This is a genomic window from Hoeflea sp. BAL378 (assembly GCF_000759435.1).
Lineage (GTDB): Bacteria > Pseudomonadota > Alphaproteobacteria > Rhizobiales > Rhizobiaceae > Hoeflea.
Map to the genome: position 1 here is coordinate 1 of NZ_JRJG01000028.1, position 43189 is coordinate 43189.

Below are 43189 nucleotides of genomic sequence, written 5' to 3' on the forward strand. Positions count from 1 at the left end.
GGGCCCCAGCGTTTCGGCGGCCGCCATGATCGACCGGATGTCGGCCATCGGCGCGCCGGAGAGCCAGGCGAGCTCGTGCACGTTTGGCGTGGCGATGTCGGCGATCGGGATCAGCTTCGAGCCGATCGCCTGGGCGACCGGTTCGGGCACGTAGAGCGCGCCGGTGTCGCCGATCACCGGGTCGCACATGTAGACGGCCTTCGGATTGGCCTCGCGCACCGCGCCGACGAGCCGGGCGATGTCGGCGGCCTGGCCGGCGTCGCCGAGATAGCCGCTGAGCACGGCGCCGACTTCGCCGATCCAGGGCGCGGAGCACAGATCATCGATCAGCGCGCTGAAATCCCCGCTCGGCGGCACGATCCGCGTCGCCCGCGAGTGGCCCGGATGCCATGGCAGGATGACCGTGGGAACCGCCCAGACCGGGAAGCCCAGGGTTTCGAGCGCGAACACCGCCGCCCGGTTGCCAACGGAACCGCGCACCACATGGCTGGAGATCACGATAACCGAGGGCCGGATATCGGGATTGCGGGAAGTCTCAGCCGTCATCGCCAGACCTGCCCGAGCAGCCAGACCACCAGCGCGCAGAAGGCGACAAGCGCCAGGCCGCGCGCGATCCGCGTGCCCCACACCTCGATCCTGTCGGAGGTGTCGGCGTCGCGCGCCGCAAAATGATCGCGCACGCTGGTGGTGGCGGATTTCATCGCGGGCGTCGCCGACAGGCCGCCCTCCTCGCCGATGCGGTCGAGCGTGCGTTTTGCCTGGCGAACGGTTTCGTCGTCTTTCATGATCCGGGCTCCCGGCCCCTTTGAGTTCCTGCGCATCATAGCATCCCGATGCTCCGGGCACAGCACCTATCGGCCCGCTGGAGCAATCAGACCCCGGCCGCGACCAGGAACATGCCCGCCCCGGTCCGGCTCCGGCGCGGCCGTGCCCGCGTCATCGCGCAAGGCCGTGATACTCGGGATTGGGCCGCATGTCAGTGGCCGACGCCATGCGGTTGGTCATGTTGAAGAAGGCGGCGACCGCGGCGATGTCCCAGATGTCGCGGTCGCTGAAGCCGTGGTCGCGCAGTCGCTGCCGGTCGGCCTCGACGATCCGCGCCGGGTCCTCGGTCACCAGCACGGCGAAATCGAGCATCGCGCGCTGGGCCGGCTCGAGCTCCGCCGCCCGGTAGTTCATCACCATCTGCTCGCCGAGCTCGGGGCTGCCCGACAGGTAACGGACCGCGGCGCCGTGGGCGGTCAGGCAGTAGTAGCAGTGGTTGACGGACGACACCGCCACCGCGATCAGTTCGCGGTCGAGCTTGCTCAGATTGGATGCGCCGAGCATCAGGTCGTTGTAGAAGGCGACGAAGGCTTCGAGCTTTTCGGTGTTGAACGCATAGGCCTTGAGCACGTTCGGCACCATGCCCAGTTTTTCCTCGCACTTGGCGAAATAGGCGGTCATGGCCGGGCTCAATGTGGTTTCCGTCTCACATGACAGGGCTGTGACGGCTTCATCTGGTTTTTTCACGTTTTTTCCTCCGCGGGTGAGCTTTTCCAGGAAATCAGGTCGCATTGCCTGACACTTCTGCTAGGTTTCGGCCAAAGATCAAGCCTTGGAGGGACTGGGATGACGGTCGGGAACACACGCGGGTCGGAAACGCTGCTTGCGGAGGCTGCGTCCATCGCCGAAAGGGGCAAAAAGCCGCATGTCGATCCGGACGTGCTGTTCTCCCGCGCCAGCGTCGACGATCTCAGGCATTTCCCGGCCAGCACGCTGGCCAGCTACGCCGTGCTTGCCGAGACCGAGCTTCGCGCCTGGGACGGCACGACCGCCCGGGTGAGCCTGGTCGATGTCGACAAGGCCACGACCGACGGCCGCGATGTCACCGTCCTGTCGATCACCACGCTGAACAAGCCGTTCCTCTATGATTCGGTCATGGGCGAAGTCACCTCGGAGGTGCGCGACATCCTGATGGCGCTGCACCCGATCCTGGTCGTCTCGGGCGACGCGCCGGCGGTGCTGTTCTCGCATGGCGACGGCAGCGAGCCCAAGCAGCGGGTCAGCCACATCCAGATCCACATGCCGCGGCTCGGCGAGGAAGCCTCCGCGAAGCTCGCCGAGCGGGTGCGCTATGTGCTCGACCAGATCCGCGCGGCGGTGGGCGACTGGAAAGCCATGCTGGCGATGATCGACCACAGCGCCGCCGATCTGGTGGCGCTCGACGTCGACAAGAGCGTCGAGCCGGCCCGGCAGGAGGCGCTCGCCTTCATCGCCTGGCTGAGAGACAACAATTTCACCTTTCTCGGCATGCGCGAATATGTCTATTCCGGCGACGGCGAGACCGCGCAGTTGAGCCGGGCCTCGTCGGAAGGACTCGGCATCCTCTCCGATCCCGACGTGCTGGTGCTGCGGCTCGGCAAGGACCAGGTCACCACCACGCCCGAGATCCTGCAATTCCTGCAGGGGCCGGATTTTCTGATCGTCACCAAGGCCAATGCCCGCTCGGTGGTCCATCGCCGCGCCTATATGGACTATATCGGCATCAAGCGGTTCAACAGGAAGGGCAAAGTGATCGGCGAGCTGCGCGTGGTCGGGCTTTTCACCTCCACCGCCTATACCGGCTCGGTCACCCGCATCCCCCTGCTCCGCTCCAAGGTGCAGGCGGTCGTCTCCGAATTCGGCTACGACCCCGAAAGCCATTCCGGCAAATTGCTGCTCAACACGCTCGAGGCCTATCCGCGGGACGACCTGTTCCAGATCGACACCCAGATGCTGGCGCGGTTCTGCTACCAGATCAACGAACTGTCCGACCGGCCCCGGGTCCGGGTGCTGCCGCGGATCGATCATTTCGACCGCTTCGTCTCGCTGATCGTCTATGTGCCGCGCGACCAGTATGATTCGGTCGCCCGCGAACGCATCGGCGCCTATTTCAAGACCGTCTACAACGGTCGTGTGTCGGCTTACTATCCCGCCTTTCCGGAAGGCGGCGTGGCACGCGTGCATTTCATCATCGGCCGCTCCGAGGGCAAGACGCCGCAGGTCTCGCAGGAGCAGCTCGAACGCGACGTCCGCTCCATCGTCACCCGCTGGGAGGACCAGTTCCGCGCACTCGGCGGGGCCAACGCCGCGCGGATGGGCGTGAGCCCGTCCTACAAAGAGAGGTTCCGGCCCGAGGAGGCGCTGGCCGATATCGGCGACATCCTGGCCTGCAAGGCGCCCGGCGCGATCCGGATCGCCTTCTACCGCGGCGACAACACCGCCGAGGACCATCTGGCGCTGAAGATCTTCCATGCCGGCGAACCGGTGTCGCTGTCGCGCCGGGTGCCGCTTCTCGAGAATCTCGGCTTCCAGGTGATCAGCGAGCAGACCCACGAGATCTTTCTCGACGAAAAGGCCGGATCCTCGAGCACCGTCTTCGTGCACGACATGGAAATCGCCCACGAGGACGGCCGCCTGATCGACCTGGCGTCCGACGGCGCGCGGCTCGAGGAGGCGTTCCTGTCGGTCTGGCGCGGCCACACCGACAATGACAGCTACAACCGGTTGGTGACCAATGCCGGCCTTTCGGTGCGCGAGGCGACCGTGCTTAGGGCCTATGCGCGCTATCTGCGGCAGGCGGGCATCGCCTATTCCCAGGAATACATCGCCCACAGCCTCAACCGTCATGCCGGCATTTCCGCCAAATTGTTCGAACTGTTCCGGATCCGGTTCGATATTCGGCTTGAGGCCGGCGCCCGCGAGAAGCAGAGCGCCCGGCTGATGGAGGAGATCGAGACCGCGCTCACCGAGGTGCCGAGCCTCGACGACGACAAGATCCTGCGGCGCTATGTCAACGCCATCGCGGCGTCGCTGAGGACCAATTATTTCCAGACCGGCGCCGACGGCGCGCCGCGCCCGGCGATGGCCTTCAAGCTCGATCCGAAGAAGCTCGAGGGATTGCCGGAGCCCCGCCCCTTCCGCGAGATCTTCGTCTATGGCTCGGAAGTCGAGGGCGTGCATCTGCGCTTCGGCCCCGTCGCCCGCGGCGGCCTGCGCTGGTCGGACCGGGCGCAGGACTACCGCACCGAGGTGCTGGGACTGGTCAAGGCGCAGCAGGTCAAGAACGCGGTGATCGTGCCGGTCGGCGCCAAGGGCGGCTTCTATCCCAAGAAGCTGCCGGTCGAGGGCGGCCGCGACGCGGTGTTCGAGGCCGGCCGCGAGGCCTACAAGCTGTTCATCCGCACCCTGCTGTCGGTGACCGACAACATCGTCAATGACGCGATCGTGCCGCCGGCCGACACCATCCGCCATGACGCCGACGACCCCTATTTCGTGGTCGCCGCAGACAAGGGCACCGCAACCTTCTCCGACACCGCCAATGCGCTGAGCCAGGAGCAGGATTTCTGGCTCGACGACGCCTTCGCCTCCGGCGGCTCCGCCGGCTATGACCACAAGAAGATGGGCATCACCGCGCGCGGCGCCTGGGAGGCGGTCAAGCGGCATTTCCGCGAAATGGACATCGACATCCAGACCACGCCGTTCACCGTCGCCGGCGTCGGCGACATGTCGGGCGACGTCTTCGGCAACGGCATGCTGTTGTCCCGGAAGATCCGGCTGGTCGCGGCCTTCGACCACCGCGACATCTTCATCGATCCCGATCCCGATTGCGAGACAGGGTTTGCCGAACGCAGCCGGCTGTTCGACCTCAGCCGCTCGAGCTGGCAGGACTACGACCGGTCCAAGCTGTCCGCGGGCGGCATGATCATTCCGCGCACGCTCAAATCGGTCGACCTGACGCCGGAGGCGGCGGCGGCAATCGGGCTCGGCCATCTCAGGGTTGCGCCCCAGGACATCATGAGCGCGATCCTGACGATGGAGACGGACCTGCTGTGGTTTGGCGGCATCGGCACCTACATCAAGGACATGGGCGAGAACGACGCCGATGTCGGCGACCGCGCCAATGACGCGATCCGGGTTCTCGCCCGGCACGTGCGCGCCAGGGTGATCGGCGAGGGCGCCAATCTCGGCGTCACCCAGAAGGGCCGCATCGCCTATGCGCTGAGGGGCGGGCGGCTGAACTCCGACGCCATCGACAATTCCGCCGGGGTCAACTCCTCCGACGTCGAGGTCAACATCAAGATCGCGCTGGCCAACGCCATGCGCGAGAACCGCCTGACCCGGCCCAAGCGCAACATCCTGCTCGCCTCGATGACCGACGAGGTGGCGGAACTGGTGCTGCGCAACAACTACCTGCAGACGCTGGCGATCTCCCTCGCCGAGGCGGAAGGCATCTCCGGCGTGGGCGAGCTCAACCGGGTGATGGGCAATCTCGAGGCGAGGGGCCTACTCAACCGCAAAGTCGAGTATCTGCCCGACGATGCGGCCGTCGCCGAGCGCATCGCCGGCGACCACGCACTCACGCGCCCCGAGATCGGTGTGCTGCTGTCCTATGCCAAGCTTGTGCTGTTCGACGAGATCGTCGCCAGCTCGCTGCCCGACGAGCCCTATTTCGACCAGACGCTGCGCTCCTATTTCCCGAAGAAGATGCAGAAGCCGCATGCCTCCGACATCGCCAGCCATCGGCTGCGCCGCGAGATCATCGCGACCATTCTCGGCAACGACGCGATCAACCGCGGCGGCCCGGCCTTTGTCATCGGGCTCGGGGACAAGTCCGGCGCGACGGCGGCCGAGATCGTCAAGGCCTTCGTCCTGGCCCGCGACGGTCTGTCGCTGACGGCGCTCTATGCCCGGGTCGATGCCCTCGACACCAGGGTTCCCGGCGCCGTCCAGAACCGGCTCTATGCCCAGATCGGCCAGACGCTGAAGGAAGTCACAAGCTGGGCGCTCAAGACCGGCGCCGCGCAGGGCGAGCTCGCCGAGGCCGTCAAATCGATGCAGGCGGGCATCGCCCGGCTGCGCGGCAAGCTGCCCGAGGCGATGCCGGAATTCATGCGGCACGAGGCTGACTCGATCCGGGCGGATCTGATGGCGGAGGCGGTGCCGGAAGATCTCGCTGCCGAGATCGCCGGGCTGGGCGGCCTGGCGCTGGCGCCGGACATCTGCCATGTCGCCGCCACCTCGAACACCGATCTGGCGCGGGCGACGGAGGCCTTCTTCGCCGTCACCGACGCCTTCCGCGTCGGCCGGATCGTCGCCGCGGTGGACCGGATCCAGGCCTCCGACCATTTCGAGGGTCTGGCGGTGGCGCGCGGCCTCGACGAGATCTTCGAGGCCCGGCGGATCATCGCCGCAACCGCGCTCGACGCCAATCCCAAGGCCGCGGACCCCGCCGGCGACTGGCTCGACGCCAACAAGGGCCGCATCGCCCATGTCCGCAGCCAGATCCTGACGCTCACCGACAGCGGCGAATTGTCGGTCGCCAAGCTCACCGTCGCCGCCGGGATGCTGAGCGACCTTGCCCGATCCCTGCGCGCGTGACAGGATCGGCATCATCAGGCCTGACGGGGGGATGGATCGAATGTCCGATGCAATCGGGTTGCCGCCGGTGACTGTCGTCCGCCGCCGGGGCGTATTTGGCTGGATGATGTTCGACTGGGCGGCGCAGCCTTTCTTCACCGTCGTCACCACCTTCATCTTCGGCCCCTATTTCATCTCGCGCATGGCGAGCGACCCGGCCACCGGCCAGGCCGCCTGGGGCTACGGCATCGCCGCCGGCGGCTTCATCATCGCCATCCTGTCGCCGGTGCTGGGCTCGATCGCCGACCAGACCGGGCCGCGCAAGCCCTGGATCGCGACCTTCGCGCTGATCAAGATCCTGGCGCTGTGCGGATTGTGGTTCGCGGCCCCCGGCTCCAACCTCGTGGCCGTCGTCGCCCTGTTCACGCTCGCCTCGGTGGCGGCCGAATTCTCGATCGTCTTCAATGATTCGATGCTGCTGCGGCTCGTGCCCAAGGCGCAGATCGGCCGGGTGTCCAACCTCGCCTGGGGGCTCGGCTATCTTGGCGGCATGATCGTGCTGATCTTCATCATCGCCTGCCTCGCGGCCTCCCCCGAGACCGGCAAGACCCTCATCGGCATCGACCCGCTGTTCGGGCTCGATCCGCTTCAGGGCGAGGACGCCCGCGCCTCGGGGCCGATCTCGGCGCTGTGGTACGCCGTCTTCATCCTGCCCATGTTCTTCTTCACGCCCGACGCGGGCGGCCGCCGCGCCATGGGGGTCGCTATCCGCGACGGCCTGATCGAGCTGAAATCGACGCTCGGCGAGGTGCGCCAGCGCGCCGGCATCTTCCGCTTCCTGGTCGCCCGGATGATCTACCAGGACGGCGTCAACGCGCTGCTGGCGCTGGGCGGCGGCTTCGCGGCGGCCATGTTCGGCTGGTCGATCACCGAGATCGGCGTCTACGGCATCCTGCTCAATGTCGTGGCGATCTTCTCCTGCCTCTATGCCAGCCGGCTCGACACGCGGCTCGGCTCGAAATCGGTGGTGCTGATCTCGATCCTGCTGTTGCTGATCGCCACCATCGGCATCGTCTCGACCGGTCCCGGATTTACCTTCTTCGGCGGCCTGATGCTGGGCGACGCGGATTCGGGCGGCCTGTTCGGCACCGCCGCGGAAAAGGCCTATATCGCCTTCGGGCTCCTGATCGGCATCGCCTTCGGGCCGGTCCAGGCCTCCTCGCGCGCCTATATGGCGCGCAGCGTCACCGAGGACGAGGCGGGGCGCTATTTCGGCATCTATGCGCTGGCCGGCCGCGCCACCAGCTTCCTGGCGCCCTTCATGGTCGCCACGGTGACCGCGCTCTCCGGGTCCCCCCGGCTCGGCATGGCCACCATCATCGTCTTCTTCGCCGCGGGCCTGGCGATCCTCTGGAGCACGCCCTATCCGGCCGACCAGCCGTCGGGCAAGCCGGCCGCCGTCTGATCAACCGGTCGGAAGCATTTCCCCGTACTTGGGGTATGGACCGAACATACCTCGGGTACGGATGGACAATTCCCGAAAACTCCGTCCGCCGCCGGCCGCTCAGTGGCGGAAATGGCGCATGCCGGTGAACACCATGGCGATCCCGGCCGCATCGGCCGCGTCGATCACGTCCTGGTCGCGCATCGATCCGCCCGGCTGGATGACCGCGGTCGCCCCGGCCTCGATCGCCGACAGCAAACCGTCGGCGAAGGGGAAGAAAGCATCCGACGCCACCACGCTGCCCTTGGTGAGCGGCGCTTCGAGCCCGAGCGCTTCCGCCGCGTCGACCGCCTTGCGTGCGGCGATCCGGGCCGAATCGACCCGGCTCATCTGCCCGGCGCCGATGCCGACCGTGGCACCGTCCAGCGCATAGACGATGGCATTGGACTTGACGTGCTTGGCGACGCGGAAGGCGAATTCGAGATCGGCGAGCTCGCGCGCATCCGGCACCCGTCTGGTCACCACCTTGAAATCGGCCGGAAGCACGCGGCCATTGTCGCGGCTTTGCACCAGCAGCCCGCCGGCGACGGTCTTGACGGTGATGCCGGGCTGCAGCGGATCGGCGAGGCCGCCGGTGGTCATCAGCCGCAGGTTCTTCTTGGTCGACAGGATCTCGCGCGCCTCGTCGCTGGCCTCCGGCGCGATGATCACCTCGGTGAACAGCTTGACGATCTCGGCGGCCGTTTCCGCATCGAGCGCGCGGTTGAAGGCGATGATGCCGCCGAAGGCCGAGGTCTGGTCACAGACGAGCGCCCGCCGGTAGGCGTCGACAAGGCTTCCGCCCACGGCGACGCCGCAGGGATTGGCGTGCTTGATGATGGCGCAGGCCGCCGTGTCGGGATCGAATTCGCTGACGAGTTCGAAGGCCGCGTCGGTGTCGTTGATGTTGTTGTAGGAGAGCTGCTTGCCCTGCAGCAGCCTGGCGCTGGCCACGCCGGGACGACGGTCGCCGGTGGCGTAAAAGGCCGCCGTCTGGTGCGGATTCTCGCCATAGCGCATCACGTCGATGAGCCGGCCGCCGAACGCCCGGTGGCGCGGCGCCGCCAGATCGATCTCGCCGGCGAACCAGCCCGAGACCGCGGCATCGTAGGCGGCGGTGCGGGCAAAGGCCAGCGCCGCCAGCTCGCGCCGCAGGCCGAGGGGTACCGAGCCGTCATGGCTTTCGAGCGCGGCCAGCACGCGGGAATAATCTTCCGGATCCGTGACGATCGTCACATAGGCATGGTTCTTGGCCGCGGCGCGGATCATCGCCGGCCCGCCGATGTCGATATTCTCGACGCTGGTCGCGTAGTCGGCGCCGGAGGCCACGGTCTCCTCGAAAGGATAGAGATTGACCACGGCGAGATCGATCTCGGCGATGGCGTGCGCCTGCATCGCCGCCCGGTGCTCCTCATCGTCGCGGATGGCGAGCAATCCGCCATGCACGCCCGGATGCAGGGTCTTGACCCTTCCATCCATGATTTCGGGAAACGACGTCAGGTCGGAGACGTCCCGGACCGCGAGGCCCGCCTGTTCGAGCGCGGTGCGCGTGCCGCCGGTCGAGACCAGCTCGACGCCGGCCGCGGCAAGCCCGCGGGCGAACGCGACCAGCCCGGATTTGTCCGACACCGAAAGCAGGGCGCGGCGGACCCGCACCAGCTCCGGCACGGGATGGTTCTTGGAAACTACAGCCATGGAGATCCCCTCATACTTGCCGCATCAGCCAGGCGGCGCCGGCATGGGGTTAGCACAGCAGGCCGGTCTGTAAAACACGCAAATCGGCGCAGGCGCGGCGCTTGTCCGGTCGTGCGGGATCCCCGCCGGATCGGCTGCGGCAAGGGCGGATCAGGCTTCCGCGCGCGGCAGGGTGGTGCGGATCAGCTTCCAGTCGACCCGCGGGGTTTCCCCGACGGTGAACTCGAGCACGATCTGCTTGCTGGTGCGCGCCCCGGCGAGATCGGCGAAATGGACATCCTCCTCGATCCGCGGCGTCAGGTCGCGCGCGAGAAACACCCAGGATTCGCCGTCGCCGGCTGTCATGTGCACCGCGCCGTCCTCGTCCTGCGAGACGGCGATCTTCGGATGCACGTGGAACCTGGCCACGCCGACCGTCCGGTTGTCGGGCGCGGGCGCGGTCTCGTCGAGCCGGAGCACCTCGTCGCGGCCCTGCACCTCGTGCCCGGAGGCGAGCAGGCGGATCCTGCGCCGGTGCAGGAGCTTGAGGCTGCTGACATAGCCGTCATGGGTGGCGACGAAGCCGAGCTGCCTTGCCTCCTGGTCGAGTGATTCGACCGTGACCCGCCGCACGCCGCCGGTGACGATCGGCCCGAGGAAGGCGGAATGCGAGATCTTCAGCGAGGAACTGTCGTCGAGCGTCAGGGTGCTGTGCGCCGCGGTCAGCCGGGCGAACTCCGCATGCCGCGGATGATAGGTCACCGGCGCGCCGGCGTTGACGATGAAACGGTTGGCGCCCGAGGACAGCTCGAAGGACAGGCATCCCGCATGCGCCGTCGTCGACATCCGGTCCTTCGGCGGCGGTCCGGTGTCGGCGATCAGCACAGTGTTCGCCGCCGTCAGCCGCTGATAGCGCGAATGCGGCATCTCGCGATAGGCCGTCCCCGAGGTCTCGTCATAGCGCAGCACGCCGAGCATGCGGTCCGCCGACATCGCCGACGCGCCGTTGAACAAAGCGAGCTCGCCATTGGAATGGCGGAAGAACCGGAGCGCCGAGAACATCCGGTCCATCCCCGCGGCCATCTTGGCCGGCGGTTTCTGGCCGAGATTGACATAGGTCTGCCGGAGCGGCAGCAGGTCGGTCAAAAGGTCGATCAACACCATCGGGTTGCGCGAGGTGTGCCCGCCGTCGGGCAGGATCTGCAGATCGAATTCGGCGTCGAGATGCCGCGAGGCGGAGCGGACCGTGCCGGCGCTGGCGGGAAGGCACAGGCTCGCCATCGCCAGCGCGATCCGGGCCCGGAAGCGGACCGCATCGGCGGGCATCGCCGCGGTCACATGCCTGAGATAGCGCGTCTGCAGCGCGATGCTCTTGAGGAACCGCCGGTAGAAGCCGTGATCGGCGCCGCGTAGCACGATCGGCGAATGGGAGAACCAGGCAATCAGCCGGCTGGCGAGAACCTCGGGCTGAAAACCCAGGCCGTTGAGATGCCGGCCCTCGACCGTGATCCAGTCGTCCACCAGCGCGCGCGCATTGGCGCAGGCCAGATCGTGGTCCGCCGCCCGCATGTGCCTGAGCCAGCCGAAGGCATGCAGGCTGCGGGCGAAGGCGCGGTTGGGCGCTTCCACCTGGAAGGGACTGCCGCCGCCGGTATCGACCATGGTGCCGCCCATGGCGAAGCGTCCGGAATAGATCTCCTCGGCGATATGGGAATCGGCGATGCGCAGATCAATCGGCGCCACGACCAGCCGGTCGGGCGTCCCGCCTGCAAACCGCATGGCGTTGATTCGTCCCAGGGCCATGCGGCGGGCAAACCGCCGCCACATCTCCGCCCCGTACAAATACGCCGAGCGTTGCGAATCAACCACCGAAAATGCCAAACGGGAAATCCTGAAAACGGGTCCCGGCCCTCCACCGGACCGGAATCGTAACACAGTGGATATTTTGTTCAACTGCCTCATGCTGGACGAAGGGGCGCAATGAAGCGCGCCGCGGACCGCCAATATCCGACAGTAATCTTTCCCGGGTTTGGTGGGTGTTGGTTGCCGAAGACGGCGCTTTGCTTGCTGCGGCGCCGCGTGCCTGCCCGATGCTTCACCGCCGGGTCAGCACCACGGCGTAAAATCCGTCGAGACCTGCCAGCCGCGGATCTTCATGGGCGAGCATCGCCGGATGGGTGCGGACCTCGCCCTTCTCGGTGATGGCCGATTCGAGGCCGGGCCAGCGCGAGGCGTCGACCGGCCGGATCTTCCAGTCGGGATGATCGGCAAGGAAGCCCGCGACCATCTCCTCGCCCTCTTCCGGATCGAGCGAGCAATTGGAAAACACCAGCTCGCCGCCCCCCCGCACCAGGCCCGCCGCATGGTCGAGCAGGTCGCGCTGCACCCGCGCCAGCCGCGTGATGTCCTCGGGCGTCTTGGTGTAGGGAATGTCGGGATGCCGGCGAACGGTGCCGGTCGACGAGCAGGGCGCGTCGAGGAGCACGCCGTCGAACCCGTCCGGCGCCACGAGGTCCTGCGCCCGGGTCAGGCGGGTCTCCACCTCGAGGCCGAGGCGCTCGAGATTGCCGCAGAGCCGTTCGAGCCTGTTGGCGGACTGGTCGCACGCCGTCACGCGCGCGCCGGCGAGCGCCAACTGCGCGGTCTTGCCGCCGGGCGCGGCGCAGAGATCGGCGATCTCGAGACCCTCGAGCCGCGAGAACAGTTGCGCCGGCAGGCTGGCGGCTGCGTCCTGCACCCACCAAGCGCCGTCGTCAAAGCCTTCCAGGCCCGACACCGGGCCGTCGGGCCGCCCGATGCGGACAGAGCCGGTCGGCAGCACCACGCCGCCCAGCTTTTCGGCCCAGCTGGCAGGGTCCGCCTTGACCGTCAGGTCGAGCGCCGGCGGCTCCGAGAGAAGCTTGAGGATCGCCGCGGCGTCGGCGGCATAGGATGTGCTGAGCCGGCTTTCGAACCAGTCCGGAAAATCCGGCGTACTCGCGGCGATCCGGGGCAGGAGCTCGTCCTTCTCCCGCGCCAGCCGCCGCAGCAGCGCATTGACGAGGCCGGAAAAGCGCCGGTTTCTGGGGTCCGAATCCGCCTGGCTGACCGCGAGGTCCACCGCGGCGCGATCGGGAACGTCGAGATAGAGGATCTGCGCCGCTGCCACCCGCAGCACCTGCCTGAGCGCGCGCGCCCCGTCGGGCAGCGGCGTCTCGACCAGCGAGTCGATCGTCGCGTCGATCACCCTGAGATGCCGGAGCGCCGACAGGAGGATCGCCCGCACCAGCAGCCGGTCCTGGTCGCCAAGAGCGGTGAAAGCCGGGTTGCCGCCTGCCGGATCGAGAAGCCCGTCGAGCGAGGCCCGGCTTTCGGTCACCGCCGACAGCAGCCGCGCGGCGGCCTGGCGGGCGGCGAGGCCGGGCTTGGCATCATTTTGATCCGGGCGGGACTGGCTCTTGCCTGGCCGCCGGCGGGCTCCGGCGGACCGCACGCCGGTCAAGACCACGGTCCCTTCCGGACCGCGCCGTCACGGCCCCAGGGTCCCGGCGAATCGGCAGCGGCCGGCGCCGGCGCGAATTCCGCCACCATCGCCTCGAGCGCCGCGATGCGGTTCTCGGTGGCCGGGTGGGTGGAGAACAGGCTGTCCATGCGCTGGCCGTTGAGCGGGTTGATGATGAACATGTGGGCGGTGGCGGGGTTGCGTTCGGCGTCCTCGTTGACGATGCGGCCGGCGCGGCCGGCGATCTTCCTCAAAGCCGAGGCGAGCCACAGCGGATTGCCGCAAATCTCCGCGCCGCGCCGGTCGGCGGCATATTCGCGGGTGCGGCTGATGGTCATCTGCACGATCATCGCCGCCAGCGGCGCGACGATCACCGCCACCAGCACGCCGATGATGCCGAGCGGATTGTTGTTGTTGCGGTTGCCGCCGAAGAAGAAGGCGAAATTGCCGAGCATCGAGATCGCGCCGGCCAGCGTCGCGGTGATCGTCATGGTCAGCGTGTCGCGGTTCTGCACATGCGCCAGCTCATGCGCCATCACCGCGGCGACCTCCTCATCGGTGAGCGTCTCGAGCAGGCCGGTGGAAGCCGCCACGGCGGCGTTTTCCGGATTGCGGCCGGTGGCGAAGGCATTGGGCTGGGCGTTGCGGATCACATAGACCTTGGGCATCGGCAGGCCGGCATTCTGCGCCAGATCGGCGACGATCCGGTAGAATTCCGGTGCGGTGCGCTCATCCACCTCGACCGCATGGTGCATCCTGAGCACCATCTTGTCGGAGTTCCAGTAGGAAAACAGGTTCATCGCGGCGGCGACAAGGAACGCGATCATCATGCCGCCGGCGCCGCCGATGAGGTAGCCGACGCCCATGAACAGGGCGGTCATCAGAGCAATCAACATAGCAGTGCGAACAAGGTTCATGCCCGTCATCCTTTCCAGCGACCAATTGCCCGGGGTCCGGGGATTTGGTTTTTGTTGCTTGTGGCGTTAAAGATGGGAGGCTTCAAGCTATTCTTCAATGCGAAGGCCAATCTGGCGGACCAGCTCATGACCACGAATTCTCCTCCTTCCGCTGAGCCAGGCTCAGTCGACACCGCCGGAACCACCGCCGAGCGGGTGCTGAGCCCCGCAGCCAAACGCGCCCTGGCCGAGGCCGAGGCGCGGCGGCAGGCGCGGGAGCAGCAGCGTCAAGCCGCCGAGAAGGAAATCGGCGGCCGCGGCGGCGCCGATCCGGCCCGCTTCGGCGACTGGGAAATCAACGGCCGCGCCATCGACTTTTAAGACCCGGCGACGGTTGATCCGGCAAGGATAAAGGAATATATTCCTCTATCATGCGAATCACCCTTCCCCGCCTGTCCGCGTTTGCCCTTGCCCACATGCTGGTGCTGGTTTCGGTCCACGCGGCGGGGGCAAGTCAGGACGAGTGGCGCAGCGTCGCCGGCCCGGTGTCCGCCCGCATTGTCAGGATCATCGACGGCGACACGCTGCTGGTCGACGCCCATCCCTGGCCGGGGCACGCCGTGCGGGTCTCGGTAAGGCTGCGCGGCATCGACACGCCGGAACACCGGTCGTCATGCGCGCAGGAACGGATGGCGGCGAACCTGGCCCGCGTCGAGCTCGAGCGGCTTGTCTCGGGATTCTCCACCGTCGACCTGATCAACGTCTCCGGCGGCAAGTATTACGGCCGAGTGCTGGCCGATCTCAGGGCCGGCACGCGCGACATCGCCGCGGCCATGCTGGAAAGCGGACTGGCGCGGCCCTACGCGGGCGGCAGGCGGGTGAAGGCAGTCTGCGCCAACGAGTGAACGGAATCAAAAAGGCCACCCGCGAGGGGTGGCCTTCGTGAATTCCAGCGCCGGTTGGACGCCTGCCCGATCGCTTCGAGAAGGACCGGGACTTGCCAGTATCACCGGCTCTTCAGAGGCTGCTCCGAAGTCCGGCAATCCGAATCGTACGAACCGGCTTTTGGGAATCACTCGACATCGGATCACCTCCTTTCAATGGTTGAAGACAGCCCAGTCTGTATCGGGCTTTGAGCGATTGCAAGATTTAAATCAGCTTCGGATTCCGGGCCGCTTTTGCGCTGGTGCGGACCGATCCTGCCCCCACCCTCTGCCCCGGCCCCGAAAGCCTGTACCATCCATCGTTCATGAAAAAGCCCGCCGGAGTGATCGGCGGGCTTCCTCGGTCTTGAGAGTGGGGGTCCTTTGCCGGGTCTAGCGGTCACTTGGGGCCACCGCTGACATCCGGCGGGCTATCAGCCCTTCTTGTTCTGCCGGTTGGCGATCAGGTCGTCCACCACGCTCGGATCGGCCAGCGTCGAGGTGTCGCCCAGCGCGCTGAATTCATCCTCGGCGATCTTGCGGAGGATCCGGCGCATGATCTTGCCCGAGCGGGTCTTGGGCAGGCCCGGCGAGAACTGGATCTTGTCCGGCGAGGCGATCGGGCCGATCTCGTGGCGGACATGGTTGACCAGCGCCCTGCGCAGCTCGTCGCTTCCTTCCTGGCCTTCCATCAGCGTGATGTAGCAGTAGATGCCCTGGCCCTTGAGGTCATGCGGATAGCCGACCACGGCGGCCTCCGAGACCGCGTCATGCGACACCAGAGCGCTTTCGACCTCGGCCGTTCCCATCCGGTGGCCCGAGACGTTGATGACGTCGTCGACGCGGCCCGTGATCCAGTAATAGCCGTCTTCGTCGCGGCGGCAGCCGTCGCCGGTGAAGTACTTGCCCTTGTAGGTGGAGAAATAGGTCTGGATGAAGCGCTCGTGGTCTCCATAGACCGTGCGCATCTGCCCCGGCCAGGAATCAACGATGCACAGATTGCCTTCCGCGGTGCCCTCGAGCACGTCGCCGTCATTGTCGACCAGTTGCGGCTGCACGCCGAAGAACGGCCGCGTCGCCGAACCGGGCTTGAGCGGCGTCGCGCCCGGCAGCGGGGTGATCAGGATGCCGCCGGTTTCGGTCTGCCACCAGGTGTCGACGATCGGGCAGCGCTTCTCGCCCACGACATTGTAGTACCAGATCCAGGCTTCCGGATTGATCGGCTCGCCCACCGATCCTAGGACTCTCAAGGACTTGCGCGACGACCTTGTCACGTGGTCGTCGCCCGCTCCCATCAGCGCGCGGATCGCCGTCGGCGCCGTGTAGAAGATGTTGACCTGATGCTTGTCGACCACCTCCCAGAACCGTCCCGGCGTGGGATAGTTCGGCACGCCCTCGAACATCAGCGTGGTGGCGCCGTTGGCGAGCGGGCCGTAGACGATGTAGGAATGACCGGTGACCCAGCCGACATCGGCGGTGCACCAGTAGATGTCCCCGGGGTGATAGTCGAAGACATATTCATGTGTCATCGAGGCATAGACCAGGTAGCCGCCGGTGGTGTGCAGCACGCCCTTGGGCTTTCCGGTCGAGCCCGATGTATAGAGGATGAACAGCGGGTCCTCGGCCTTCATCTTGGCCGGCGGGCAGTGCGGCTTGGCCGCCGCGATCGCCTCGTGGTACCAGATGTCGCGCGCGTCGTACCATCCGATCTTGCCGGCGGTGCGCCGGACCACCAGCACGTTCTTGACGATGACGCCCGACCGCTGGGCGATCTCGACGGCGAGGTCGACATTGTGCTTGAGCGGGATCTTCTTGCCGCCGCGCAGGCCCTCGTCGGCGGTGATCACGAAGGTCGATTCGCAGTCGGAGATCCGGCCGGCCAGCGCGTCGGGGGAAAATCCGCCGAAGACGATCGAGTGGATCGCGCCGATGCGGGTGCAGGCCAGCATCGCATAGGCCGCTTCCGGGATCATCGGCATGTAGATCGTGACCCGGTCGCCCTTCTTCACGCCATTGGACTTCATCACATTGGCGAGGCGGCAGACCTGGTCGTAAAGCTCTTTGTAGGTGATCTTCCGGTCATCATAGGGGTTGTCGCCCTCCCAGATGATGGCCACCTGGTCGCCGCGCTTCTCAAGGTGACGGTCGATGCAATTGTAGGAAACATTGGTGAGGCCGTCCTCGAACCACTTGATCGAGACCTTGCCGTCGAAGCTTGTGTTCTTGACCTTGGTGTAGGGCTTGAACCAGTCGATCCGCTTGCCGTGCTTGTCCCAGAATTTGTCCGGATCCTTGATGCTCTGCTTGTACCATTTCTGGTAGGTCTCATCATCGATTAGCGCCCGGGATTTCGCGTCCTTCAGGACCTTGTAGGTTTTATGCGGCATTTGACTCCTCCTCACTAACGGGCATGCGCGTGCTGCCATCCTAAGCCCAACCCGGCTTCCATGGCGACCATTAATAGCAGCGCCGAGTGTTGCGGCAATTAGACATTGGGCCGGTTCCGCGAAACCACATTGCGACAATTGCAATTGGCCGGGCTTGCGGTTATAACGACGCCGATTTCCCGGAAATGGTGGTTTCATCCACGGCCCGCGCCCCCGGAGCGGACGGACAGGAGGATTGTATTCATGGCACAGCAGCTTCTCATGCCAAAGGCGACCGCCGTCTGGCTCGTCGACAACACCGCGTTGAGCTTCGATCAGATCGCCCAGTTCTGCAAGCTTCACCCGCTCGAGGTCAAGGCGATCGCCGACGGCGAGGCTTCGCAGGGCATCAAGGGCCTCGACCCGATCGGCACCGGACAGTTGTCGCGCGAAGAGATTACCGCGGCCGAAGCCAACCCCGAGCACCGGCTGAAGCTTTCCGATCCGAAGGTCCACGTGCCCGAAAGCAAGCGCAAGGGACCGCGCTACACACCGGTGTCCAAGCGCCAGGACCGCCCCAACGCGATCCTGTGGCTGGTGCGCAACCACCCTGAACTCAAGGATGCGCAGATCTCGCGCCTGGTCGGCACCACCAAGTCGACCATCGAGCAGATCCGCGGCCGCACCCACTGGAACGCGGCGAATCTCACGCCGATGGATCCGGTGACGCTGGGCCTGTGCACCCAGATCGATCTCGATTTCGAAGTGGAACGCGCCTCCAAGAACCGCGGCGCCGTCCCCGAAGCCGACCACGGCAGCGTGCTGGTCTCCGCCCGCGAGACCGAATCGGCCGATCGGCGCGACGAGGACAGCGGCGAGAAGGAAATCGACGCCGATGCCGTCTTCGCCAAGCTGAGTTCGATGAAGCGCATGGAACCGGAAGACGACGACGACAACTGAGCGTTTCCGAAGCCTCCAATTGCAAAGGCCCGGCATTGCCGGGCCTTTTGCGTTGGGGGGGGGCGATGAAAGCCCGTGCGCTATTCCTTGACCGGAACCGTGTAGTTGAGCGGCATGCGGCCGCCATCGGCATAGATCGTCTGTCCGGTGACATAGCTCGCATCCGACGACAGCAGGAACGCCGCCACCGAGGCGATCTCCGAGGGCTCGCCTAGCCGGCCGAGCGGCGTGCGCGACAGGATCCGCGTCTTGACCTCCGGATTGTCGGCCACCGAGGCCAGCATGTCGGTCATGATCGAGCCGGGGCCGATCGCGTTGACCCTGATGCCGTGCGGCGCCAGCGCCAGCGCCATCACCTTGGTCATCTGGCTCACCCCGCCCTTGGAGACGGAATAGGGAACCTGGTTGGCGATCGCGAACGTGTCGTTGATCGAGGACATGTTGACGATCGAGCCGGGCTCCTCGCCCTTGCCGATCTGCTGCACCATGTGCCGCGCCACGGCCTGGCCGCACAGGAACACGCTCTTGAGGTTGACCCCCAGCACGCGGTCGAAATCGGCCTCTTCGAGATCGAGGAAATCGGCGGCATGAACGATGCCGGCATTGTTGACGAGCGCATTGATCGAGCCGAAGGCGTCGACCGTCTTGGCCACGAGATTGTGGACGTCGAGCCGCTCGGAGACGTCGGTGGCGGTGAACAGCACCTCGCCCACGCCCGAAAGATCCTCCACCGCCGCAGCACCCGCGGCCTCGTCAATATCGGCGATCATCACCCGGGCGCCCTCGGCGGCGAGCCGGCGCACGATCGCCAGCCCGATTCCCTTGGCGCCGCCGGTCACGATGGCTGTGCGTCCATCCAGTCTCATGCGTCTTTCCTTCCACTCCGACCCGCGCCGTTTCAGGAGGCGCGGGGCTCATTCCAGTTCTGTGTCATCCTACACCAGGCCGGCGGCGAACCGAATGCAGATCCGCCCGCCCCGACCCCCGTGGGCAGCGCGACAGTGGCCCGGCGGGCCGGGAAGGTCAATCGGCCTTCCTGGCGATCCCGTGCTTTGTCATCACCGCGGCGATTTCGTCGAGAATGCCCGGATCGTCGATGGTCGCCGGCATCTTCCACTCCTGGCCGTCGGCGATCTTCTGCATGGTCGCGCGCAGGATCTTGCCCGACCGCGTCTTGGGCAGGCGCTTGACCACCATCACCGTCTTGAACGCCGCCACCGGGCCGATCTGGTCGCGCACCAGCCTGACGACTTCCTTCTCGATCTCCTCGTCGCTCTTCTCGACGCCGGAATTGATGACGATGAAGCCCGCCGGGATCTGGCCCTTCATGCTGTCGGCGATGCCGATGACGGCGCATTCGGCGACATCGGGATGGCTGGAGACGGCCTCTTCCATGCCGCCGGTCGACAGCCGGTGGCCCGCCACATTGATGATGTCGTCGGTGCGCGCCATGATGAACAGGTAGCCGTCCCCGTCGACATAGCCGGCATCGGCGGTTTTGTAGAAACCCGGGAATTCCGCCAGATAGGCATTGTGGAAACGCTCGTCGGCGTTCCACAGCGTGGGCAGGCAGCCCGGCGGCAGCGGCAGCTTGACCACGACATTGCCGAGCGTCCCCGCCGGCACCGGATGACCGGCATCGTCGATCACCTGCACGTCGTAGCCCGGCATCGGCACCGCGGGAGAGCCGTATTTGACCGGCAGCAGGCCCAGGCCCATCGGATTGCCGGCGATCGTCCATCCGGTCTCGGTCTGCCACCAGTGATCGATGACCGGAACGCCGAGCACCCGCTCGGCCCACTGGATCGTGTCCGGATCGGCCCGCTCGCCGGCCAGGAACAGCGCCCGGAAGCCGGACAGGTCATAGTTACTGATCAGGCTGCCCTGCGGATCTTCCTTGCGGATGGCGCGGAACGCCGTCGGCGCGGTGAACAGCGCCGCGACATTGTGTTCGGCGATCACCCGCCAGAACGTGCCCGCATCGGGTGTCCCCACCGGCTTGCCTTCGAACACGATGGTGGTGTTGCCATGCAGCAGCGGCGCGTAGACGATGTAGGAGTGTCCCACCACCCAGCCGATGTCGGAGGCCGCCCAGAAGACTTCGCCAGGCTTGAGCCCGTACATCGCATGCATGGACCATTCGAGCGCCACCATGTGGCCGCCATTGTCGCGCACCACGCCCTTGGGCTGGCCGGTGGTGCCGGACGTGTAGAGGACATAGAGCGGATCGGTGGCCGCGACCGGCGTGCAGGCGACCTTGCGGCCCCTGTTGGCGCTCATCAGCTCCGCATAGTCGAAATCCCGGCCCTCGATCAGTTCGCAGCGATGCTGGTCCCGTTGCAGGACGATCGTGGCGTCGGGCTTGTGGTGCGAATGGGCGATGGCTGCATCGAGCAGCGGCTTGTAGGCGACGATCCGCCCCGGCTCGATGCCGCAGGAGGCGGTGACGACGAGCTTGGCCTTGCTGTCGTCGATGCGGGTGGCGAGCTCGGAGGCCGCGAAGCCGCCGAAGACCACCGAATGCACGGCGCCGAGCCGGGCGCAGGCGAGCATGGCGACGATCGCCTCGGGCACCATCGGCATGTAGAGAACGACCCGGTCGCCCTTGCCGATCCCCTTGTCGGCCAGCGCCCCGGCGAAGGCCTCGACCTCGGCCAGCATCTCCGAATAGCTGAGGCTGCGCTTGGTTCCGGTGATCGGGCTGTCATAGATGAGGGCCGCCTGGTCGCCGCGGCCGGACGCCACGTGCCGGTCCAGGCAGTTGTGGCAGGGGTTGGTGACCCCGCCGACAAACCACCGGCCATAGGCGCCCTGATCCGGATCGAAGGCCTTTTCGGGCGCTTCGAACCAGTCGATCGCCCTGGCCTGATCCATCCAGAACCCGTCCGGATCCTCCTGCCAGCTCCTGTAGACCTCGGCATAGCTGCTCGGCATGATCATGTCCTCCTCAAAGCCCCGCACGGCCGCGCCGGCGATCAAACGTCCAGGCCGCGATTTCCCGAATGGGCGGCACCCTAAGCCCGTGCCCTCCGCTTGGGAAACTAGACCTTTGACTAGTGGGGCGATTTGTCCCGCCGGCCCGGATCCGCTCCCTGGGAGCCGCCTTCGCGTATTTATAGCCTGTGGCCGGGAATTTCGAAACAGACCCGCGGCCCAAGGTCCGGCCGGACCGCGCGGTCCGGTGTCACAGCGGCGGGCGCGCGCCGAAAATCGCCGATCCGACCCGCACCTCGGTGGCGCCGAAGCCGATCGCGGTGGAAAAATCATCCGACATGCCCATCGACAGGGTCTCGATGCCGTTGGCCCTGGCGATCTTGGCGAGCAGGGCGAAATGCGGCCCCGGATTCTCGTCGACCGGCGGGATGCACATGAGCCCGGCGATGGAGAGGCCGAGTTCGCCGCGGCACAAGGCCAGGAATCCGTCGGCCTGGTCCGGCTCGATGCCGGCCTTCTGCGGTTCCGAACCGGTGTTGACCTGCACGTAAAGCCGCGGGGTCTTGCCCTGCTTCTCCATTTCCCGGGCGATCTCCCTGGCGATCTTCTCCCGGTCGACGGTCTGGATCACGTCGAACAGCGCCACCGCTTCGGCGGTCTTGTTGGATTGCAGCGGGCCGATCAGATGCAGCTCGATGCCCGGCGTTTCGGCCTTGAGGCCCGGCCATTTGGACTGGGCCTCCTGGACGCGGTTTTCGCCGAACAGCCTCTGCCCGGCCTCGATCACCGGCCTGATCTCCTCGGCCGATTTCGTCTTGGAGACCGCGACCAGCCGAACCGAATCCGGCTTTCTATCGGCTTCCACCGCTGCGGCGGCGATAGCCGCACGCACGTTTTCAAGGTTTTCCCGGACGTCCAAGCCTTGCTTCCTTCTCTCGCCTTGAGGTTCTGCGCCCGGTGTTACCCCAGCCGGAGCCGCTTGCCAATCCGCAGGCGGCGGTGGGACGGGACCGCATCCCGGCCCGCCGCGTCCTGTCCCGGCGCCGGAACTTCCGCTTCGATGCCGCTCAATGGTTGACGCTTGGCGGGTTTCATGGTGAAGGTCGCGGCGAAATCTGGCGGTTTTCTGGTGAAGCTCATGGCTATGGAACGATACAATCCCAAACAGGCGGAAACCCGCTGGCAGCGTATCTGGGAAGAGCGGCGAATCTACGAGACGGACACCAATAGTCCGGATCCGAAATATTACGTGCTCGAGATGTTCCCCTATCCGTCCGGGCGCATTCACATGGGCCATGTCCGCAACTACGCCCTGGGCGACGTCGTGGCGCGCTACAAGCGCGCCCGCGGCTTCAACGTGCTGCATCCGATGGGCTGGGACGCCTTCGGCATGCCGGCCGAGAACGCCGCCATGCAGAACAAGGTGCATCCGCGCGACTGGACCTATGCCAATATCGACGCCATGCGCAAGCAGCTCAAGTCCATGGGCCTGTCGCTCGACTGGAGCCGCGAATTCGCCACCTGCGATGTCGAATACTACACGCAGCAGCAGGCCCTGTTCCTGGATTTCCTCGAAGCCGGGCTGATCTTCCGCCGCAACTCCAAGGTCAACTGGGATCCGGTCGACATGACCGTGCTTGCCAACGAGCAGGTGATCGACGGCCGCGGCTGGCGCTCGGGCGCCCTGGTCGAGCAGCGCGACCTGACCCAGTGGTTCTTCCGCATTTCCGATTTCGCCGAGGAACTGGACGAAGCGCTCGACGGACTTGACGGCTGGCCTGAAAAGGTCCGGACGATGCAGCGCAACTGGATCGGCAAGTCGCGCGGGATCGAGATCGATTTTCCGCTTGTGGCGCCCCTGAGCGACATCGATACCGTCACCTGCTTCTCCACCCGGCCGGACACGATGCATGGCGCCAGCTTCATCGCGATCTCGCCGGATCACCCGCTGTCGCTCGCGCTGGAGCCCGGCCATGCCGAGCTTGCCGCCTTCAACGCGGATTGCCGCCGCATCGGCACCTCCGAGGAAGCGCTGGAGAAGGCGGAAAAGCGCGGCTTCGACACCGGCCTGAAGGTGAGCCATCCCACCGAGGACCGCGAACTGCCGGTCTGGGTGGGCAATTTCGTGCTGATGGGCTACGGCACCGGCGCGGTGTTCGGCTGTCCGGCGCATGATCAGCGCGATCTCGACTTTGCCCGCAAATACGGCCTGCCGGTGCGCAACGCCTTCTTCATGGTGGGCGATGACAGCCCGATCGTGGCCGAGGCTCTGGTTCCGGCGAAATCGGAAAAAGTGTCCTATGTCGACCATTTCGCCGGCCTGACCGAGGCGACCGGCCAGGAGGCGATCGACCGGACCATAAGCTGGTTCGAAGACCGCAATCTCGGCAAGGCCATCACCCGCTACCGCCTGCGCGACTGGGGCCTGTCGCGCCAGCGCTATTGGGGGGCGCCGATTCCGGTGATCCATTGCGACGACTGCGGCGTCGTGCCGGTGCCGGTCGCCGACCTGCCGGTCAGGCTTCCCGACGACGTGACGCTCGACAAGCCGGGCAACCCGCTCGACCATCATCCGACCTGGAGCCATGTCGCCTGCCCCCGATGCGGCAAGGACGCGCGGCGCGAAACCGACACCATGGACACCTTCGTCGATTCGTCGTGGTATTTCGCCCGTTTCACCGCGCCCCGTCACGACAGGCCCACCGATCCGGCCGTCGCCAGCGCCTGGCTGCCGGTGGACCAGTATATCGGCGGCATCGAGCACGCGATCCTGCACCTGCTCTATTCGCGCTTCTTCACCCGCGCCATGCGCCAGACCGGGCATGTCGATCTCAAGGAGCCGTTCCGCGGCCTGTTCACGCAAGGCATGGTGGTTCACGAGACCTACCGCGCCGACAGGGACGGCAAGGGCGAATGGATCCCGCCCGCCGATGTGGTGGTCGAGGAAGCCGACGGCGTGCGCACGGCACGCCACGCCAAGACCGGCGAATCGCTCGTCATCGGCTCGATCGAGAAGATGTCGAAATCGAAGAAGAACGTGGTCGATCCCGACGACATCATCGACAGCTACGGCGCCGACACCGCGCGCTTCTTCATGCTGTCGGATTCGCCGCCCGATCGCGACGTGATCTGGACCGAGGCGGGCGTCGAAGGCGCCCACCGATTCGTCCAGCGCATCTGGCGCGTGCTGGGCGAGGCCTCGGCCGAACTCAAGGCGGTGACCCCGGCCGCCGGCGGCAGCGGCGTCGCGCTCGCGGTCTCGCGCAGCGCGCACAAGACCGTCAAGGCCGTGGGCGAGGACATCGAGAGGCTCGCCTTCAACAAGGCCGTGGCGCGGCTCTACGAACTGCTCAACACCCTTGCCGCGCCGCTGGCCGATGTGGCGGCGGGCAAGGCCGACCCGGAGCTCAAGGCCGCCTGCAGGCAGGCTGCCGACATGGTGGTGCTGCTGATCGCGCCGATGATGCCGCATCTGGCGGAAGAATGCTGGAAAATGCTCGGCAATGACGGCATGGTGGCGACCACGGGCTGGCCGGACTATGATCCGGGCCTGGTAACGGATGAACAGGTGACCATGCCGGTGCAGATCAATGGCAAGAAGCGCGGCGATTTGACAATTGACCGCAATGCCGATCAAGCTGCCGTCGAGGCGGCGGTTCTGGCGCTCGATGTCGTACGGGCCGCAACCGGAGGCAATCCGCCGCGCAAACTCATTATCGTACCCCAGAGGATCGTCAATGTTGTCATCTGAAGCTGCCGGACCGGGCTGGAAAATCAAGGCGCTCGCCTGCGCCCTGGGATTGGCGCTGCTGGCGGGATGCCAGGTGAAGCCGCTTTACGGCTCGCTCGACGGCGAGACACAGTCGATTTCCGTGTCCCATGCCGACAGTCGCGTCGAGCAGACCGTGCGCAATGAGCTGGTGCTGGGATTTGGCGGCGAGCAGACCAACACCGCCTACCAGCTCGATCTGTCGGTCTCCTCCGGCGTCACCGGGCTTCTTCCCGGCGGGATCGACAACGAATTCTCCGCCGCCCGCGCCACGGTGACGGCCTCCTATGTGCTCAAGTCGACCTCCACCGGCGAGATCGTCAAGTCAGGCTCCCGCTTCGCCGACGCCCAGCTTGACCTTCCCTCGCAGCAATTCGCCCAGGTCAGAGCCAAGCTGGACGCGGAAGACCGGGCCGCGCGCGCCGTGGCGGCGCTCGTCCGGGCTGATGTCGCCGCAGCCCTTGGCCGCTGAGGCGCCGCGCCGGATGGCGTGTTTATGGTGTTGGATCAACCGGTTAGGAAATTCATCGTGCTGACCGGCACGGCACACCTGTTCTTGCGGCGGCACCCATGGCCCAGATAAAGACCCATGAATTCTCCGCTTTTGTTCGCCGCGAGGGGACGCCGTACCGGATCGTGCTGGTCTATGGCCCGGACCGCGGCCTAGTGTCCGAGCGCGCTGCGCAGGTGGCCGCCAAGACCGGGGTCGATCTCAAGGACGATTTCGCCGTTCTCAGGCTCGAAGCCTCCGACCTCTCCGGCGATCCCGGCCGGCTGGCCGATGAATTCGGCGCCATCAGCCTGTTTGGCGGAGACCGGCTGGTCTGGGTGCGCAATGCGGGGAACGAGCGCGGCCTGATCGAGGGGATCACCGCCATCGCCGACACCGATCCCGGCTCCTCCCACCTCATCATCGAGGCCGGCGATCTCAAGAAGGGCAGCGGCCTGCGCAAGATCGTCGAAAACAGCAAGACGGCGCTGGCGATCCCCTGCTATGCCGACGATGCGCGCGGCATCCAGGCGCTGATCGACGAGGAACTGGGCACTGCGGGGCTCGCCATCCAGGCCGACGCCCGCCAGCGCCTGTCGCAGCTCCTGGGCGGCGACCGCCTGGCGAGCCGCAACGAGTTGCGCAAGCTGGCGCTCTATTGCCACGGCACCGGCAGGATCACCGACGAAGATGTAATCGAGGCGATGGGCGATGTGGCCGCCCTTTCGGTGGATGACGCGGTGGATGCGGTCTTTTCCGGCGACGCCGCCGCGCTCGAGGCAGCCCTGGAGCGGATCCTGGCCTCCAAGACCTCGGTCTTCCTGGTGTTGCGCGGCTGCATCGTGCTGTTCGAGCAGCTCGACGCCATGCGCTCGCTGGTGGAAAACCACAACCGCCAGCCGGCCCAGGCCATCACCGAGAAGGGGCGCGGCATTCATTTCAAGCGCAAGCCGATCGTCGAGCGGGCGCTGCGCCACTGGCGGCTGGAGGCCATCAACCGCGAGATGCGCCGGCTGTCGGACGCGGTGCTGGAAACCCGCCGGCGGCCGCAACTGGAGGCGGCCATTGCCCGCCAGGCGCTGCTGCGCGCCTGCCTGCTCAGCCGCTGAACCGATATCCGATTGATTCTGTTAGTTCTTTTCGCCCAGCAGACGGCAAAGCTCGTCAAGCTGCTCGAGCGACTTGTAATCGATGCGCATCTGCCCGCCATAGCCCTTGTGGGCGAGCTGGACCTTGAGGCCGAGATAATCCGACAGGCTCTTTTCCAGCGCGACCGTATCGGCATCCTTGGCGCCTGTGGTGCCGGCTGACTTGGTTTCGAGGCCCTCCGGCCTGTTGGCCTGGTCGGCGTCCTTCTGAGCCAGTTTCTCGGCGTCCCGCACCGACAATCCGCCCTGGGCGATCTGCTTGGCGAGCGCAACCGGATCGGAGGTCGAGACGATGGCCCGCGCGTGACCGGCCGATAGAACGCCTTCGGCAAGCATAGCGCGGACCTCGTCCGGCAGCTTGAGCAGCCTGAGCGAATTGGCGACATGGCTGCGGCTCTTGCCGATGACCTCGCCCAGATCATTCTGGGTGTAGCCGTACTGGGCGATGAGCTGCTCGTAACCCTGCGCCTCTTCGAGCGCATTGAGATCGGCGCGCTGCACGTTCTCGACGATGGCGATCTCGAGCGCGGTCTTGTCGTCGACGTTGCGGACGATCACCGGGATCTCGACCAGGCCGGCCATCTGCGCGGCCCGCCAGCGGCGCTCGCCGGCGATGATCTCGTAGCGGTCCGTGCCGGAGCTGCGCACCATCACCGGCTGGACGATGCCATGCTGGCGGATCGAGCGCGACAGGTCCTCGAGGTCGGCGGGATCGAACGAGCGCCGCGGATTGCGCGGATTGCGGCTGACATGCTCGATCGGCACCATCCGGTCGGCCGATATGACCGGCTTCGACTGGGTCGCCGACGGCTGGTCGATTTCGCCGATCAGGGCAGCCAAACCGCGCCCGAGGCGCTTTTTCGAAACATCTTCTGACATCGTCACTTCCACTCTCGCCTGGGCCCGGTCCGGGGTCAGGCAGCCTTTCGGTTACGTTCGCGCTGGATCACTTCCGACGCCAGTTGCAGATAGGCCTGGCTCCCGGCGCATTTGAGATCATACAGGATCGCCGGTTTGCCGTAAGACGGCGCTTCCGACACCCGGACATTGCGCGGAATCAGCGTCCGGTAGACCTTGTCGCCCAGATGCGTCCGGACATCCTCGACGACCTGCAGCGCCAGATTGTTGCGCGGGTCGTACATGGTCATGACGATGCCCTGGATATCGAGCGTCGGGTTGAGCGCATCGCGCACCTGTTCGACAGTCTCCAGGAGCTGGCTCAGGCCTTCGAGCGCAAAGAATTCGCATTGCAGCGGTACCAGGATCGAGTGCGCTGCCGCCATGGCGTTCATGGTCAGCAGGTTGAGCGAGGGCGGACAATCGATCAGCACGTAATTGTAGCGCTGCGCGTCGGGCGCCTGCAGCGCCTTGCGCAGCCGGAACACACGGTCCGGGGAACCGGCGATCTCCATTTCCACGCCGAGCAGGTCCATGGTCGAGGGAATGATGCTGAGATGCGGCACCGCCGTTTCGGTGACCGTCTCGCTAACGGTCGCGTTCTGGGTCAGGAGGTCATAGGCCGAGACGCCGCGGTCCTTGCGGTCGATGCCGAGCCCGGTGCTGGCATTGCCCTGCGGATCGATGTCGACGATCAGCACCTCTTCGCCGATCGCCGCCAGGGCGGTGGCGAGATTGATGGCGGTGGTGGTCTTGCCGACACCGCCTTTCTGATTGGCGATGGTGATGATCCGGTTCTTCGAAAGGTGCATCGGGAGGGTCCGCGGCCTAGTTGCGCTTGGAAAGTTTGCTGAGCTGCAGGATCGCCGATCCATCCCGCGCCAGACTTTGATGTTCTATCAGATCAAAGCACCAATGGTCACGCGCTGATCGCACTTCTCCCGGATAATCCAACCCTTTGTGGAACCACATCTCGAGCGCCGGATTTTCCGCCGCAAAGGGGGCGGCGTAGTCCAGGAGATCACTCAGCGAGGCCAGTGCCCGCGCCGAAATGGCGTCGATTCCGGTGAGCGCGCCGGGCATTGTCTCCATCCTGAGGGCGTGGACGCTGGCGCGCGCGCCGGTCTTGACGATCACCTGGCGCAGAAACGACGCCTTCTTGTTGTTGCTCTCGACCAGATGCACCCATCCCCCGCCCAGATCCTGGAGACAGATCGCTGTCACCAGCCCCGGAAAGCCGGCGCCGCTGCCCATGTCGATCCAGGTGAGCGGATCCGGCCGGAGGCGAAACAATTGCAGGCTATCCAGAACATGCCGGTCCCATAGCTCGGGAAGGGTCTTCGGCGAGATCAGATTGATCGACGGTTGCCATTTGCGGACAAGATCGGCATAGAGCCGCAACCTGTCCCATGTTTCACGTGAAACAAACCCGGACTCCGGGAAAAACCCGGCGGAAGGTGCTGGAGACGCCATTTCAGCCCGCGGCCCCCGCCGCCCGCGTGTCGGTGGCCTTCCGCATATGCGCCAGAATCAGGGCGACGGCCGCCGGGGTCATGCCTTCGATCCGTTCGGCATGGCCGATGGAGGGTGGCCGGACCCGGTCGAGTTTCTGCTTAAGCTCCTGGGAGAGGCCGGGCAGGTTGTCGTAGCGGAAATCATCCGGGATCAGCCGGCTCTCTTCCCGGCGGCGCTGTTCGATGTCCTGCATCTGCCTGTCCATATAGACGGCATAGACCGCGTCGACAGCCGCGGCGCCCAGCACCTTCTCCCCATGCACGGCTAGTTCTGGCCAGATCGCCAGCAGCGTCTCGAGGCTCACATCCGGATAGGACAACAACTGAAACGCCGAACGGCGAATGCCGTCCTTGTTGAGCGACAATCCATGCCGCTCAGCCTCGCTGGGCGACAGGCTCCGCGCCTTCAGGTCCTGCAAACATTTCGTCAGCGAATCGACATGAGCCAGAAACCTGGTCTGGCGCTCTTCCGCGACGCATCCCAATTCGATCGCCTTCGGCGTCAACCGCAGTTCCGCATTGTCAGCCCGCAGCGACAGCCTGTACTCGGCCCTGGAGGTGAACATCCGGTAGGGTTCGCTCACGCCTTTGCTGGTGAGGTCATCCACCATCACGCCGATATAGGAATCGGTGCGGCTGAACAGTTGCGGGGGCCTGCCCTGTATCTTCAGCGCCGCGTTCAGCCCCGCCACCAATCCCTGCGCCGCAGCCTCTTCATAGCCGGTGGTGCCGTTGATCTGGCCGGCGAGGAACAGCCCGGCGATCCGCCGTGATTCCAGGGTCTGCGCCAACTCGCGCGGGTCGACATGATCATACTCGATTGCATAGCCCGGCTGGATGATGCGCACATTTTCCAAACCGGGAATGGTGCGCAGAAATGCCTCCTGCACGTCCTCGGGCAGCGACGTCGAAATGCCGTTGGGATAGACCGTCGAATCGTCCAGCCCCTCCGGCTCCAGGAAGATCTGGTGGCCATCGCGTTCGCCGAAGCGGACGATCTTGTCCTCGATCGACGGGCAGTAGCGGGGCCCGACGCCTTCGATCTGCCCGGAATACATGGCCGAGCGATGGATATTGTCCTGAATGATCTTGTGGGTTGCGGCGGTCGTCCGGGTAATACCGCAGCGGATCTGCGGCACTTCGATCCGGTCGGTCATGAAGGAAAACGGGATCGGCGCGGCATCGGCCTCCTGCCATTCCACCTGGCTCCAGTCGATCGTCGTGCCATCCAGCCGCGCCGGGGTCCCGGTCTTCAGCCGCCCGAGCGCGAAGCCGGCCCGTTCCAGGGTCGCCGACAGGCCGAGTGCGGGCGCTTCGTTCATCCGCCCGGCGGGGATCTTGCGGTCGCCGATATGGATCAGGCCGCGGAGAAAGGTCCCGGTGGTCAGCACCACGGCCTCAGTTTCGATGACGCGGCCGTCCTTCAATACCACGCCGGTGACAGACCCGTCGGCAGTGACCAGATCATCCGCCTCGGCTTCGATAATGTCGAGGTTGGGCGTCTCTTGCAGCAGAGCCTGGATGGCAAGCCGGTAGAGTTTTCGGTCGGCCTGGGTGCGGGGTCCCCACACAGCAGGCCCCTTGCGGCGGTTGAGCATGCGAAACTGAATCCCGGAGCGATCGGCCGCCAGGCCCATCAATCCGCCCATGGCGTCGACCTCGCGCACGAGATGGCCCTTGCCAAGCCCGCCGATTGCCGGATTGCAGGACATCGTGCCGATACTGTCGAACCGGTGCGTGACCAGGGCAGTCCGGGCACCCATGCGGGCGGAAGCGGCTGCAGCTTCGCTGCCCGCATGTCCGCCACCGATCACAACAACATCATACTGCATATCAATCTCCTGGGACGTGTTTTGGGGCCGTCGTTCCGAGAGTCAAGTCAAATGTTTCACGTGAAACAACTGTGGATACGGTTTTTGGTGTCTGGCGCGGTCCATTGACATGTTTCACGTGAATCATCGGTTCGCTGCGTCAACTTTTCCAACTCAATCAGTCGGCCAAATCGGCATAGAGGCGAATCACGTGTTTCACGTGAATCACTTGCCGACACAGAATTCCGAGAATATCACGCCGAGCAGATGCTCGACATCCACCGTTCCGGTGATCTTGCCAAGCGCGTGCGATGCCGCACGCAAACGCTCGGATCTGATCTCGAGCGGCGCGTCTGCTTCCGCCAGCGCCGCATCTAATTCAGCGACGCACTCCTTTAGCAACTGGATGTGCCGCTCCCGCGTCGGCACTGCATCCTCCATGCCGGCGTCAAGGGCGTAAAGCCGCTCCGCGATTGCGGCAATCAGGGTATCAACTCCGGCGCCGGACTTGCTGGAGACGGCAATGCCTGCAGCCGGGGTGCCGGAGGTCTCCTTCAGGTCTGCCTTGGTCCACACCACCAACCTGTCACCGGACAGGCCCGGTATCTCGGCCGACGGCGGTTCAGAACCGGTCAGGCCGCGCAGTTCAAGAACCAGATTCGCGTCTCCGGCAGCCAGCAGGCTGCGGCGGATTCCCTCGAGCTCCACCGGATTATCGGAACCGCGGATGCCGGCCGTGTCCATCATCAGCACAAGGTGGCCGGCAATATCCAGCCGCACCTCGATCACGTCCCGGGTTGTGCCCGCCATGTCCGAAACGATCGCCACATCACGCTGCGCAAGGCAGTTGAGCAGCGACGACTTGCCCACATTGGGAGGACCTATGAGCGCGACCCGGAAGCCCGAGCGAATGATCTCGCCAGCACGGGCCCCGGCGAGATGCCGGCCGATCTCTTCGGCCAGAAGGCCGATATCCGGCCAGATACTGTCGGCCACCGATCCCGGAATGTCGTCTTCGTCGGAGAAATCGATATCGGCCTCGATCAGCGCCCTGGCCCTGGTCAGGCGCGTGGCCCAGCCCTCATAGAGATCCTTGAGGCGACCACCGCTCTGGCTAAGTGCTTGACGACGCTGGGATTCTGTCTCTGCGCGGATCAGATCGGCCAGGCCTTCCACCGCAGTCAGATCCATCCGGCCGTTCTCGAAGGCGCGGCGGGTGAATTCACCGGCCTCGGCCGGCCTGAAGCCGTCCAATGCGGAAAGGGCGGCCAGAACCGCTGAGACCGAAGCGCGGCTGCCATGGATCTGCAGCTCGGCCACATCCTCGCCGGTAAACGACCGCGGCGCCGGAAAGAACAGGGCCAGTCCCTGATCGAGCAGCTCTCCGGCGGAGTTGCGGATAGCGCAGAACCGGGCCATGCGAGCCGGCGGAATCGATCCTGTTACCGTTTCGAGTCCGAATCGAGTTGCGGGACCGGAGATGCGGATGACCGCAACCCCGGCCGGCGGCTGTCCGGTGGAAAGCGCATAGATCGTGTCACGCATGAACGTTCCGGTTTCGAATCGAGTCGGTCGTCCTGCAGACCGTCAGGTGTTCATCGAATCGAAGAAATCGCTGTTGGTCTTGGTCTGCTTGAGCTTGTCGATCAGGAACTCGATCGCATCGGTGGTGCCCATCGGCGCCAGGATGCGACGCAGTACGAAGATCTTCTGCAAATCCTGCTTGGGAACCAGCAGGTCCTCCTTGCGCGTGCCGGACTTGAGAATGTCCATCGACGGGAAGATGCGCTTGTCGGCGACCTTGCGGTCGAGCACGATTTCCGAATTGCCGGTGCCCTTGAACTCCTCGAAGATCACCTCGTCCATGCGCGATCCTGTGTCGATCAGCGCGGTGGCGATGATGGTGAGCGAGCCGCCTTCCTCGATATTACGCGCCGCGCCGAAGAAGCGCTTCGGCCGCTGCAGCGCATTGGCGTCGACGCCGCCGGTCAGAACCTTGCCGGACGACGGCACGACGGTGTTGTAGGCGCGGCCGAGGCGGGTGATCGAATCAAGCAGGATGACGACGTCACGCCCGTGCTCGACCAGGCGCTTGGCCTTCTCGATCACCATTTCCGCCACCTGCACGTGGCGCACGGCGGGTTCGTCGAAGGTCGAGGCCACCACTTCGCCCTTGACCGACCGCTGCATGTCCGTGACTTCCTCGGGACGCTCGTCGATCAGCAGCACGATCAGGTAGCAGTCCGGATGATTGGCGGTGATCGAATGGGCGATGTTCTGCAACAGCACGGTCTTGCCGGTGCGCGGCGGCGCCACGATCAACCCGCGCTGGCCCTTGCCGATCGGCGCAACCAGGTCGATGACGCGCGCGGAAATGTCCTTGGTGGTGGGATTATCGATCTCCATCTTGAACCGCTCGTCGGGATAGAGCGGCGTCAGATTGTCGAAATGCACCTTGTGCTTGATCTTTTCCGGATCCTCGAAATTGATCGTGTTGACCTTGAGCAGGGCGAAATAGCGCTCGCCTTCCTTGGGTCCGCGGATCGGGCCCTCGACCGTGTCGCCGGTCTTCAGCGAGAAGCGGCGGATCTGCGACGGCGAGATGTAGATATCGTCTGGACCCGGCAGGTAGTTGGCATTGGCCGAGCGCATGAAGCCGAACCCGTCCTGCAGCACCTCGACCACGCCCTCGCCGATGATCTCGACTTCCTGCGCCGCAAGCTGCTTGAGGATCGCAAACATCAGTTCCTGCTTGCGCATCACTCCGGCGTTTTCCACCTCGACTGATTCGGCAAAGGCCAACAGATCGGTAGGTGTCTTGTTCTTGAGCTCTTGAAGCTTCATTTCCTGCATGGAAAATCCAAATATTGATGATATCGACGTGGGGAAAAGCGGGCATTACGTTCCGGCTCGGGAAAGCCGGCCAGAAGAATACTGGCGCCCGCCATAAAGGACGTGGACGATAGATAGCGATTCACGTGAAACGCCGCAAGCCCCGTGATGCGGCAAATTGCAGCGTCCGCAGCCCCTTCGGGCGAATCCCGGCCGGCTTAGCTGAAGGGTTTGATGATCACCATGATGATCACGACGATCATCAACACCGTCGGCACTTCGTTGGCCATCCGCCATTGCCGCGCCGTCATTGTGTTCTCGCCCGCCGCGAACCGCCGCGCCGACCGGCTCAGGAAGACGTGAAACACCGTCAGTCCGATGACGCCGGCGATCTTGATCCACAGCCATGTGCCCTGGAAGCCGAAGCCGCTCCAGGCCAGCCAGAGACCGACCGCCCAGGACACCATCATCGCCGGCGCCATGATCACCTTGACGAGCCGCTGCTCCATCACCACGAAGGTTGCCGCGGGCTCGCCGCCCGCCTCCGCGTCGGCATGGTAGACGAACAGCCGCGGCAGGTAGAACAGCCCCACCATCCACGAAATCACCGCCACCACGTGCAGCACCTTGAGCCACTCGTAGAGCCAGGCCGGATCGAACCACCAGGCAAGCAGCGCCAGCGCCACCACCACGGCAATCGAGAGATAGGCCTTGGCGCGGGCCTTGCCGCCCTCGCGCGCGCTGGTCGCCTTCTCCGCCATCACGATCTCGTGGCGCTCCGGATGCGCTGCATCAGCCGGGTCACGTTCTCGGGATCGGCCTGCGGCGTGATGCCGTGCCCGAGGTTGAAGATCAGCGGGCCGTTGCCGAGCGTCTCGAGAACCTCGTCGACCCCCTCGTCGAGCGCCGCACCGCCGGCGACCATACGCAGCGGGTCGAGATTGCCCTGCACCGCGCCGCCCGCCTGGATCTGCCGGCCGAGCTTGGCGGGAACGGTCCAATCGAGCCCGACGCAATCGACGCCGGTCGCGGCACGGTAGTTTTCCAGAAGCGCGCCGGCGCCCTTGGCGAATCCGATCACCGGGACGCCGGGCCGCGCTTCACGGATGCGGTCGACCATGCGCTTCACCGGCGCGATCGAGAACCGGGCGAAATCCCGCTCGCTCAACACCCCAGCCCAGGAATCGAAGATCTGCACCGCATCGGCGCCGGCATCGATCTGGGCGATCAGGTAATCGGCGGAAATCTCCGCCAGCAGGTCGAGCAGCGTCCTGAACGCCTCCGGGTGCTGCATGGCGAACAGGCGCGCCGGCGCCTGGTCCGGTGTCCCGTGTCCGGCGATCATGTAGGTGGCAACCGTCCATGGCGCGCCGCAGAACCCAAGCAGGGTGGTCTCTTGGGGCAATTCCGCCCGGAGCCGCCGCACCGTCTCGTAGACCGGCGCCAGATGCGCATGCATCCGGGACGCATCGAGCGACGCGATGGCTTCGGCGGAGATCGGATCCATCAGCGGGCCGGTGCCCTCGACAAAGCGCACATTGCGGTCGAGCGCATCGGGTATCACAAGAATATCGGAAAACAGGATCGCCGCATCGAAGCCAAACCGGCGGATCGGCTGCAGCGTGACTTCGACGGCGAGATCGGGCGTGTAGCACAGGTCGAGAAAGCCGTCCGCCTTCGCCCGCGTCGCCCGGTACTCAGGCAGATACCGGCCAGCCTGCCGCATCAGCCAGACCGGTGGCGGGAACACCGTCTCCCCAGCCAGTACCTTCATCACCTTGCGATCCCCGGTTTTCGTCATCACCACTTCCTTAAAACAAATCCTTGTTTGAAAAGGATTCTGATTCTTAGACTCTGTGGTTTACGGGGATTGCGCCTTATCCACAGCCCGTCCACAGCTTGTGCATATAAACCGTGTCAAACCGGAAGGACAATCCGAATTGACATGCGGAGCGTCCGCTTTCCGAAAAACCTTTGAATTCAGGCGATTCCGTCCGTCCCCCCGGAATGAACGGATGGGCGGCCCCCCAATTATCCCCGGACCGAGCCATAGCCGCGAAAAAACTGCGAACAGGATGGCCATTGTGGAGAACCGGCCGGGTTATCCCTTGCATTCCTGCCCGGTCGCCTCTTAGCTCGTCCCTGTCCCGGTCTATCAACACCCCACGGAGAATCTTGTGGAGCAGACAAAAAACTATTTCCACCTGCACCTGATCTCCGATTCGACCGGCGAGACGCTGATGGCGGCGGGCCGCGCCGCCGCCGCGCAGTTCCAGGGCGCGCAGGCGCTCGAACATGTCTATCCGCTGATCCGCACCCGCAAGCAGCTCTTTGCCGTTCTCGACGCCATCGACGGCGCGCCGGGGATTGTGCTCTACACCATCGTCGACGCCGAACTCTCCTCCATCATCGAACTCAAGTGCCGTGACATGGGCCTGCCCAGCGTGTCGGTGCTCGAGCCGGTGATCAATGTGTTCCAGTCCTATCTGGGGGCGCCCTCCCGCCGCCGGGTCGGCGCACAGCACGCCATGGGCGAGGAGTATTTCCGCCGCATCGACGCCCTGAATTTTACGCTCGACCATGATGACGGCCAGTTGCCGGCGGATTTCGACGAAGCCGACCTGATCATCCTCGGCATCAGCCGCACCTCGAAAACCCCGACCAGCATCTACCTCGCCAATCGCGGCATCAAGACCGCCAACATCCCGATCGTCTACGGCGTGCCGCTGCCGGAAGCGCTGATCAGGGCCAAGAAGCCGCTGGTGGTCGGTCTCGTCGCCTCTGTCGAGCGTATTTCCCAAGTCCGGCAGAACCGGCTTCTGGGCGCCACCGCCGGCTACCAGAGCAATCACTACACCGACCGGTCGCTGATCAACGAGGAGCTGAAATATGCCCGGTCGCTGTGCGAGCGCCACAATTGGCCGATCATCGACGTGACCCGCCGTTCGATCGAGGAGACCGCCGCCGCCATCCTTGCCTTGCGGCCCAAGTGGCGTTAACCCCGTCCCATCCGATCCGGCAGGACACTATTCAGGAGAATTCCATGGCGTCGCGCCTCGTACTCGCATCGGCGAGCCCCTTCAGAAAAGCGCTGCTGTCCAATGCAGGCCTGTCCTTCGACGTCGAGCCGGCCAATATCGACGAGCGCGCGGTCGAGCAGACGCTGGACGGGATGGATGCCGAGGACATCGCCCTGATCCTGGCCGAGGCCAAGGCCCAGAACGTCTCCGCCCGTACGCCCGGCGCCCTGGTCATCGGATCGGACCAGACCCTGTCGCTGGACGGCGAGGTCCTGCACAAGCCCGCCGACATGGAAGAGGCGCGCAGGAGGCTGCTCGCGCTGTCCGGCCGCACCCACGCGCTCAACAGCGCCGTGGTGCTGGCGCGGGACGGCGAAACCCTCTGGCGGCATGTCTCGATCGCGCGCCTGACCATGCGAGACCTCGATCCCGGCTTCATCGGCCGGCATTTGTCCAATGTCGGCGATGCGGCGCTGTCCTCCGTCGGCGCCTATCAGCTCGAAGGCGAGGGCATCCAGCTCTTCGACCGCGTCGAGGGCGATTATTTCACCATCGTCGGGCTGCCGCTGCTGCCGCTGCTGGCCGAGCTGCGCGCGCTGGGGGCGATCGATGGCTAGTCCGGCGAACACCCCGCGCCGGGCCTTCGTCATCGGCGATCCGATCAGGCATTCGCGGTCCCCGCTGATCCACCGCCACTGGCTCGACCGCGCGGGTCTCGCCGGCGGCTACGATCCGGTCGCGGTCAGCGCCGCGGACCTGCCCGCCTTCGTGGCGTCGCTCAAGGACGGATCCTCAGGCTTCTGCGGCGGCAACGTCACCATTCCGCACAAGGAGGCGATTCTCGGCCTGGCCGACGAGGCCGACGCCACGGCGCGCGCCATCGGCGCCGCCAACACGCTGTGGCTCGAGAATGGACGGCTGATGGCGACGAACACCGATTCCCACGGCTTCTCCGCCAATCTCGATGATGTCGCCCCGGGCTGGGACCGGGGAAAGCGCGCGCTGGTGCTGGGCGCCGGCGGCGCCAGCCGCGCCATCATCCATGCGCTGCTGGCCCGCGGTTTCGGTGCGATTGCCATTGTCAACCGCACCGAAGACCGGGCCCGGGCGCTGGCCGAGCGGTTCGGCCCGCGGGTGACGGCGCATGGCATGGACGGTCTCCAGGCTCTCGTCGCAGGCGCCGATCTGTTCGTCAACACCACCTCGCTCGGAATGGGCGGCTCGGACGTGCCGCGCATAGATTTCACCGCCATGGCCGACAAGGCGCTGGTCACCGACATCGTCTATGTCCCGCTCGAAACACCGCTGCTGGCGATGGCGAAACGCCAGGGCATGCGGACGGCCGATGGTCTGGGGATGTTGCTGCACCAGGCGGTTCCGGGCTTCGAGAAATGGTTCGGAGTGAGGCCGCAGGTGACCCCGGAGCTGCGGCGACTGCTGATCGCCGACATGGAGGCCCACGCATGATCATCATCGGCCTGACCGGCTCGATCGGCATGGGAAAAACCACCACGTCCGGCATGTTCCAGGCCCTGGGAATCCCCGTCAACAGCGCCGACGATGTCGTCCATGAGCTCTATCGCGGCGAGGCGGCGCCGCTCATCGAGGCGGCGTTTCCGGGAACCGCGCCCGGGGGCGTGGTCGACCGCGCACGCCTGGCCGAGCATTTGATCGCCGTGCCCGGGGATTTTGCCCGGCTCGAGGCGATCATTCATCCGCTGGTGCGCGCCCGCGAGCAGGAATTCCTGGCCCAGGCGCGATCCCGCGGCGAACCGGTGGTGGTGCTCGACATTCCGCTGCTGTTCGAAACCGGGGCGGCGGACCGGGTCGATGTCGTGGTCGTCGTCAGTTGCGCGCCGGAGATCCAGCGCGAGCGGGTGCTGGCGCGCCCCGGAATGACGGCCGAGAAATTTGCTGCTATCCTGGCGCGGCAGACGCCTGATTCCGAAAAGCGCGCCCGCGCTGATTATGTCATCGACACCGGCAAGGGGCTGGATGCCGCCAGGCAGCAGGTCAGCGACATTGTCGCCGGCCTTGCAAACCGGCAGAAGCGGAGCTGACCAGATGCGCGAAATCGTCTTCGACACCGAAACCACCGGGCTCGACAACCAGGCCGACCGGATCATCGAAATCGGCTGCATCGAGCTCGAGAACCAGTTCCCGACCGGCCGCTCGCTGCACCTGTTCATCAATCCCGACGGCCGCAAGGTGCATCCCGACGCGCTGGCGGTTCACGGCATCACCGATGCATTCCTGGCGGACAAGCCGGTGTTTGCAAAGGTGGCGGACGACATCGCCGCGTTCTTCGACGGCGCCCGCTATGTGGCTCACAACGCCACCTTCGACATCGGCTTTCTCAACGCGGAATTCAAGCGGGTGGGACTCCCGCCGGTCGAGGCCGAGCTGGTGATCGACACCCTGGCGCTCGCCCGCCGCCGTCACCCGATGGGTCCCAACAGTCTCGATGCCCTGTGCCGGCGCTATGGCATCGACAATGCCCACCGCACCAAGCATGGCGCGCTGCTCGACGCCGAACTGCTCACCGACGTCTATATCGAGATGCTGGGCGGCCGCCAGGCGGCGCTCGGCCTGTCGGTGGTGGACACGGTCGTCGTGGCGCGCAACCCGGATGACGTCGTCGTCGAGATCGGCCAGCGGCCGAAGCCGCTGCCGCCGCGGCTGAGCGCGGCCGAACTCCAGGCGCATGCGGAGCTGATCGACCGGATCGGCGCGAACGCCCTCTGGCACCGGTCCAACTGACCGGCACAGATGTTGGGGTGACGGCGCTTTCCATACTTCGAGTATGTAACTGGTTTCCGCGTCCGGACGGTGTCCAAGGTCCACAGGACGGCAAACGAGAAGCCTGAAAACAGGAAAGCCGCCCCCGGGGCGGCTTTCCGTCATTCACGGGCGTGAAGACTTGTCTCAATTGACCTGGTTGGCGGCAACCTGCGACTTGGTCTTTTCCTCGGCCATGCGCTGCTGGAACATCTGGCCGAAATCGATCGGGTCGATCAGCAGCGGCGGGAAGCCGCCATTGCGGGTGGCGTCGGCGATGATCTGCCGGGCGAAGGGGAACAGGATGCGCGGGCACTCGATGAACAGCAGCGGCAGCATGTGCTCCTGCGGGAAGTTGGCCACCCGGAAGACGCCGCCATAGACCAGCTCGACATTGAAGACGACGGCGTCGGCGGACTTGGCTTCGGCATTCATCGTCAGAAGGACGTCGAATTCGGTCTCGCTGATCGGATTGGCGTTCACATTGACGTTGATGTTGATGTTGGGGGCCTTTTCGCGCGGTCCCAGCGACTTGGGCGCGCCGGGATTCTCGAAAGACAGATCCTTGATGTATTGCGCCAGAACGTTCAGCGTCGGCGCCTCGCCATTGCCCTTCGCGTCAGTCGTTGCCGCGGCGCCCTTGTCCGTTGTCTCTTTTGCCATGTGGCTCTTCCCTGTTTTTCATCCGCCAAGGCGGGTCGTCCGGAAAATTGATCGCGCATGGGCTAGCATTTCGCCGCACCGCTTACAACCCGTTTGCGCCGCCCCGGCCCGTCTTGCCCGGCGCGTCGTCGGGTCTGGCCAGGCTGTCGCGGTCCGGTGACCAGGGCGAGGACGGATCGGCATGACGCTCGAACTCGTCTTCGCCGAGATCGACCACGCCGTCGCCCCGGCCGCCGCCGCGCGCCCTTCCGTCCGCTCCGCCCGGCCCGCCCGGCCCGGCCGGCCCGGCCGCAAAGCCGGCCGACATCGTCTGAACCACGATCTTATCCTTGACCGTGCGCCAGACCAGGTCCCGGATGGCCGGCACGAACAGCAGGAAGCCGAGCGTGTCGGTGACGAAACCCGGCGTCAGCAGCAGCACGCCGGCGATCAGGATCATCACGCCATGAACGAGGTCCCGGCCCGGGATCCGGTTGGCGCGCATTTCCGCGTTGATGCGGTTGAACAGGCCCACTCCCTGCCACCTCAGCAGGAAGGTGCCGATGATGGCGGTGAGCAGCACCATGCCGAGCGTCGCCCAGACGCCGATCTGCCGGCCCACGACCACGAAGGCCGCGATTTCGGCCAGCGGCACGACGAGCAGCAGGAGCGGGATAAGGGAGAAACGCATGGTGTCCTGTCCGGATTCGGGCGGGCCTGTCTATACAGGCGGAATGAAATAGAATGAGGCGACCCTTTGAATGATCGGCCTTTGGGGATTATATGCATTCCTAGCAATGATGAAACCGAAAGAAGGCGGGAATGGGTTCCTTTGATTTTGTGACGTTCTTCTTTTTTGTGGCGGCGGTGATCATATTCATCCAGCTGCGGTCGGTGCTTGGAAAGCGGACAGGGAACGAACGCCCGCCGCGTGACCAGGCCGTCCGCCGTGACCAGGCAGCCGCTGCCGAGGGGATGGACGATCCGAAGGTGGTCACCCTGCCGCGTCGTGGCCGTGAAAATGCCGATCCCGACGCCTATGCCGGCATTGATGCCTATGCGGCGCCCGGCACCGATTTGAACAAGGGCCTTCGCGCCGTGGTCGCGGCCGATCCGGGTTTCGACCCCAAGGTCTTCGTGAGCGGCGCCACCACCGCCTATGAGATGATCGTCTCGGCCTTCGCCGAAGGCGACCGCAAGACCCTGAAGGGCCTGTTGTCGCGGGAAGTCTATGACGGGTTTGTCGCAGCCATCGACGAACGCGAAACACGCGGCGAAACGGTGCGCTCCAATTTCGTCGGCATTGAAAAGGCCAACATCATCCAGGCCGAAATGAAGGGCTCGGAAGCCAACATCACGCTGCGCATCGTCAGCCAGCTGATCTCGGCGACGCTCGACAAGAACGGCGAGGTCATCGAAGGCGATCTGGTCGAGGTCACCGACGTCAACGATGTCTGGACCTTTGCCCGCGACACCCGCTCGCGGGATCCGAACTGGCGCCTGATCGCGACGGAAGCCGATCAGTAATGGACGTCTCGCTCCGCCGGGAAGATTTCTCCACCCTTCCCGGCTGGGCCGATGACGCGCCGGCACAGGCTTTCACCGCCTTTCGCCGCTCGGCCGAACAGGCCATCCGCACCACGCCCTATCGCACCGGATCGCTTGGCCTCGCCCACGCCGAGCTGGCGCCGGCCTATGCCGCGGCACTGGCCGAATCCGGCTCACTATCGGATTTGCGGGCCCGCGAATTCTTCGAGGCCTGGTTCCGGCCGGTGGAAATCTGCCCGGGCAGCGGCGCGGGGCTGGTGACCGGCTACTACGAGCCCGAGATTGCCGTTCGCAGCCGGCCGGACTCCGGCTACCGGTTTCCGTTCCTGCGCAAGCCTGACAATCTGGTGCCGGTCGCCGATCCGGACAATCCGCCCGCTTCGATCCCGGCCGGCTTCGCCTTCATGCTCGATGACGGCGGCCTCGCCACCCCCTGTCCCGACCGGGCGGCGATCGAGACCGGCGCCCTTGACGGCCGGGGGCTGGAAATCGCTTGGGCCGCCTCCAGGGTGGACGTGTTTTTCGCCCATGTGCAGGGCTGCGCGCGGCTGCGCTTTGCCGACGGCAGGCTGATGCGGATCAACTACGCGGCCAAGAGCGGCCATCCGTTCACGGCCATCGGCCGGCTGCTGGTCGAGCGCGGCGAGCTCAGCGCCGCGACCGTGTCCATGGCCGCGATCCGGAACTGGCTCGCCGTCGATCCGGAACGGGCGGACAGGCTGATGCGGGAGAACCGGTCCTACATCTTCTTCAAGGAAACCGAACTGAACGATGAGAGCTCGGGTCCGGTGGGCGCCGCCGGCGTGTCCCTGGAGGCCGGGCGGTCACTGGCGGTGGACCACCGCATTCACAGCTTCGGCACGCCGGTCTTCGTGATCGCAGACGGGCTTGCGGATTTCGATGCGCCCCGGTCCTTCGCGCGGCTGATGATCGCCCAGGATACGGGCACGGCGATCACCGGTCCGGTCCGCGGCGACCTGTTCGCAGGCTCGGGACCCGCGGCCGGCGACAAGGCCGGCTCGGTCAAGGCCGCGGCCCGGTTCGTTGTCCTTGCCCCCAGGGATTCGGAAATGGCGCGGCGGGCCGGCCATGAGCGGTGACAAGCCGAGGCTCAGCCACGAGGACCGCATCATCTGGGCGCGCGTCGCCCGCACGGTCGAGGCGTTTCCGGGAAAACAGGTCGAGGAGGATGACTGGTTCGCCGTCGAGACGCCCCCGGCGCCACCGCCCGCCAAGGAATCCCAGGTCAAGCGGCCGCAGTCGATCCTGAGCCTCAATCCGCCGTCCAGGCCCGGGCCGCATCCGATCGAGAAGCCGGTCATCCGCAAGCTGGCCCGCGGCCGGTTGCCGATTGACGGCCGCATCGACCTGCACGGCCTCACCCAGAGCGAAGCCCACAATTTGCTGTTCGGCTTTCTCGCCCGCGCCCATGAACGCGGGCTCAGGCATGTGCTGGTCATCACCGGCAAGGGCGCGTCGCGCGGCAGCGAGGGCGTGCTCAAGCGTCTGGTGCCCGACTGGCTCGGCAAGCCGGAATTCCGCTTCCTGATTTCCGGCTATGAGGATGCGGCGCGCGGCCATGGTGGCGACGGCGCACTCTACATCCGGCTGCGGCGGGAAAGAGCAAAGCCGAGATGACGCC

General features: G+C 65.6%; 37 protein-coding genes. 16 read left to right on the forward strand and 21 right to left on the reverse strand.

Features of this window, described 5'->3' with window-relative positions; translation table 11 throughout:
- The 3 genes from pdxY to LL06_RS07920 all read right to left on the reverse strand — a co-directional run.
- The coding region (gene pdxY / locus LL06_RS07910; protein ID WP_035524730.1) for a pyridoxal kinase at positions 1-546 on the reverse strand (546 nt) is incomplete at its 3' end.
- Entirely contained in the window at positions 543-785 is a 243-nt protein-coding gene (locus LL06_RS07915) for a hypothetical protein (protein ID WP_035524669.1), read from the reverse strand. The genes LL06_RS07915 and pdxY, both read right to left, overlap by 4 nt.
- A gap of 151 nt (positions 786-936) precedes the next feature.
- Complete coding sequence (locus tag LL06_RS07920) at positions 937-1482, reverse strand: peroxidase-related enzyme (protein WP_035524732.1); 546 nt, start codon at positions 1480-1482, stop codon at positions 937-939.
- A 129-nt stretch (positions 1483-1611) separates the two neighbouring features.
- On the opposite strand from LL06_RS07920, the gene LL06_RS07925 reads away from it, so the two are divergent.
- Both LL06_RS07925 and LL06_RS07930 read left to right on the forward strand, forming a co-directional pair.
- Positions 1612-6402, forward strand: coding sequence for an NAD-glutamate dehydrogenase (locus LL06_RS07925; protein ID WP_052161304.1), 4791 nt, complete (start codon positions 1612-1614; stop codon positions 6400-6402).
- Positions 6403-6442: 40 nt separating this feature from the next.
- On the forward strand, positions 6443-7846 hold the full coding sequence (locus LL06_RS07930; RefSeq protein WP_052161305.1) for an MFS transporter: 1404 nt from the start codon (positions 6443-6445) through the stop codon (positions 7844-7846).
- A gap of 99 nt (positions 7847-7945) precedes the next feature.
- On the opposite strand, the gene purH is transcribed toward LL06_RS07930, so the two are convergent.
- The 4 genes from purH to htpX form a co-directional block, all read right to left on the reverse strand.
- Positions 7946-9559, reverse strand: coding sequence for a bifunctional phosphoribosylaminoimidazolecarboxamide formyltransferase/IMP cyclohydrolase (gene purH, locus LL06_RS07935; protein WP_035524672.1), 1614 nt, complete (start codon positions 9557-9559; stop codon positions 7946-7948).
- Positions 9560-9709: 150 nt separating this feature from the next.
- A complete protein-coding gene (locus tag LL06_RS07940; RefSeq protein ID WP_244447076.1) occupies positions 9710-11341 on the reverse strand; it encodes a heparinase II/III family protein in 1632 nt (543 codons plus the stop codon).
- A 292-nt stretch (positions 11342-11633) separates the two neighbouring features.
- On the reverse strand, positions 11634-13019 hold the full coding sequence (locus tag LL06_RS07945) for an RsmB/NOP family class I SAM-dependent RNA methyltransferase (protein WP_035524743.1): 1386 nt from the start codon (positions 13017-13019) through the stop codon (positions 11634-11636).
- On the reverse strand, positions 13016-13936 hold the full coding sequence (gene htpX / locus LL06_RS07950) for a zinc metalloprotease HtpX (RefSeq protein ID WP_035524746.1): 921 nt from the start codon (positions 13934-13936) through the stop codon (positions 13016-13018). Before htpX ends, LL06_RS07945 begins: the two co-directional genes overlap by 4 nt.
- 126 nt (positions 13937-14062) lie before the next feature.
- On the opposite strand from htpX, the gene LL06_RS07955 reads away from it, so the two are divergent.
- Entirely contained in the window at positions 14063-14296 is a 234-nt protein-coding gene (locus LL06_RS07955) for a DUF1674 domain-containing protein (RefSeq protein ID WP_035524748.1), read from the forward strand.
- Positions 14297-14346: 50 nt separating this feature from the next.
- Entirely contained in the window at positions 14347-14820 is a 474-nt protein-coding gene (locus LL06_RS07960) for a thermonuclease family protein (RefSeq protein ID WP_244447077.1), read from the forward strand.
- 452 nt (positions 14821-15272) lie between these two features.
- Here the strand turns inward: LL06_RS07960 and acs are convergent, their stop codons facing one another.
- Positions 15273-17225: an acetate--CoA ligase gene (gene acs / locus LL06_RS07965; RefSeq protein WP_035524675.1), complete on the reverse strand. Its 1953-nt coding sequence runs from the start codon at positions 17223-17225 to the stop codon at positions 15273-15275.
- Positions 17226-17468: 243 nt separating this feature from the next.
- Between acs and LL06_RS07970 the strand changes: the two genes are divergently transcribed.
- Positions 17469-18164 carry a DUF1013 domain-containing protein gene (locus LL06_RS07970; protein ID WP_035524677.1) on the forward strand — a complete coding sequence of 232 codons (696 nt, stop codon included), beginning with the start codon at positions 17469-17471 and terminating at the stop codon, positions 18162-18164.
- An 80-nt stretch (positions 18165-18244) separates the two neighbouring features.
- Here LL06_RS07970 and LL06_RS07975 read toward each other — a convergent pair whose 3' ends face one another.
- The 3 genes from LL06_RS07975 to LL06_RS07985 all read right to left on the reverse strand — a co-directional run bounded on the left by LL06_RS07975 (position 18245) and on the right by LL06_RS07985 (position 22017).
- Positions 18245-19030 carry an SDR family oxidoreductase gene (locus LL06_RS07975; RefSeq protein ID WP_035524679.1) on the reverse strand — a complete coding sequence of 262 codons (786 nt, stop codon included), beginning with the start codon at positions 19028-19030 and terminating at the stop codon, positions 18245-18247.
- Positions 19031-19187: 157 nt separating this feature from the next.
- The gene (locus tag LL06_RS07980; protein ID WP_035524754.1) at positions 19188-21098 is read right to left on the reverse strand and encodes a propionyl-CoA synthetase; all 1911 of its coding nucleotides are present in this window, start codon (positions 21096-21098) and stop codon (positions 19188-19190) included.
- A gap of 250 nt (positions 21099-21348) precedes the next feature.
- Entirely contained in the window at positions 21349-22017 is a 669-nt protein-coding gene (locus LL06_RS07985; RefSeq protein WP_035524680.1) for a YggS family pyridoxal phosphate-dependent enzyme, read from the reverse strand.
- Between the two features lie 219 nt (positions 22018-22236).
- On the opposite strand from LL06_RS07985, the gene leuS reads away from it, so the two are divergent.
- The 3 genes from leuS to holA all read left to right on the forward strand — a co-directional run bounded on the left by leuS (position 22237) and on the right by holA (position 26466).
- Positions 22237-24849, forward strand: coding sequence for a leucine--tRNA ligase (gene leuS / locus LL06_RS07990; protein WP_035524757.1), 2613 nt, complete (start codon positions 22237-22239; stop codon positions 24847-24849).
- Positions 24836-25339 (forward strand): hypothetical protein, encoded by a 504-nt coding sequence (locus LL06_RS07995; protein WP_035524683.1) that lies wholly within the window; start codon positions 24836-24838, stop codon positions 25337-25339. The genes leuS and LL06_RS07995 overlap by 14 nt, the downstream gene beginning before the upstream one ends.
- A gap of 98 nt (positions 25340-25437) precedes the next feature.
- Positions 25438-26466 carry a DNA polymerase III subunit delta gene (gene holA / locus LL06_RS08000; protein ID WP_035524686.1) on the forward strand — a complete coding sequence of 343 codons (1029 nt, stop codon included), beginning with the start codon at positions 25438-25440 and terminating at the stop codon, positions 26464-26466.
- A 21-nt stretch (positions 26467-26487) separates the two neighbouring features.
- On the opposite strand, the gene LL06_RS08005 is transcribed toward holA, so the two are convergent.
- From LL06_RS08005 to hemE, 8 genes are all read right to left on the reverse strand, one after another.
- Entirely contained in the window at positions 26488-27384 is an 897-nt protein-coding gene (locus tag LL06_RS08005) for a ParB/RepB/Spo0J family partition protein (protein ID WP_035524688.1), read from the reverse strand.
- 35 nt (positions 27385-27419) lie between these two features.
- Complete coding sequence (locus tag LL06_RS08010) at positions 27420-28214, reverse strand: ParA family protein (protein ID WP_035524690.1); 795 nt, start codon at positions 28212-28214, stop codon at positions 27420-27422.
- 16 nt (positions 28215-28230) lie between these two features.
- The gene (gene rsmG, locus LL06_RS08015; protein WP_035524693.1) at positions 28231-28875 is read right to left on the reverse strand and encodes a 16S rRNA (guanine(527)-N(7))-methyltransferase RsmG; all 645 of its coding nucleotides are present in this window, start codon (positions 28873-28875) and stop codon (positions 28231-28233) included.
- Position 28876: 1 nt separating this feature from the next.
- Positions 28877-30748 carry a tRNA uridine-5-carboxymethylaminomethyl(34) synthesis enzyme MnmG gene (mnmG, locus tag LL06_RS08020; protein WP_035524695.1) on the reverse strand — a complete coding sequence of 624 codons (1872 nt, stop codon included), beginning with the start codon at positions 30746-30748 and terminating at the stop codon, positions 28877-28879.
- 204 nt (positions 30749-30952) lie between these two features.
- Positions 30953-32272: a tRNA uridine-5-carboxymethylaminomethyl(34) synthesis GTPase MnmE gene (mnmE, locus tag LL06_RS08025; RefSeq protein WP_035524697.1), complete on the reverse strand. Its 1320-nt coding sequence runs from the start codon at positions 32270-32272 to the stop codon at positions 30953-30955.
- Between the two features lie 42 nt (positions 32273-32314).
- Entirely contained in the window at positions 32315-33580 is a 1266-nt protein-coding gene (gene rho / locus LL06_RS08030; protein ID WP_152599532.1) for a transcription termination factor Rho, read from the reverse strand.
- A gap of 197 nt (positions 33581-33777) precedes the next feature.
- Positions 33778-34323: a protoporphyrinogen oxidase HemJ gene (gene hemJ / locus LL06_RS08035; RefSeq protein WP_152599533.1), complete on the reverse strand. Its 546-nt coding sequence runs from the start codon at positions 34321-34323 to the stop codon at positions 33778-33780.
- Positions 34320-35360 carry a uroporphyrinogen decarboxylase gene (hemE, locus tag LL06_RS08040; protein WP_035524703.1) on the reverse strand — a complete coding sequence of 347 codons (1041 nt, stop codon included), beginning with the start codon at positions 35358-35360 and terminating at the stop codon, positions 34320-34322. The genes hemJ and hemE overlap by 4 nt, the downstream gene beginning before the upstream one ends.
- A gap of 376 nt (positions 35361-35736) precedes the next feature.
- Here hemE and LL06_RS08045 point away from each other — a divergent pair, with 376 nt between their 5' ends.
- Genes LL06_RS08045 through dnaQ form a run of 5 tightly spaced genes read left to right on the forward strand, consistent with a single transcriptional unit; the run spans position 35737 to position 39339 of the window.
- Positions 35737-36558, forward strand: coding sequence for a pyruvate, water dikinase regulatory protein (locus tag LL06_RS08045; protein ID WP_035524706.1), 822 nt, complete (start codon positions 35737-35739; stop codon positions 36556-36558).
- Positions 36559-36602: 44 nt separating this feature from the next.
- Positions 36603-37196, forward strand: coding sequence for a Maf-like protein (locus LL06_RS08050; RefSeq protein WP_035524708.1), 594 nt, complete (start codon positions 36603-36605; stop codon positions 37194-37196).
- The gene (locus LL06_RS08055) at positions 37189-38046 is read left to right on the forward strand and encodes a shikimate dehydrogenase (protein WP_035524710.1); all 858 of its coding nucleotides are present in this window, start codon (positions 37189-37191) and stop codon (positions 38044-38046) included. The genes LL06_RS08050 and LL06_RS08055 overlap by 8 nt, the downstream gene beginning before the upstream one ends.
- Positions 38043-38639 (forward strand): dephospho-CoA kinase, encoded by a 597-nt coding sequence (gene coaE / locus LL06_RS08060; protein ID WP_035524713.1) that lies wholly within the window; start codon positions 38043-38045, stop codon positions 38637-38639. Before LL06_RS08055 ends, coaE begins: the two co-directional genes overlap by 4 nt.
- A 4-nt stretch (positions 38640-38643) precedes the next feature.
- Complete coding sequence (gene dnaQ / locus LL06_RS08065; protein ID WP_035524716.1) at positions 38644-39339, forward strand: DNA polymerase III subunit epsilon; 696 nt, start codon at positions 38644-38646, stop codon at positions 39337-39339.
- 165 nt (positions 39340-39504) lie between these two features.
- Here dnaQ and secB read toward each other — a convergent pair whose 3' ends face one another.
- Both secB and LL06_RS08075 read right to left on the reverse strand, forming a co-directional pair.
- Positions 39505-40020 carry a protein-export chaperone SecB gene (gene secB, locus LL06_RS08070; protein ID WP_035524719.1) on the reverse strand — a complete coding sequence of 172 codons (516 nt, stop codon included), beginning with the start codon at positions 40018-40020 and terminating at the stop codon, positions 39505-39507.
- 82 nt (positions 40021-40102) lie between these two features.
- Positions 40103-40690 (reverse strand): FxsA family protein, encoded by a 588-nt coding sequence (locus tag LL06_RS08075; protein WP_052161309.1) that lies wholly within the window; start codon positions 40688-40690, stop codon positions 40103-40105.
- A gap of 131 nt (positions 40691-40821) precedes the next feature.
- On the opposite strand from LL06_RS08075, the gene LL06_RS08080 reads away from it, so the two are divergent.
- From LL06_RS08080 to LL06_RS08090, 3 genes are read left to right on the forward strand one after another with little or no spacing between them, the layout of a single operon-like run.
- Entirely contained in the window at positions 40822-41526 is a 705-nt protein-coding gene (locus tag LL06_RS08080; protein ID WP_035524722.1) for a Tim44/TimA family putative adaptor protein, read from the forward strand.
- Positions 41526-42647 carry an MltA domain-containing protein gene (locus LL06_RS08085; protein ID WP_035524725.1) on the forward strand — a complete coding sequence of 374 codons (1122 nt, stop codon included), beginning with the start codon at positions 41526-41528 and terminating at the stop codon, positions 42645-42647. Before LL06_RS08080 ends, LL06_RS08085 begins: the two co-directional genes overlap by 1 nt.
- Positions 42637-43185, forward strand: a complete 549-nt coding sequence (locus tag LL06_RS08090; protein ID WP_035524728.1) for a Smr/MutS family protein — start codon at positions 42637-42639, stop codon at positions 43183-43185. Before LL06_RS08085 ends, LL06_RS08090 begins: the two co-directional genes overlap by 11 nt.
- The last annotated feature ends 4 nt before the right edge of the window (positions 43186-43189 follow it).

Excerpts from the sequence above, each read along its gene's own strand:
- LL06_RS07915 (WP_035524669.1), bottom strand. The coding sequence starts at position 785 with ATGAAAGACGACGAAACCGTTCGCCAGGCAAAACGCACGCTCGACCGC.
- LL06_RS07925 (WP_052161304.1), top strand. The coding sequence starts at position 1,612 with ATGACGGTCGGGAACACACGCGGGTCGGAAACGCTGCTTGCGGAGGCT.
- LL06_RS07930 (WP_052161305.1), top strand. The coding sequence starts at position 6,443 with ATGTCCGATGCAATCGGGTTGCCGCCGGTGACTGTCGTCCGCCGCCGG.
- purH (WP_035524672.1), bottom strand. The coding sequence starts at position 9,559 with ATGGCTGTAGTTTCCAAGAACCATCCCGTGCCGGAGCTGGTGCGGGTC.
- LL06_RS07940 (WP_244447076.1), bottom strand. The coding sequence starts at position 11,341 with ATGGCCCTGGGACGAATCAACGCCATGCGGTTTGCAGGCGGGACGCCC.
- htpX (WP_035524746.1), bottom strand. The coding sequence starts at position 13,936 with ATGAACCTTGTTCGCACTGCTATGTTGATTGCTCTGATGACCGCCCTG.
- LL06_RS07955 (WP_035524748.1), top strand. The coding sequence starts at position 14,063 with ATGACCACGAATTCTCCTCCTTCCGCTGAGCCAGGCTCAGTCGACACC.
- LL06_RS07960 (WP_244447077.1), top strand. The coding sequence starts at position 14,347 with ATGCGAATCACCCTTCCCCGCCTGTCCGCGTTTGCCCTTGCCCACATG.
- acs (WP_035524675.1), bottom strand. The coding sequence starts at position 17,225 with ATGCCGCATAAAACCTACAAGGTCCTGAAGGACGCGAAATCCCGGGCG.
- LL06_RS07970 (WP_035524677.1), top strand. The coding sequence starts at position 17,469 with ATGGCACAGCAGCTTCTCATGCCAAAGGCGACCGCCGTCTGGCTCGTC.
- LL06_RS07975 (WP_035524679.1), bottom strand. The coding sequence starts at position 19,030 with ATGAGACTGGATGGACGCACAGCCATCGTGACCGGCGGCGCCAAGGGA.
- LL06_RS07980 (WP_035524754.1), bottom strand. The coding sequence starts at position 21,098 with ATGCCGAGCAGCTATGCCGAGGTCTACAGGAGCTGGCAGGAGGATCCG.
- leuS (WP_035524757.1), top strand. The coding sequence starts at position 22,237 with ATGGCTATGGAACGATACAATCCCAAACAGGCGGAAACCCGCTGGCAG.
- LL06_RS07995 (WP_035524683.1), top strand. The coding sequence starts at position 24,836 with ATGTTGTCATCTGAAGCTGCCGGACCGGGCTGGAAAATCAAGGCGCTC.
- holA (WP_035524686.1), top strand. The coding sequence starts at position 25,438 with ATGGCCCAGATAAAGACCCATGAATTCTCCGCTTTTGTTCGCCGCGAG.
- LL06_RS08005 (WP_035524688.1), bottom strand. The coding sequence starts at position 27,384 with ATGTCAGAAGATGTTTCGAAAAAGCGCCTCGGGCGCGGTTTGGCTGCC.
- LL06_RS08010 (WP_035524690.1), bottom strand. The coding sequence starts at position 28,214 with ATGCACCTTTCGAAGAACCGGATCATCACCATCGCCAATCAGAAAGGC.
- rsmG (WP_035524693.1), bottom strand. The coding sequence starts at position 28,875 with ATGGCGTCTCCAGCACCTTCCGCCGGGTTTTTCCCGGAGTCCGGGTTT.
- mnmG (WP_035524695.1), bottom strand. The coding sequence starts at position 30,748 with ATGCAGTATGATGTTGTTGTGATCGGTGGCGGACATGCGGGCAGCGAA.
- mnmE (WP_035524697.1), bottom strand. The coding sequence starts at position 32,272 with ATGCGTGACACGATCTATGCGCTTTCCACCGGACAGCCGCCGGCCGGG.
- rho (WP_152599532.1), bottom strand. The coding sequence starts at position 33,580 with ATGCAGGAAATGAAGCTTCAAGAGCTCAAGAACAAGACACCTACCGAT.
- hemE (WP_035524703.1), bottom strand. The coding sequence starts at position 35,360 with ATGACGAAAACCGGGGATCGCAAGGTGATGAAGGTACTGGCTGGGGAG.
- LL06_RS08050 (WP_035524708.1), top strand. The coding sequence starts at position 36,603 with ATGGCGTCGCGCCTCGTACTCGCATCGGCGAGCCCCTTCAGAAAAGCG.
- LL06_RS08055 (WP_035524710.1), top strand. The coding sequence starts at position 37,189 with ATGGCTAGTCCGGCGAACACCCCGCGCCGGGCCTTCGTCATCGGCGAT.
- coaE (WP_035524713.1), top strand. The coding sequence starts at position 38,043 with ATGATCATCATCGGCCTGACCGGCTCGATCGGCATGGGAAAAACCACC.
- dnaQ (WP_035524716.1), top strand. The coding sequence starts at position 38,644 with ATGCGCGAAATCGTCTTCGACACCGAAACCACCGGGCTCGACAACCAG.
- secB (WP_035524719.1), bottom strand. The coding sequence starts at position 40,020 with ATGGCAAAAGAGACAACGGACAAGGGCGCCGCGGCAACGACTGACGCG.
- LL06_RS08075 (WP_052161309.1), bottom strand. The coding sequence starts at position 40,690 with ATGCGTTTCTCCCTTATCCCGCTCCTGCTGCTCGTCGTGCCGCTGGCC.
- LL06_RS08080 (WP_035524722.1), top strand. The coding sequence starts at position 40,822 with ATGGGTTCCTTTGATTTTGTGACGTTCTTCTTTTTTGTGGCGGCGGTG.
- LL06_RS08085 (WP_035524725.1), top strand. The coding sequence starts at position 41,526 with ATGGACGTCTCGCTCCGCCGGGAAGATTTCTCCACCCTTCCCGGCTGG.
- LL06_RS08090 (WP_035524728.1), top strand. The coding sequence starts at position 42,637 with ATGAGCGGTGACAAGCCGAGGCTCAGCCACGAGGACCGCATCATCTGG.